Source organism: Caballeronia zhejiangensis, from assembly GCF_000698575.1.
GTDB lineage: Bacteria > Pseudomonadota > Gammaproteobacteria > Burkholderiales > Burkholderiaceae > Caballeronia > Caballeronia zhejiangensis.
Genome location: NZ_JFHD01000034.1, coordinates 1 through 56,586 on the forward strand (window position 1 = coordinate 1; position 56,586 = coordinate 56,586).

Sequence of the window (56,586 nt, forward strand, 5' to 3'; positions counted from 1 at the left end):
CGCAGCAAACCGAATCCGCCGACGGCTTCCGCGTCGTCCGGACGGGCGGCCGCCGCGCGCGCGAGCAACGGCGCGGCTGCGTTCAGGTCGCCGCGAGCGAGCGCCGCCAGACCGCGCTGCCGGGCGATGTAATCGGGATCGCGTTCGAGCTTGCGCTGCGCTTCGATGCGCGCGTCGAGCAGATCGGCGCGATCCTTGAACTCGGTGTCGTCGGGCACGAGTTCGAGGTACGCACGCAGCGCCTGCCGATAGGCCGTGTCCGCGCCCGCCGATTGCAGTACGTGACGCCAGACGTCGAGCGCGGTGTTGCGGTCGGTGTCGGTGCGCGTGGCGAGATTCCATGCGATGCGGTTCGCTTCGGCGCGGGTCGCGTCGCTGCTGTTGAGCAGACGCGCGAGGACGAGCGCGGAATCGACGTCGGCGGGATCGTCCACGATGCGCCGGTGCAAGGCCGCGAGCGCTTCGGCACGTCGCGCGGGCGTCGCGGCGATGATCTGGTAGTACTCCGCGCCGAGCGGGCCCGACGGCGCGCCGTGCGCAAAGAGCGCGCTCACGCGGCGCGCGGCCTCGTCCGACTGGCCGCTGCGTGCGAGCAGGCGGATCGCCGCCATTTCCTGACGGCCGCTGACCGCGACGCGATATTCGTCGTCGACTTGCTGCGTGAGCGCCGCATTGGGCGCGCGCGTTTTCATGCGCGCGAGCGTGGCCTGCGCCTTTTGCGCCTGGCCGAGCCGCAACTGGATACGCACGAGCTCGGCGTTCAGACGCGGATCGTCCGGCGCGATGAGCAGCGCCTTGTCGATCGCCTGCAACGCGAGATCGTCGCGATGCTTGTTGGCCCACGCGCGCGCGGTGCCGTAAAGACGCTCGGCGAGCGCGTCCGTCGATGCCTCGCTGGCATGCGTCTGCGTCGCGCACACGACGCTCGCCGACATCAGCGCCGCGCGCAGCAACGTCGCCTTCGTCCGGGGCGCGCGCATCATTTCGCCGCTCCGCATGCCGATGCCGCCGTGCGCAACGTTCCGTCGCCCGCGAATCGATAGCGGCCCTCGCGCCAGCCGAGGCCGAAGAGCGTCAGCACGCTCGTGTAGTACCCCGGCGCCGATGCCCCCGCCGCGCGCGCCGCTTGCGCATCCGCGAGTTCGGGGCGTCCGATGGCGTCGAGAAACGGCACGGCGGCGGCGGAGAAACCCGCGTTGCCGTCGTTCGGGCCGGGCTTGCCGTCGCGCGTGTCGATGCGCTCGGGCGGCGCGCCGTGCGCGTCGATATACGCGGCGAACGGCGCGAAATGCGCGAGGAGGCGCGCGCGCGCTTCATCGTCGGATGCGAGCATGCCCGCCCACAGATACACGCGGATCGCGTTATAGGCGCTTTCGGCGTGCGTCTCTTCGTCGGGCTCGAAACCCCGGTTCGCGCGATACAGCGCCCAGTCCGGCGCAAAGCCCTGCGGCGCGGTGTCGATCAGCATGCGTGCGCTCGATGCCGCGAGCCGCGTCCAGCGCGCGTCATCGGGCAGGCTCGCGCCGATGCCGCGAATCACCTGCAGCGGCGCGTAGCTCGGATTGACGCGCCACGTATCGGCTGACGGATGAAAACCCAGAGGCCCGGGCAAGAGCGTGAGGCCGAGGCCGGGCAGCGTGGCCGTTTCCTCGTCGAGCACGCGCTTCGCAAGCGATGCGCCGCGCGCCGTGTAGCTGCGCTCGCCCCACGCGCGGCCCGCTTCGAGGAGCGCGTAGGCGATCCACAAGTCCGCATCGGACGCCGCGTTGCCGTCGAGCACGCGCAACGTGCCGGCGTCGTCGCGGCCCCAGAGCCACGCGGGCAGGCGCGACGTGAGATCGCCCCGCGCGAGCCGGTCTTCGGTCCAGTGGAGAATCGTGTCGAAGCTCGCGCGGTCGTTGGCGACGAGTGCGAAGAAAAGCGCGTAGGACTGGCCTTCGGAGACCGTGCGCTCGTCTGCGGAACCGACGTCGATCACGCGGCCTTCCTTCGAAATGAAGTCGCGTTTGAAGGCGTCCCAGCGCGGCCACGAATCCATGCACGCCGATGGCGACGCCAGATCCGTCGCTGCTGCATTCGCGCCGAACACGACGAGCGCGCCGGACACGATCGCGCGCTTTACGCCCGAAGCCTTCATCGCTCAGATACCCCGGCGCCGCGCGGCCAGTTCCTGCAGCGCCGCGAATGCCGCGATCGCGAGCAGCAGGCCCGCCAGCGCGCCGGCGAGGCCGAGCAGCGCCGGATGACGGATCGCGTGGCCCCACAGCTTCGCGTACCACGGCACGTAGCCGACGACATACGTCTCGCCGACGCGCGCGCTGTCCACGCCGCCGTGCCGCACGAGCGCGACATCGCCCTGAATCTGCGACAGGCGATCCGCGCGTTCGAGCACGTCGAGCAGATCGGTGAGATGGCCGTCGCCGGTCGCCGCGAGCGCGACGATGCTGCGCCCCTTCGTTCCGGGCGACTGGAAGCCCATCAGCGCCGCGAGCGGCCCGTTCTGATCCAGCGATGCGCCGCCGTGCGTGACACGCGCGCCATCGCGCCAATGCTCGCCGACCGAGAACGACGCCCGCGCGATGCCCTCCTTCGACGGCGTTCCCGCAGCCGAACCCGCGATCGACAGCGGCAGCGCATCGTGCCAGCGCGAAAACACCGGCGACGACGGCGCGCCGCCGATCACGAGCAGATCCTTCTGCGCGAGCGCGGGCACATCGTCCGGACGCGCGATGGTCACGCGCAGGCTCGGAAAGCCGGTCCACTGGCCCATGTGGCCGAGCATCGTCAGCATCGCTTCGATCTCGGCATTGGCGGGACGCGCGGGAATCACGATGGCCGTCTGCGACAGATCGGCGTAGCGCGTGAACGGAAAACCGCTGTTCGCGAAGTACGCGAGATTCGGCAGTTGCGCGTAATGCACGAAGCCGGAGAAGTCGATGGTCGAATCCGGGTCGACCGCCGCCCGCGCCGGGTTGGTCGGCACGCCCGCGCACAGGCCCTGCTTCTGCGAATCGAGGTTGAAGCGCAATTGCAGCTGGTTCGAACTGCCGACGCGAAACGCCGGAATGTCCAGCGCGTTGGCCGTGCCGCCCGGCGCGCCCGAAAGCAGCGGCAATTGCAGGCGGCCTTGCGTGTCATCGGTTTTGGCGGGCGGCAGCCGGAACGACTTCACGAGTTGCTCGTTGATGTCGATGGCGAGCGCGGAGTTGTTCTGCACCGTCGGCGCGGTGTACCGGTACTTGAGATTGAGCGGCACGCCGACGCTGTTCCACGAGAACAGATCGGCGGGCACACGCAGGTTCAGGCGGATCGGCTCCGGCTCGCTGCCCGCGACCTGAAGCTGCGACACGTCGTCGACGAGTTCCTTGAACTGCACCGGGCGATTCGTCGGCATCCAGCGCGGCGCGTCGTACGGTTCGCGCGGCTGGCCGATGTCGACATGCGCGACCTTCGCCGCATCGCCGGACATCGCCGTGCGGCCGAGCACGAGCGCATACGCGGCATCGTCGACTTCGGCGCCGTTGCGGCCGGTCACGACGAGCAGCTTGCGATCCTTGGACGCCGGATTGTCGGCGACGAGAATCGTCGGCCCGTCGATATCGGGCAGCGCGAGACCCGCCGGCAATTGCGCGCGCGTGCCGACGACGACCGCGTGGTCGTTCGGGGGCAGCGTGTTCATCGCCGGGAAGCGCGCCTGACGGTAATCCGCGAGCGCGCCGAACCACGACGCGAGCACGCCCGCGCTCTTGAGCGTCGCGCTGTCCGGCGATGCGGGCAGCACGAACGGCAGCGTGAGACGGCTCACATCGCGCGCATCGAAGAACGGCGCGGGCAGCAGCGCGAGATCGTTCGGCAGCCTGATCGGCGCGGTATCGAGGATGAATTCGCTCGTCGGGCTGATGTCGGCCCACAGCGCCGTGTTCGCCGGATCCTCGCAATGATCGAGCGTGTAATGGCCGATGAAGCGCAGCCCGAACTGGTTGTAGTCCGTGAGCAGGCGCGGATCGAGCGGGATGTCCTGCGTGAGCATCGCGCCGGCGTGCTCCTTGTCGAACGGCACGGTGGCGATCGCTTCGCCGTTGATCGACACCTTGACGTGCGACAGCGCGAACAGGAGCGCGGGCGAGTAGGTGTAGCGCAGACGCAGGCGCGCGCCGGTCACGACGCGGTCGAGCCGCACGCCGAGCACGATCGAGCGCGTATCTTCGAGGCCGCGCAGATGCATCGGCTGATACGCGCCGAGCGCGGAGAACGGGACGTGGATCGAGCCGGCGTCGGCGCTGGCAGCGGCGTCCGGATTGACGGCCGGCGGCGCCGCTTCGGCGCAGACGCCGGCGAAAAGCGCACTGGCGGCCATCGCCAGCGAGAGGCAGAACGAGACGACTGGTTTCATCGGCGAGTCAGCTACGGAATTCACGGCCGCGCGCCGCGCTGCCCGCTATGGCATCGTGACGGAGGCGCAACGACAATCGGATCGCCAGGCGAGCGGCGCGCGCGGCAACCGGGACGAATGCAGCAAGAGCGGGAAAGAATCGGGGCAAGCGTGCGATGCACGAAGCGAGGCGTCGGGGCGTGCGTGATCCGCGACGCGGGTGCGGTCGTGCGGCTGCTGCGTTCATCGCGCCGGTCTGTGCGATGACGCGCCTTTGCCGCTGAAAAGCGGACGCAACAGTAGCATAATTTGTGACAATTTGTATCACCTCAGCCGTCCTTCATCAAAAAAAGCGCCACATCGCGACATGGTTCGATCCCGTTCTTCATCCGCTACGTCTTCCGCATCCGAAAAATCCGGCCACGCCGAGCGGATCGCGAAGCCCGCAGTCAAGCGCAGCGGCCTGCTGCGCGGCCTTTTCGCGTTGCGCCATTCGCGCGACGGCATCGCCGCGACCTGGCGCGAGGAGAGCGCGTTTCGCCAGGAGGTGTGCGTCGCGGCCGTGCTGCTGCCGATCGCGTTCGCGGTGCCCGTGGGCGCCGCCGAGCGCGTTCTGCTCGCGGCTTCGGTGCTGCTCGTGCTGCTCGTCGAGCTGATCAATTCGAGCATCGAGGCGGCGATCGACCGCATTTCGCTCGAACGTCACGAACTCTCCGGACGCGCCAAGGACTGCGGCAGCGCGGCGGTCACGGTGGCCATCGTCATCGGCTTGCTTACGTGGGGCGTGATCTGCGGGCCGCTCGCATGGGACTGGCTGCGCGCGCATCTTTGACGTTGCGGCGTCCGGCGGTGATGAGCCTCGCAATTCGCGGGGCCTATTCGTGTGTGGCACCGGAGGCCATGCACGATATGTCGGCGGCGCAAGCGGATTCTTGATGCCCGTCGCGGCGACTTTGCCCGATGGACGTTGATGAAGCGGTAGTTAATACCTCACGCGGACCGCCGCGAAATATTCCGAAAGGCAATCGGCGAGAGACAAACGCGCCGCGCGGCCGCCTGGGTCGCCTTCTTGCTGGTTCCCGTCTGCGCGCCCGTTTTCACGGCGCCCACTCTGCATTTCTTCCAATTGCGGGATTCCATCTACTTCGACGGAGGAGTTGTCGTGCGGCCTTTTACCCTGATTTTTCTGCTGTTCGTGACGCTGTTTTCCGGATGCGCGGCTTACCGGACACATGAGGCGCGCAGCGATTCCGGCGCGCTCATCGGATCGAATGTTCTCGATCTCGTCGCGGCGGTCGGCATTCCCGACAAGACGATGAAACTCGTGGATACGAACACGCCGGGCGACCGCATGGTGATGCAGTGGAACTTCTCGAATTCGGATGCGGCGTTCGAAATGAACGTGATCCTGCTCGATCTGAAGATCGGCGGCGCCGGCAAGTGCAGCATGACCGCGACCACCGAACGCTGGGGCGGCAAGGTGCTGTCCGTGAACTTTCCCCAGGCGCACGTCGACAGCATGAACTCCGACTACAGCGCGTGCGAGCCGCTCGTCGCGGAAGCGCTGACGCATATCGGCCACACGCCCATCGATCCCGCTTTCGACTCGTTCAAGCTCGTCGGCGCGGCCAAGTAAGCGCGCCCGGCACTCGCACGCGACGATCTTCTTACCAACTATTTCTCCGGGAAACAGGTTGTGTCGTCGATCGGTGCGAGTGCCTTCGCTCTAAAGAAGGATTGCGAAACATCTTGTGATAGTGGAACGTCATCGCGCGCCTTGAACGGATCTGCAATCCTATCGAAACCTTACCTGTAGTCCTTTAGTCATCGAACGGCACGTATAGTCCCCGCAGCGCGCTTTTTTGCGTGTATTTCCTGTCTGCGCTGAAGCCAACTACATCGCCCGCCGATTTGACAACTCTCCCGATCCAAGACCGTTTTCGCCGCGCCCTGTCGCGATCTCTTGCAAGAACCGCATTCGTCGCGGGGATGACTTTCCTCGTTGCGTATCCGCGTGCGCCGTTCGCCGCCGTCGTGATGAATTTTTCGCATGCCGATATAAACGAGGTCGTGCGCGCGATCGGACTCGCCACGGGCAAGACGATCATCGTCGATCCGCGCGTGAAGGGACAACTGGATCTCGTCTCCGAGAATCCGGTTCCCGAAGACGAAGCGCTCAAGACGCTGCAATCCGCATTGCGTATGCAGGGCTTCGCGCTATTGCAGGATCACGGCGTACTCAAGGTCGTGCCGGAATCGGAAGCGAAGGTTCAGGGCGTGCCGACCTATGTCGGCAATCAGCCCGTCGCGAAGGGCGATCAGATCGTCACGCAGGTATTTCAGCTTCGCAGGGAGTCCGCGAACAGTATCCTGCCGACGCTGCGGCCGCTGATTTCCCCGAACAACACGATTGCCGCCAACCCGAGCAACAACACGCTGATCGTGACCGATTATGCGGATAACGTGCGCAGGATCGCGTCGATCATCGCGGGCATCGAAGGGGCGTCGAGCCCGCATATCGCGGTCGTGCAGCTCAATTTCGCGGATGCGACGGCCGTCTCGCAACAAGCGCAGAAGTTGCTGGATCTGAACGGCATCGGCAACAGCGATCCGACGCAGAAGGTCGTCGTCACGCCGGACGCGAGAAGCAACGCGGTCGTGCTTCGGTCGAGCGGCGCCGCGCGGCTGTCCGACGCCGAATCGCTGATCGTCAAGCTGGACACGCCGACGCGCGCGCCGGGCAACATTCATATCGTCAGCCTGCGCAACGCCGACGCCACCGATATCGCCAAGACGCTGCGACGGATTCTCGGCCAGACAGGCGGCGGCGATTCGCAATCGGGCTCGGGCAACGGCGGCGGCAATCAAAGCTCGTCGGGGCTTCCGAGCAGCAACGGCACGCTGCCGCCGCTGCCGGGCGGCACGGATTCGGCATCGTCGGTGAGCGCGACGTCATCGTCGGCGTCTTCCTCGAAAAGCCCTTTCGGCGGGATGCAATCGCGCTCGGGCGATGACAAGGACGAGCAAGGAAGCGGCGAAGTCGTCGCGGACGTGTCCACGAATTCGCTCATCATCACCGCGCCCGAACCGGTGTTCAGAAACCTCGCCACCGTGATAGCGCGGCTCGATCAGCGCAAGGTTCAGGTGTATATCGAATCGCTCATCATCGAAGTGGCTTCCGACAAGGAAGGCGAATTCGGCATCGAATGGCTGACGGCTGCGGGGCTGCAGTCCGTCGCCGCGACCACGACGAACGTCGGCCTGGTCGCGGGATTCGGCAATATCCTCGGCACCAAGGGCCTGTTCCGCGCATTGCAGTCGAACTCGGATGTCAACGTGCTGTCGACGCCGAGCCTCGTCACGCTCGACAATCACGAGGCGCGCATTCTCGTCGGCACCAATGTTCCCATCGAGTCCGGGTCTTATTCGACGAACACGACGAGCTCGTCATCGGTATCGGCGTTCAACACGTACGACCGCAAGGATGTCGGCGTGATGCTGAACGTCAAGCCGCAGATCAATCAGGGCGGAACGCTGACGCTGCAGGTCTATCAGGAAGATTCGAGCGTGCAGAACGGCACGGCGGATCAGGCGGGCGGCTACAGCATCGACAAGCGCTCGCTGCAGACGACCATTCTCGCGGACGACGGCCAGATCGTCGTGCTCGGCGGACTGATCAGCGACAACTACACGAACGGCAATTCCCGAATCCCGTGGCTTTCGAAGATTCCGGTGCTCGGATCGCTATTCAGGCACGAGACGAAAAGCCGGCAGAAGACGAACCTTCTGATCTTCCTGAGGCCGGTGATCGTTCGCGACGCGTCGCAGCTTCAGGCGATCGCCGCGGATCGCTACGGCTACATGCAGGCGCGCTCGGCCACGTACAAGAGCGACAACTGGCTGGAGAAGGACGACACCGTGCCGGCGCTGCCCCACATCGATGGATACGATCACGGCGACGGAACCAACGTGGTCGATCTGACGCATGTGCGAAACGCGGCGCAGCCCGCGACGCCTGGAACCGAGGGTTCATCGCCCGCCCGCTGACACCGCGGCGCGCCTGCGCTGCAAGAACCGGCGCACCGCCGGATCGCGCTCCAGTCCGATCGCGAGATCGTAGGCGGCGAGCGCCTCGTCCGTCGCGCCGACGCGAGCGAGCAGATCGGCGCGCGCCGCCCAATACGGCTGATAGTCGGCGAGGCGCGGATCGTCCGCGTAGGGCGCGAGCGCATCGAGCGCCGCCCGCGCGCCGTCGCGTTCCGCCAGCGCGAGCGCGCGGTTCACCGCCACCACCGGCGACGCCGCGATCCCGAACAGCGCATCGTAGAGCTGCACGATCTCGTCCCAGTTCGGCCGATGCGTGCGGCAGCGATGCACATGCGCCGACTGCAACGCGGCCTCCAGCTGAAACCGTCCGATCGCGTTGAAAGCGTTCGCGCGCCGCAGCAGCCTGTCGGCTGCGTCGATCATCGGCGCGTTCCATGTCGACGGATCCTGAGCCGACAGCGGCACGTAGTCGCCTGCCGCATCGCGTCGAGCGTCGCATCGCGCCTGGGCGTAGAGCATCAGCGCAAGAAGGCCGAGCGTCTCCGGTTCATCGGGCAGCAAGTCGACGAGCAGATGCGCGAGAAACAGCGCCTCGCCGGTCAGATCGCGCCGCGCGGCATCGCCGCCGAGCGGATCCGTCCATCCTTCGGCATACACCGCGTACACGGCTTCGAGCACCGCGTCGAGACGGCCCGGCAAGTCTTCGCGCTCCGGCACGCTGAACGGAATGCCGGCTTCGCGGATCTTGTTCTTCGCGCGCACGAGGCGTTTGCTCATCGCGGCGGGCGACATGAGAAACGCGGAAGCGATCGTCTTCGCTTCGAGCCCGAGCACCACTTGCAGCATCAGCGGCGTGCGGATCGCGGCCTCGAGCGCGGGATGCGTGCACGCGAACAGCAGCCCGAGCCGCCGGTCGGGCAATGCGCCGGCTTCGTGCTCGTCGATTTCGCCGGAGAGAATCGTCAGTTGATGCGCGACGTCGTCACCGACCCGGCGATGGCGCGCGCCGTCGATCGCCCGGCGGCGCGCCACCGTCATCAGCCACGCTTCGGGATTCGCCGGGCAGCCGCGCTTCGGCCAGTCCGCGAGCGCGGCCGCGAACGCGTCGGCGAGCGCGTCCTCGGCTGCGGCGACGTCGCGCGTACGCATCGCCAGCAGCGCGACGAGCTTGCCGTAGCTGCGTCGCGCGACCAATTCCGCTACCGCGCTCGCGCCGTCAGCGGGCTCGCTCATCCGGCGGATGGCGCATCGTAAGGCGCGGTCCACACCGGACGCACTTCCATGAGGCCGTGCGCCGCGCCGGGACAGCGCGACGCCCACGCGATCGCCGCGTCGAGATTGGGCACGTCGATCAGGTAATAGCCGGCGAGCTGCTCCTTCGTATCGGAAAACGGCCCGTCGAGCACTTGCGGTTCCCGTCGACGAGCCGCACCGTCGTGGCCGTGCTCGTGTGCTGCAGGCGGTTCGCGCCGACGAGCGCATCCGCCTTCTTCAACGATTCCGTGTACGCCTGATACGCGGCGACGCCCTGCTGCCGCTCGCTGTCGGTCATCTGGTTCCAGCGGTTTTCGTCCGAATAGATCATCAGCAGATAGTGCATGTGAGCCTCCGTCACAAGGTCGATGCGGCCGGATCATCCGGGCGCCATCACGATGACGCGCGGGGCGTGCGCCGATGGACAGATATCGCGAAAAAATTCATCCGTCCTTCCGAGACGGCCACGTATTCTCGAAGACGCATTCCTCTGTCGAACGGCGCGCCGCCCAACGCTCGCTTTCGAGCATCGGCGCATCGTAGAAGCGTTCGACATGCCCGACGCAAAGAATGGCCACGGGCCGCGCGCCGGCGGGCATGTCGAGCAGCGCGGCAACTTCCACGGGATCGAACAGCGAGACCCAGCCCATTCCCAGCCCTTCGGCACGCGCCGCGAGCCACATGTTCTGGATCGCGCACGCGACGGAAGCGAGGTCCATCTCGGGCAGCGTGCGCCGTCCGAAGACATGATGCTCGCGGCCGTCCATCAGCGCCATCACCAGCACTTCGGCGCACTCGCGCAATCCTTCCACCTTGAGCCGCATGAACGAATCGCGGCGTTCGCCGAGCGCATCGGCGGTCAGCACGCGTTCACGTTCGACCGCATCGCGCAACCGCGCGCGTAGGTTCGCGCAGGTAATGCGCAGGATGCGCCACGGCTGCATGAAGCCGACGCTCGGCGCGTGCAGCGCGGCGTCGATGAGGCGCTGCATGACGTGCGGCGACACCGGATCGCCGACGAAGTGACGCATGTCGCGACGCTCGCGGATCGCGCGGTAGACGGCTTCGCGATCGGCGTCGCTGAAAGCTTTTTCCATGGATGTCGGCAGGGTTGGGCTGATGGATTGGGGATGATATCGGGGCGGCTCGTTTTCGTCCGCGACGGCGACAAAATCATGCGCTGTCTACTTCGCCACTCAATCGACCTTGTTAAGAAAAAGCGTATTGCGCTGTTGATGTGTCTTACTCCATTGTTTCGGCTTCCCAACGAATTAAGCGAAACAACCATGCCGATTCCCGCATACATGTGGCTGAAGGACGATGGCGGTTCGCCGATCAAGGGCAGTGTCTCCGTGCAAGGGCGCGAGGGCAGCATCGAGATCATCGGCTTTGGACACGGCCTGACGCTTCCGGTCGATGGCAACGCCGGCAGGATTACCGGCACGCGCATACACGCGCCCATGTCGATCGAAAAAGAGTTCGATGCGGCCAGCCCGTATCTGTACAAAGCGGTTGCCAAAGGGCAAACCCTTCGATCTGCCGAGATCAGGTTCTATCGGATCAATGACGCGGGCCGGGAGGAAAACTACTTCACGATGCTGCTCGAGGGCGTGAAAGTGGCCGGCGTTCATCCCGGTTTCGCGAACACGAAGATCGCCAGCATGAGCCCGCTCAATCACGTCGAGGCCGTATCGCTCATGTATGACAACATCACCTGGCACTACCTGGACGGCAACATCAAGTTCTCCGACGCGTGGACGGAACGCTAGGCTCGGGGGAACGAGATGGCTCTGCGGGGAAAGTTCGTGGTCGATAATGCGCCGATGCTGACGCTTGTCATGGCTGGTGTCGGGGCGTTTCAGGCGTTTTCCGGCGATAAAGCCTATCGCAATCGGGGGGGCTGCACGGCGGTGGTCGATAAAGGCCCGATCCCTTCCGGTCGTTACTGGATCGTCGATAGACCTACTGGCGGGATTGGCTCGCAGTTATATGCATGGGCCAAGGATACGTTGAATACTGTGGCCGGACGTCCGTCATATCACGGCGAATGGTTCGCACTCTACCGCGATGACGGACTGATCGATGATTGGACTTGGGTGAACGGCGTTAATAGAGGGAACTTTCGCCTTCATCCGATCGGCGGTTCGGGTGTGTCGTTCGGCTGCATTACGCTTCAAAGCGTTGCGGATTTTCAAAGGCTGCGGCAGGCTCTCTTGCAATCGCCAACAGTGCCCGTCGGTGCCACCGGCTTACGCGCATATGGCGTAATCGAGGTGATTACCATTGGCAACACTTGCCCGTAGGGTGGCGATCCTTTCGCTGAAATCCGCGCTGTTTATTGGGCTATTTCTGCTCGCGACTCGCTACGTACATACCTATCCGACGCCGCTGACGCTGCGGCACAGGAAATATTAATCGGTGTCTCCGACTGGCTCGGTGTCCGTGACTATGATGGTCTTTACGTGTTCTCTATGGCGGCGCTCGACCTGCTTGTGGCCATCGTCGCCTATAAGGTCATCATGAAACTCTGGCGTCGCCGACATACGGGGCGAAGAAGTGAACGCGCGTAGAAAACGGGCGCGCACATATGAGGTAATCCATTCGACGACCCTCGCGCAAAAAAAAAGCGCCGCGGGCGTTCAGCCCGCGGCGCCATTGCGCGACGCTACGACGAAACCGCTCGCCGTAGCCCGACAGCACGCTTACATCTGCACGGTGTCGGCGACTTCCTTGAAGTCTTCGATCTGGTCGAAGTTCATGTACTGATAGATCTTGTCGCCATTGGCGTTGAGCACGCCCATGTCGGCCATGTACTCTTCCTTCGTCGGAATTCTGCCCAGACGCGAGCAGATGGCCGCCAATTCCGCCGAGCCGAGATACACGTTCGTGTTCTTGCCGAGACGATTCGGGAAGTTGCGCGTCGACGTCGACATAACCGTCGCGCCTTCGCGCACCTGCGCCTGATTGCCCATGCACAGCGAGCAGCCCGGCATTTCGGTGCGCGCGCCCGCCGTGCCGAACACGCCGTAGTGACCTTCCTCCGTCAGTTGCTTCTGGTCCATCTTGGTCGGCGGCGCGACCCACAGCTTGACGGGAATGTCGCGCTTGCCTTCAAGCAGCTTGGACGCCGCGCGGAAGTGACCGATGTTCGTCATGCACGAACCGATGAACACCTCGTCGATCTTCGCGCCGGCCACGTCCGACAGCGTCTTCACGTCGTCCGGATCGTTCGGGCAGGCCACGATCGGCTCGTGAACGTCTGCCAGATCGATTTCGATGACGGCGGCGTATTCGGCATCCGCATCCGGTTGCAGCAGTTGCGGATCGGCGAGCCATGCTTCCATAGCCTTGATGCGGCGCTGCAGGCTGCGCGGGTCCTGATAGCCCTGCGCGATCATCCACTTCAGCAGCGTGATGTTGCTGTTGAGGTACTCGATGATCGGTTCCTTGTTCAGATGCACCGTGCAACCGGCGGCCGAACGCTCGGCGGATGCATCCGACAGTTCGAACGCCTGCTCGACCTTCAGATCCGGCAGACCTTCGATCTCGAGGATGCGGCCCGAGAAAATGTTCTTCTTGCCCTGCTTGGCCACGGTCAGCGTGCCCGCCTTGATCGCGTACAGCGGGATCGCGTTGACGAGATCGCGCAGCGTGACGCCCGGCTGCATCTTGCCCTTGAAGCGCACGAGCACCGACTCCGGCATGTCGAGCGGCATCGTGCCGGTGGCGGCCGCGAAGGCGACGAGACCCGAGCCCGCCGGGAAGCTGATGCCGATCGGGAAGCGCGTGTGCGAGTCGCCGCCGGTGCCGACGGTGTCCGGCAGCAGCATGCGGTTCAGCCACGAGTGGATCACGCCGTCGCCCGGACGCAGCGCGATGCCGCCACGGTTGCTGATGAAGTTCGGCAGCGTTTGATGCGTCTTCACGTCGACGGGCTTCGGATAAGCCGCCGTGTGGCAGAACGACTGCATCACGAGGTCGGCCGAGAAGCCGAGGCACGCCAGGTCTTTCAGTTCGTCGCGGGTCATCGGGCCGGTGGTGTCCTGCGAGCCGACCGAGGTCATCTTCGGTTCGCAATACGTGCCCGGACGCACGCCTTGGCCTTCCGGCAGACCGCACGCGCGGCCGACCATCTTCTGGGCGAGCGAGAAGCCACGGCCGCTGTCAGCCGGCTGCTGCGGCAGGCGGAACAGCGTCGACGGAGCCAGACCCAGCGCTTCACGCGCCTTCGCCGTCAGTCCGCGGCCGATGATCAGCGGAATGCGGCCGCCGGCGCGCACTTCGTCGAACAGCACGTCGGACTTGACCTGGAACTCGGCGATCACTTCGCCGTTCTTCAGCGCCTTGCCCTCGTACGGACGCAGTTCGACGACGTCGCCCATTTCCATCTTCGACACGTCGAGTTCGATCGGCAGTGCGCCGGCATCTTCCATCGTGTTGTAGAAGATCGGCGCGATCTTGCCGCCCAGGCACACGCCGCCGAAACGCTTGTTCGGGATGAACGGAATGTCTTCGCCCGTGAACCACAGCACCGAGTTGGTGGCCGATTTGCGCGACGAACCCGTGCCGACCACGTCGCCCACATACGCGACCAGATGGCCCTTCTCTTTCAGCGATTCGATGAACTTGACCGGACCGCGCTTGCCGTCTTCTTCCGGCGTGATGCCGGGACGCGCGTTCTTCAGCATGGCGAGCGCATGCAGCGGGATGTCGGGGCGCGTGGTGGCGTCCGGCGCGGGCGAGAGGTCGTCGGTGTTGGTTTCGCCCGTCACCTTGAACACGGTGATGGTCAGGCTCTGCGGCACTTCCGGACGGCTCGTGAACCATTCGGCGTCGGCCCAGCTTTGCAGCACGGCGCGCGCGTTGGCATTGCCCTTGTCGGCCAGTTCCTTGACGTCGTGGAACTGGTCGAACATCAGCAGGGTTTTCTTCAGCGCGTTCGCTGCCACCGTGCCGACTTCGGCGTCGGAGAGCAATTCGATCAGCGGCTGAATGTTGTAGCCGCCCAGCATCGTGCCGAGCAGCTCAGTGGCGCGCGCGCGCGAGATCAGCGCGCAGGCGGTCTCGCCCTTGGCCACGGCGGCAAGAAAGCCCGCCTTGACGCGCGCGGCTTCGTCCACACCGGCGGGCACGCGGTTGGTGATGAGATCGAGCAGAGCCTGCTCTTCGCCTGCGGGCGGGTTCGTCAGCAGCTCGACCAGTTCGGCGGTCTGCTGCGCCGTCAGCGGCAGCGGAGGAATGCCGAGCGCGGCGCGCGCGGCTACATGAGCACGAAAGTTTTCCAGCATGGGGGGACCGTTGCCTTTGCGTTTCAGTGAAGGCTTTGCAAACAAGCCGGGATGTTCTGGGCACTGCGTTGCCCGCTATTCTAATTGCGACGCTGCGTTGCGTCAAACGTCTTATGTCTTATGTCTTATATAAGACTTGCCGGACGCGGGAAGGCCGGTCGTGTCGGGCCATGTCGAACGGTCATCGCATCGCCGTTCGAAACGGGAACCATGGCGCGCTAGTTCTGAAGAATCTTGCTTCCCTTCATCACGATGTCGCTATCCGCCGTCACGCTGATCTTGCCGCTGCCCTTGACGCTGATGTCCTTGCCCTTGATCTGGATCGTGCCGTCCTTCTTCATGACGATGCTGGCATCGCCCGTAACGAGACTGATCGATTCGTCCGCGTTGATCGTGAGGTTCTTGCCCACCTTGAGCGCGTCATCCTCGCCGACGGACGTCGTGCGCCCTTTCGCCACCGTGCTCGACTGCGCGCCGTCGATCGACTCGCTCGCGTCCTTCGCGACCGACACCGTCTGCCCGCCGCCGACGCTGAGCGACTGATCGCCCGTTACGCTCGTCGCCTGGTTGCCGCCGACGCTCACGGTCTGATCCGAACCCACCGTGACGGTCTGGCCGGAGCCGACGCTGACCGTCTGACTCGCACCGATCGTCTCCGTGTGATACGCGCCGACCGTCACCACCTGGAACGCGCCGATCGTCACCTCCTGCGCCGCGCCGACGGTAATCGTCTCGTTGATGCCCACGCTGTGCGTGCGTTGCAGGAGAACCGTCGCGGTCTCGCTCGCCTTCACGGTCTTGGTGCGGTTCGCGCCGATCGTGATGCTCTCGTTCACGCCGACCGTTTCCGTGCGGTTCATCACGACGTCGATCTTCTCGTTGTTGCCCACGGTTTCGGTGCGGTCGTGCTTGACGACCGTCGTTTCGTCGTGATCGATGTTCTTCTTGCGGTCATGCCCGACCCAGTGCGTCTCGTCGTTCTCGACTTCGATGTCCTGATTCTTCTCGGCATGAATGAGCACCTGCTCGGCGCCCTTCTTGTCCTCGAAACGCAGTTCGTTGCAGTTCGCGCCGCTTCCGCCCTTGCTCGACCGGCTCTTGATGCCCGACTGCGTCATGTTCGCGGGCAGATCGTACGGCGGCATCTGTTCGGCGTTGTAGACGCGTCCCGTGATGATCGGCCGGTCGGGATCGCCTTCGAGAAAATCGACGATCACTTCCTGGCCCATGCGCGGAATCGCGATGGCGCCCCAGCCCTTCCCCGCCCAAGGCTGCGATACGCGGATCCAGCACGAACTGTTCTCGTCGCGCTTGCCCTGCCGGTCCCAGAAAAACTGCACTTTCACGCGGCCATATTGATCGGTGTAGATTTCGTCGCCGCCCGGCCCGACCACGACCGCCGTCTGCGGTCCCTGCACGAACGGCTTGCGCGCCGTGCGGGCGGGCGCGAACGCCTGCTTCGCGTCGATCGCGGAGAACCAGCATTCGCAGCGATTCGCCTGCGCGCCGTCGAAGGCTTCGTAATCGGCGAGTTCGATCTCGTAACGCGTGCGCGTCACGAGATATTGCGTGTTCTGGTCCGCGCGCGGATGCCGCGTCAGCTTGAGCAGCGCGCCCGCGCGCACGTTCTTGCTGTTGGTGCGCGCCTCGACCTGATGCCAGTTGATGCCGGGATCGTCGGGCACGCTGCCTTCGATGCGCCATTCGTCCGCACGCGACTTCGCGCGGCTCTCGCCGTGATCCGCTTCCACATAGCCGCCCGGATAGTCGAAATGTTCGAGCCCGGAGAACGCGTCGAAGCCCTGCATGTGCTTCGCGGCCTGCTTCTGCAGCGGCCGCGACGGGTGCTTGAAGTCGTAATCGGTGAGCAGCCAGTTATGCGTTTCGATCGCGTGATGCGTGCGCCACTCGCTGACGAATTCGATGTCGGGCGCCGCCGCCTGCACCGCGCCGTACGGCAGCGATTCGCAGCCCGCGACGCTCTCGTGCGCGGCGAGCGTATCGGTCAGGATCAGCGACTCCTTGCCATCCTTGTCCTGAAACCAGTAGTAGATGCCTTCGTCTTCGAGCAACCGGCTGACGAAGTTGAAGTCCGATTCGCGATACTGCACGCAGTATTCGCGCGGCGGATGCGCGCGCGTGCTCGCCTTCCATTTGATCTCGCCGAATTCGAGCCCTTTGTAGACGGGATCGGCGAACACGGCCTTCACGATCTCTTCGACCGTCTTGTTCTGAAAGATGCGGCAATTGCTGCGCCGCGAGAGCAGCCACAGCCACGGCCGCACCGCCGCCTCGTAGATATGGAGCCGTCCGCGCATGCCGGTTTGCCGGAAGCCCACGACATAGCCGGCGAACACGCGCGGCTTCGCCTTCGGCACGTTGAGCGACACGCTCACGCGCTTGCCGAGGATGCGGCTGAAGTCGAGGTCCGCGCGCTTCGAGACGAGCGTCAACTCGATGCGTGGCATGCGCCCGAGTTCCGCGCACGCGGAAAGGCTCAGAAAGCGCAGGTCGTCGCCGAGCGGCGTGTCGACGCTCGCGAGCGGCTTCTGCGCTACGGCATCGTTGCTGCCCATCGGCGCACCGGCCTCGCGTTCAGCCGACGCGCTTCGCAGCGCCGCGCAGCGAAATGTCCGTCACCATACGATCCTCCGTCCCGGTCCGCATCCGTCGCGCGCCTCGTGCGTGCGATCCACCGAATAAACGAAACGCGCCTGAGGTTTTTGAAGTCCGCGCTTCCGTATGCACGGCGACGCCGCGCGTTGAAAGGTTCGCGCGCGTGCCTTCAAGGGCAAACATTTCAGCGCCACGCGAGCCGGAATTATTTTCGCGCAACGGACATTCATCGCTTGACGCGGTTTTGAAGCGGTCCATAAAATCCACAATCTTCAACGATTGGGCAAATGCCTTGGACACTTGCAGTAGTCGACCTTCGAACGAAATCTCCGCCTGAGCGACTCACGTCCGCGCCTTTTCAACGCCGCCGTTTGTCACCCAGGCAAGCGGTGCGCGCCGTAGTACTTCGCAGTCACTTAAACGTGCACCTCGATCCGCCCCAGATGGCGTGATGCCGCCGTGCGTCCGCCGTCTGGTTCTGCCGCCGCCTCGCAGTCGGCCGTGCGCGCGCGCCTGTCGCCAAGCGCGCGCATGCGGTCATCCGCGGGCCGGACGGCGGTCAAGTCAGATAAACAATATTTGCCACGGGGTGCATCATGTCCACGCCAACCAACGTCTCTCCACCGGGCGTCCCGCCACGCAGCGCCGTGCTCGACGATGCGCACGTCGGCGATATTCGCGGCGCCTTCGGCTCGATCGCGCATCACGACACGGCGCCGCGCGGGTCTTGGCGGGCGCGTTTGCGCACGCTTCTCGCGATACTCGGGCCGGGCCTCATCGTGATGGTCGGCGACAACGATGCAGGCGCGTTCGGCACCTACACGCAGGCGGGCCAGAACTACGGCACGAGCTTGCTCTGGACCATGCTGCTGCTCGTGCCCGTGCTGTACGTGAATCAGGAGATGGTGCTGCGTCTGGGCGCAGTGACGGGCGTCGGCCATGCGCGGCTGATCTTCCAGCGCTTCGGCAAGTTCTGGGGCGCGTTCAGCGTCATCGATCTGTTCCTGCTCAACGCGCTGACGATCGTCACCGAGTTCATCGGCATCACGTTCGTGCTCGATTTTTTCGGGCTGCCCAAGGTCGCGGGCGTCTGCGTCGCGGCCGCGCTGACGATGGCCGCCGTCAGCACCGGCGACTTCCGCCGCTTCGAGCGCTTCGCGGTCGTGCTATGCGTGCTGAGCCTCGTGCTCGTGCCGGTGCTCGTCGCGATACATCCGCCGGTGTCGCAGATGACGCGCGATTTTCTCGTGCCCAACTGGCCCGCGCACGCGAAGCTGTCGGACGTGATGCTGCTCGTGATCGGCATCGTCGGCACGACGGTCGCGCCGTGGCAGCTCTTTTTCCAGCAGAGCTACGTGATCGACAAGCGCATCACGCCGCGCTTCATGAAGTACGAGAAGGCCGATTTGTGGATCGGCATTGCGTTCGTGCTGATCGGCTCGGTCGCGATGATGAGCTTCACCGCGGCGCTGTTCGCCGGGCATCCCGAGTTCGGCAGCTTCACCGATGCCGGCGGCGTCATCGCCGGCCTCGAAAAGTACGCGGGCCGCACGAGCGCGACGCTGTTCGCGGTCGCGCTGCTCGACGCGAGCATCATCGGCGCCGCGGCCGTGTCGCTGTCGACCGCGTACGCCATCGGCGACGTCTTCAAGATCCGGCACTCGCTGCATCGCGGCGTGACCGACGCGAAGGGCTTTTATCTGGTCTACTTCGGCATCGTCGCGCTCGCGGCCGCGATCGTGCTGATTCCGGGCAGCCCGCTCGGCCTGCTGACCGAAGCGGTGCAGACGCTCGCGGGCGTGCTGCTGCCGAGCGCGACCGTGTTCCTGCTGCTGCTTTGCAACGACCGCGCCGTGCTCGGTCCGTGGGTCAACTCGAAGAAGCTGAACCTGTTCACGGGCTCGGTCATCTGGGTGCTCGTGATGCTGTCGATCATCCTGACGGCCGCCGTGATGTATCCGGACATCAGCGGCGAGACGATCATCGGCGTGCTCGCCGGCGGCACCGTTCTGGCGATCGCCGGCTTCGCGGCGAGCGTGCTGCTGCGTCGCGTGGGCGCCTTTGCACAGACCACGAAGACGGCGCAAGCAACGCACACGAGAGTCGATCGCGCGCAACGCGACACATGGCGCATGCCGCCGCTCGACACGCTCGCCCCGCAGAAAATGACGCTCGCCACGCGCATCTGGATGGGCGTGCTGCGCGGCTATCTGGTGATCGCCGTCGGGCTCGTGATCTTCAAGGTGCTGCAGATGACGTTGCTGAAATGAGCGCGCGCTTGCGACGCGACGCTACTTGATCGTCGCGTCGCCGTGTGCCTCGGCTTCGCGCCCGGACTGATCCGGCCCATCCTCTGCTTCGATCGACGCCTGCGCCTGTTGCCAGAACTCTTCGGCGCGACCATCCGGACTGCCTTCGCGCTCCCAGATCTCATACGCACGTCGACGGATGCGGTCCTGCTCCTTCTGTTCGTCCACGATTCCCTCCCGGTTGCGCGATTTACGCCGCTCGCGCTTGCGTTGCGCATGTGCGCTCACCGGCAAAGCAACCGGCATGCCGCATGCATCTTTTGAAAGTCAGACGGAATCGAGCAGCGTTTTTTCGAAGCACACGGCGCCGCGCTCATCGGCCGGCGTGCGGCGATACCCGCTGGCTTCGCAAAAGCGCGATGCATTCGACTCGCCCGGCGTCGTCACGACGCAGACGGTGTGATAGCCGAGCAGACGCGCTTCCTCTTCGAGATACGACAGGATGATCGCTTCCAGCCCGCGATACTGCGGGCGAACGTAGAGCCGCATCAGTTCGGCGGCGTGATAGCTCTGCCGCCGGATCGCGCCGCATCCCATTGCTTCGCCCATCGCGTTGCGCGCCACCACGTAGCGCGCGCGGATGCTCCGCAGATCGTCATCGGCCACGCACTGCTGCCCGCTTTCGCCCGTCAGCGCCGCGTGATAGGCCGAGCGTTCGTCGCACAGAATGCGCGCGTCGAGCGAGTCCGGATCTTCGCTGCCGATATAGACGGTTTGGGAGTCGTCCATGCTTGCCTCGGATGAATGAAGTCTCGTGCTCCTTTCAGCAACGAGCATTCCGCGAAAGCATCGACGCGTCGTGTTCCATAAGGACGGGTTACGGACGACCGACCGCTAAGTTTTCGGCCCACACCCGGATCGATAATGCATCTGCTATCGACCAAGGCCTTCTCCTCTCACGGGTCACGAGAAACCGCGATGCACGACGACAACGACAAGATCACGCTACTGGCCATTCCGCCATCGCAGGGACACATATGGTCGGGAAAGTTATTCGTCGGCACGGAAGAAATCGGCGAAGTCTTCGGCCAGGCATTGAGCGACCTCGAAGACGCCGCCAACGAACTCGGCTTCCCGCTGGACCAGATCCGCTGCGCGACTGGCTGAAGCGGGAACCACCGCGCATCGCTCACGTCTGAGACGGGAAATACGGCTGCATGGCATCGGCGTTTCTCGCCGTATTTTCATCGGATATGCACGTAACTGTCATATCGTGGTCAGCCGGTCAGACGCAACGTACAAACCCATCGACTCCGCGCGTGCAGGAACGCGCGGAATCGCCCGCGTCCGGCCGCCGCATTTCCTTTTACCGATTTACATTCGACTTTGAAAAGGAGCGGTCAATGTTTCAGTATCCCGGTTCTTTCGCGTATCAGGTTCCGTCGCTGGCGCGCGCCAATTTGCAGGCATTCCTCAACATGACGGGGCGCTTCGCAAGCGGCATGCAGGCGCTCGGTGAACTGAACGTGCAGACGGTTCGCACGGTCATCGACGAAAGCAATGCGCTTCTGCGCGCAGGCGATGAAGCCGGCGCCGGCGACGTCCTCGGATGGCAATCGGTCATGCTGGCGCAGTTTCCTCAGAAGGCCGCATCGTATGGCCAGCATGTGCTGTCGATCATCACATCGACGCAGGACGACATCCTGAGCGAAGTGCGCAATCAGTACGAGCGCAATGGCATCAAGTTCGGCGACATGGCGAACGCCGCCGCCGATGACGCGCAGACGGCGGCGCAATCGTCCGGCGAGCTCATCACGAATCTGGCCGATGCGACGAATGACGCCGCGCGCGAAACGGGCGGCGCCGTGCTGGATGCGAGCGGCGAAGTCGCGAAGACCTCGCGCGCCACGGCGAAGCGTTCGGTTTGATCGAACGGGCGCATTGGACTACGTCTTCGATTACTCGGTGATGCGCTTGAAACTCGAGTAGTAATCGTCGGTGTAGTAACAGTCGCGGGTCTGCTTGCGCGGCCCGCCACATACGATCCGGCGCTGCCCGCGATCCGCCGAACCCGGCGTGCGAACCGTGTATGCACGGTAATAGCCGCGCGGATGTTCCGGCAGCAAGGTCGCGCTGTTGCGGAACAGGACGCCGTCCTCGCTGAAAGGGAACGGGCCGCCCGCTTTGATCAGACGGAGCGTTTCGGCGGCTTCCGCGGGCAACTGCGCGCGGGCGACGGCAGCGAGCGCGCCGTGCGGCTGCGCGCCCGATGCCGCTGCCGCGCCGCTCGCGGCCGACGCGGGCTGACTCGCCGCCTGACTCGCGGATGCACCCGCTTCCGATGCGGCTTTTTGCGATCCGTCCTTGTTGCAACCGCCGACGACCGCGCTCAACGCGACGATGCAGGAGAAACACCAGGCTCGCTTCACGGGACGGTTGTCTCCGGTTGACCAGCATTCGACGGATCACGAACGAATCAAGGTTATCGTTTATGACTGAGCGAAGCAACGACCGGGCGGAAATAACGGGAGCTTCATTCGGCCGCCCGCGCGGATAGCCTAAGCGCGTGCCTTGCACTCAGCGCCAGCAATACGCACGACAGCGCATTGAAGAGAAACAGTCCGCTCGGCCCGATGAGCGTCATCAACGCGGATGCCAGCGTCGGTCCCGTCATGCCGCCGAGAGAAAAGAGCACGAGCAGCATCGCCGACACTGCAACGCGCAGATGCGACTCCGTGCGGTCCTGCACATGCGACACGATCAGCCCGTATTGCGTGAACGTCACGGCGACATAAGCCAGCGTCGCGCACCATGTGACGATGCGAAAATCCAGGCAGAACAGCACGAGGCTCAACACCGCCGATGTCAACGAGGTCCATAGAACCAGACGCCGCCGGTCGATGCGATCAGACAGCCGTCCCATCGGGAACTGCGGCAGCAAAGCGCCGATCAGCGCAACGCCCATGAACGTCGCGAGTTCCTCCGTCGTGAAGCCCGAGCGTTGCAGATAGACGGGCATCAGCGCATAGAAGTTGCTGTAGATGAAGCCGGTCAGTATGCAGCCCGGCACGCCGAGCGGCGCCACGGCCATCATTTCGCGAAGGCTCTCTCCCCAGCTTCGCGCGGGCACGCGATCGAGATTCGCATCGTTCACTTTCACCGGCCAGCCTTCCATCAACGTGACCGGCAACACCGCCGCCGCAAAGAGCGCCGCGCTGATCGAGAACTGCTGCGCGCCGGACCCCGCGCCCACATTCAGCAGGAACTGGCCGCTGCCCACTGCCAGATAGTTGATCGCCGCGTACAGACCGAATACCTGGCCGCGCTTCTCGTTGTCGACGGTGCCGTTGAGCCAGCTTTCGACGGACGTGTACAAGCCCATGAACGCGACGCCCGTGAGAAGTCGCACGCCGCCCAGCACCCAGGGCGACTGCGCCGCGCCGAAAGCGAGCGCGAGAATCGAGGCCGCCGCCGAGAACGCGACGAACGTCCGATGCTGACCGATGCGATCGATCAGCCGCCGATTGACGACCGCGCCCAATATGAATCCGGCGTAATAGCTCGACTGGATCAGCCCCGTGACGAACGTCGAATAGCCCGACTGAAGGATGCGCAAGGGAATCAGCGTCTGAAACAGGCCGTTCCCCGCGACGAGCAGCGCGAGGCCGAACAGCAGACCGGCCAATGCGCGCATCGTGCCGGGCTTGCCGGCGGGCGCGTGCTGACCGGGATTGGCCGCCGCGGAATCCGGCCACGGCGGCGTCTTGCGCCCGAGGAGCGCCGCTTCGTTCAGCGGGCCGGTGCGGCCGACCGCCGATTCGTCGTGCTCCTCGCTCGCGGCGCGTTCGTGCATCGCATTTTCGCGGATTTCGTTCTCATGCTCGAGATCTGACATGACACCCCTGGATTCGCCTAAGCGACTCCATGATGACAGAAGCCGACGGCTCCTATCCGCCAGCGGTGCGGTCATCGGTCAATGCGGAACACGAAATAGTTGGTAAGAGCCGCGCTGCTTCCACGTCTTTTCCGCGCAATGGATGCGACTGGCCGTTGCTACGATCGGCTCCGGCCTCGTGCCTCGTATGCCGCACGTCGAAGACGTCTCTCCCGCCTACCGCAAACCGAATCGCTACATCATGCGCAAACTCATTACTTCCCTCATCGCGTTGCTGCTCGCCTTCATGCTCGGCGGATGCGCCACCACCGTAGGAAACATCGCTTTGGGAATGGGTCTGGGCGCGGCGGGCACGCTCGGCGGAATCTACTGCGCGCTGGCCTGCTGACGCGCTCGGGGCGACGCGTTCCTCCACGTCGCCCTTCACCGGATCAAGCCGAAACTAGAAAGCGATACGCACTTGCCGCTGCGCGCAGTCGCTCTTGCATGGCGTCGAAAGCGCGGGATTGTGCGTGATGTTCGCGTTCATCAACGGAGCGGCAGCAGCGGTCTCGTAGTGTGCGGATGACGCCGCGCGAAGCCGTTCGACGTTCACCTGTCCGACGACGGCGCTCTTCTTTTCGACATCGGCCGATGTCTTCGATTCAGCGCCGGCCTGTTCATCCTTCCCGCCGTCAAGCCCTTTCATCCGAAGCACGGCCGCTTCCGCCGACGGCGCAAGCCGCTGTTCGGCGATGCCGTACTTGATGTGCTCGGCAGTCTGCTTCTTTCCGTGCGCGACGTCCGCTTGCAGCTCGGAGATGCGCCGCGTGTACCAGTCGGTCACGCACGCCTTGTCCTTGCAGTTGCGCTGACGCCATTGCCATTGCGCCACGCGATCCGCATCGAGCGCGGTCGCGTCGGTCGTCGCGTCGTGCGCCTCGCGGAAAACGGCGGCCAGCTTATCGTCGAGCGATGAAAGTTCCGGGTCCGCACAGACGAGCCGCTCCGACGCGGACGCGTCATGCGGACAGCGAAAGCTCGCGGCATGCGATGCAGTCATCGCGCCGAGCGACGTCAACATCACGCACGCAACGAGACGCGCGCAGCGCCGCAAGTCGATGGATGGGCTGTGCAACTTCTTTCGTGTATTCATGTTTGGTTCGTTCTCGGAGATGTGTTCGTTCATTGGGCGTCGGCGGATTGAGTCGCCGTATCGAACGATATGGCATGCCTCGACAGATCGAATGCCCGATGAATGCACACTTCGCGTCAAACCTTACCGGGTGTTACTTTCTATTCGCTGCGGTAAGGGCGCGGCGCGCTGGCGATATCCGAGAACGGCTTGCGCTACGAACGCTTTTCGTCGACCGCAAGCCGATACTGCTCCATCTTGCGATACAGCGTGCTGCGCGACACGCCTAGGGCGCGCGCCGCCTGCGCCATGTTGCCCTGCGCATGCCGCAACGCACGCGCGATCGCGAAGCGCTCGGTTTCCTCGAGGCTGCCCGCGCCGGGCGTCGCGTTCGACATGACCGTGTCACGCACGGTCGGCGATTCATCGAGCACTTCCGGCGGCAGCTCGACCAGCGCGACGCGCTCGTCATTCGATGTCAGCAACAGGTTCTCGACCACGTTGCGCAACTCGCGCACATTGCCCGGCCACGAATAGGCGCGCAGCACTTCCATCACGATGTCGGGAAACTGCCGCGCCGGCACGCCGTGACGCAGCGCGAGCGAGCGGTTGAAGTGATCGATCAGCAGATCGACGTCGCCATCGCGCTCGCGCAGGTCCGGAATGCGAATCCGCGTGACGCCGACGCGATAGTAAAGGTCCGCCCTGAATCGCCCGCACTCGACTTCCTCGCGCAAATTGCGATTCGTCATGGCGAGCAGGCGCACATCCACGCGACGCGCCTGCGTATCGCCGAGCCGATAGATCACCCCTTCTTCGAGCACGCGCAACAGCACCGGCTGCAGTTCCAGCGGCAATTCGCCGATCTCGTCGAGGCACAGCGTTCCGCCATGCGCGAGTTCGAATCGTCCGGGACGTCCTTCCGCCGTCGCGCCCGTATAAGCGCCGCGCACGTGGCCGAAGAGTTCCGCGCCGATCAGTTCCTTCGACGCCGCCCCGCAGTTGTAGGCGACGAACGGTCCTTCGTCGGATTCCTCGCCGTGGATCGCGCGCGCGAACAGCTCCTTGCCGACGCCCGTTTCGCCTTCGATCAGCACCGGCACGCGCCGTCGCGCAAGCTGCCGTCCGCGTTCGATCGCGCGCTGCATCGCCGCGCTCTGGCAGATGATCTGCTCAAAGCGGTTGCGTTGCGGGTCGGCTTCGCCGCGCGGCTGCACTTGCGGCCCGACGCGGCGCGCGCCGCCCGCAAGACGCGACGCATTCGAGAGGCCGGAAGGCTGCGGCACGATCAGCATCGCGCCGATCGCTTCGCCGTCCGCGACGACCGGATTGAACCACTCGGGCCGCAGTCCTTGCGGCAGATGATTGGCCCAGTCCTCGACGGGGAAATGCTCGCCCATGCCGGGAAAGCGCTCGCCCGGATTGACCGGCAGTGCGATGCGCGCCGTCGTGTGCACGAGCCGTCCGTGCCGGTCGATGGCGATGAGCCCGGCGGCATCCGTCGAGGAAAGCCGCTGCAAGCAGAACGCCAGCAGACGCATGTGCTCGCGCGCCACCTGCTCCGCGAGCACCATTTCGATCTGGCGCGCGGCGGTGACGGCGAGCGTCAGATTGTTGATCTGATACGTCGATGGCGGCCCCGATATGTCCAGCACGCCGAGCACCGCGCCGGTCCCCGGTTCGCAGATCGGCGCGGCGGCGCAGCTCCATGCCTTGATGCCTTCGCAGAAGTGCTCGGAGCCGTGCACGTAAGTCGGCTGACGCGTGGCGAGCGCCGTGCCGATTCCGTTGGTCCCGGCCGATGCCTCGCGCCAGTCGCCGCCCGTCATCAGATGGATCTTTTCGCCGGCGTCGAGCGTGCGCAGATCGCCGGCCGCCTTGAGAATCACGCCGTCGGCGTTGGTCAAGAGAAGGATCGAATACGAATCCGCGAAGAGATCGGCGGTGGCCGTGAAAAGCCGGTCGGACGCCGCGAGCAGTTCGCGATGCCGCCAGCGCAGCGTGTTGATCGCATCGCCATGCACGGCGAACGGCGCTGCGCCCGAGGTCGGATTCACGCCCGATTGCAGACTTCGTTTCCATGATGCGATCAGTTCGGTCGGCGCGGCCGTGCTGATCTCGCCTGCGAGAAAACGCTCCCAGGCGAGCATGGTGTCGGTGTCGGAGTGATCGGCGGCGCTTGCGTCGGGCCGCGTCCACCCGGCGACGAAGGGGTCGCTCGCGCGACCGCCGCCAGCCGGCATACCGATGAGGCGCCTCGTCATGTGTCTCCTCCGTGCGAGGTGGAGCGCGGCCCGCTCTTGCGGCGGGCGTCGGCGCGACTCGCGGGGGCTGCTGCATCGGGATTCGCCGGCTTGGCCCGGCGATTGCGCAGCACAGTCCGCTGAGTATAGACCTCGTGCGTCTCTCGTCCTCTCGGGGAAAACGCCCCCGTTGGCGGCGCGCGCTGTGTCGCAGCGCAGCAGCGCGCGCTACTTGCGGCCGAGCAGCTCCGCGCCCGCGCCGAGCGCCGGGCCCGCCGTCGGATCGGTGATGTCGGGCTTCTTCGCGATGAGCGTCTGCGTCGTCAGGATCAGCGCGGCGACGGAGGCCGCGTTGCGCACGGCGCTGTAACTCACCTTCACGGGATCGATGATCCCGCGCGCGGCCAGATCGGCGATCTCGCCGGTGCGCGCGTCGAGTCCGGTCGCGCGATCCGCCTTCGCCACCTGCGCGACGATCGACGCGCCGTCCAGTCCGCAATTCGACGCGATCGTGAACAACGGCTTCGCGAGCGCGCGCTTGAGCAGCATCGCGCCGAGTTGCGCGGCGCCGTGGCTTCGCGCGATCAATCCGTCGAGTTGCGCCGATGCCCGCAGCAGCGCCGTGCCGCCGCCCGGCACCACGCCTTCGGCAATCGCCGCGCGCGCCGCGTTGATGGAATCCTCGATCAGATGAAGCCGGCGCTTCTGCTCGACGGGCGTCGCTCCGCCCGCGAGGATCATCGCGGTGCCGCCCGAGAGCTTCGCGAGGCGCACTTCGAACTTGTCGCGCTCGACGTTCTCCGGCGCCATGTCATATTGCCGCGCGACCTGCTGGCGTCGCGCCGATACGGCGGCGGGGTCGCCCGCGCCCGCCGTGATGATCGTCTGATTCGACGACACGCGCACCTGGCGCGCGCTGCCGAAGTCGCGCATGTCGATGGCGTCGAGCCGGCCGCCGAGATCGCGCGCGATGACGCGCCCGCCGGTGACGATCGCGATGTCTTCGAGCATCGCGCGCCGCCAGTGGCCGTATTCGGGCGGATGAATCGCCGCGACGCCGAAGCCTCCGTTGTCGCGATTGGCGAGCAGCGTGACGACGCACGCGGGCGCGACTTCCTCCGCGATGATGAAGAGCGCGCGCTTGTGCTCGTTCGCGAGCGCGAGAATCGCGGCGACGTCGTCCTGGCTTTGCAGGCGCTGATCCGTCATGAGAATGAGCGGATTGTCGAGCACGACCTGCATGCGTTCGATGTCCGTCACCATGTGATGCGAAAGATAGCCGCGGTCGAACGCCATGCCTTCCACCACTTCGAGCCGCGTCTCGACGGTCGAGCCGTATTCGACATCGACGATGCCGTCAGCGCCCACGCGCTCCAGCGCCTCGGCGACGAGACCGCCGGTAAATTCGTCGTTGGCGGCCACCACGGCGACCGCGCGCACTTCTTCCGGTCCGGAAAGCGGCGTCGCGGAACGCTTGAGCGCGTCGATCGTTTCGTACACCGCGGCTTCGAGGCCCTGCACGAGTTCGACCGGATTCGCGCCGTCCGCGAGACATTCGAGGCCCTGCTGCACGAGCGCATCGGCGAGCACGGTGGCGGTCGTCGTGCCGTCGCCGGCGACGTCGTTCGTCTGCTTCGACACTTCCCGCACGACCTGCGCGCCGATGTTCTCGAACGGATCTTCCAGCTCGATCTCGCTCGCGATGCTCACGCCGTCGCGCGAGATGATCGGCGAGCCGATCGGCCGGTCGATGATCGCGTTCATGCCCTTCGGCCCGAGCGTTCCGCGTACCGCCCGCGCGAGCTTGCCCACGCCCCGGCCGAGCGCCGCGCGCGCTTCTTCGTCATGCAACATGATGTTCGGCATCGTGTGCTCCTGTCTCCTGTCTTTCGATTTATGTCCGTATCGTCGATGCATCGCGCGTTCGCGGATAGAAGCGAACCGGCTTCTCTTCGACATCGTCGTAACGCGCCGCAAGAAGACCGCGGCATAGCGCGCTGTTGAACTCGGCGTTGACGCCCACGCGCCGCAACTCGCGCAGATACGCGCCGAGCGTCGCAGGATCGAGCGGCACGCCGTGTATGTCGATGAACGCGGGCTGCGCTTCGTCCATCGCGCCGCCGCATACGTGACGCCGTTCCATGTAACGCGAGATCAGATGCGCGCGTTCCGGCTCGTCGGCAAGCGATGCAAGCTCGCCGATGGTGAGCCGCACGAGCGCCTCCGCTTCGCGCCCGCTCGCCAGCAGATGCGCGAGCAACGCCGCCTGCCTGCGCTGAAATGCCTTGACGAGAAATGTCTGCCGCACCGCGTCGAGATCGTCGTTCGCGGCATCGCCGAATGCCTGCCGGAACGACAGGTTCTGCGCCATGCCGCGATTGATCTCGTTGGCGTACATGTGCTCGTCGAGCGTCATGCCGATGCCCGTCACCCACGGCAGATTCGCGATCGCCGCGCGCATGTCCGCCGCCATGAGATACGCGAAATTGGCGGCGCACCAGTACGTCGGAAGCCGGAAGGCGACGCTCACGCCGCCATCGGCATCGACATCGACGGACGTGACGAAGCCGAGCTCCGTCACCGACTCGTCGAGTTCCGGATCGATGACGGATGCGAGCCGCTCCCACACTTGCGCCGCCGGTTCGCTCACCGCGCTCGCGGCGCTCATGCGTGCGCGACCGCGCTTTGCGGCGTCTGTTCGAGCAGCTTCTTCTGCGCCTCGATATCGATGCCGTACAGACGCGCCGCATTCAGCCCGAGGATTTTCTTCTTCGCCTCCAGCGACAGCTTCGCGCCCGTTTCCTTCGCGACCGATTCGGGCAACTCGAACGCCATGAACTTGTCGATGAGCCACTTCGGCGACCAGATCGCGTAATCGCTGCCGTAGAGAATGCGGTCCTCGCCGATCCAGAACAGCAGCTCCGAAATCACATGCGCGAAGTATTCCGGCCGCGTGTGGATGAACGGCAGCACGACCGCGAGGCCGCCATACACGTTCGTCTCCTGCGTGGCGATCCAGCAGAAGTCATCGAGACGCGGCAAGCCGCAATGCTCGACGATGAAGTTCAGGTTCTGGAAGCTCGTCGCCACGTCGTCGATATCGGCGACATCGAACGCATCGCGATTGAGCGGCAGGATCGTCGGTCCTTTATGAACGTGAATGTTCCTGATCCCGAGCTTCTCGCAGCGTTCGAGAAACCGGTACGCGCCCGGATCGGAGAGCTTGTAGCCCTTGCTGTCGCCGCGCCATTCGGCCGTGTAGAGCTTCACGCCCTGAATCTTGTACAACTGCGCCAGCTCCTCGAGACGTTCGAGCCCCGCTTCGCCGTCACGCGGATCGAACGCGCCGTTCACGATGAACCGATGCGGATACTTCTTCTTCACCACATAGTTCGCTTCGGTGGTATTGAAGCCGTTCTTGTAGAAGTCGGTCAGATAGGTCGGCTGGCAGATCGCCATGTCGTCGTAACCGGTGACGAAAAGGTCTTCATACATGACCGCTTCGCCGTACTGGTCGAACTTTTCCTTCGGCCACAGGTATTCCTTCGGGCTCAGGTTCTTGTGATACGCATAGAAGCAGTCGATGAACTGCTGGCCATGCACGTTCTTCACGTTCGCCTTGCTGCCGTCCCAAAGATGAACGTGCCCGTCGATGATGAAAATGTCCTCGCCGTCCTGGGTTCTGAACATGTTGCTGTCTCCGTGGGGTTGTCGCTCGCGGGCGCACCCGCGAACGTTTTCATTCGTAGGCCATTGCGTCTTCCATGTTGCCGAACAGCACGACGGTATCGTCGTCGATCATCACCATCCGTCCGTAATGCGTCGATGTCGATATCTCGAACAGATGTGGCGTCATCTCGCGGCCCAGCACGTCGCTGATTTCGCCCATCTTGAACTCGATCTTTCCCTGCCCGTCGATGCGGATCATCGCGGGCAGATACGTCACGGTGATGCCCGGCTTCGTCGCCATCAGTTCCGCAATCGCGCGCGCCTCGACGCTGTCGTTCATCGTGACGCCGCATTGATGCGAGATGGTCTGATCGAAGCGAAGATCCTTGATCGGCTTGAAGATGTTGTCGGTATGCACTGACATGAGCGGCTCCTGTTCGCGGTGGATTCAGGCTTGAATGGAGAGCGAAAACGGAATGCCGACTTCCTTCGCGATCAGTTGCGCGCGCTCGACCGAACTGCTCAGGGCGTCGGTGTATTGCGCGGCTTTCGCGTGCGGAATGGACCAGATCGGCTGAAGATGCTTCGCGGCATCGGCGGCGAGCGCGCCATGCTTGTCGAGCCATGCGCCGAAGAGCGCGCGGTTCGCATCGCCATGCGCGGGATCGTTGGCAAGCATGTGGAACAGCTCGACCGCGTTGGCGAGATTGCGCTCGTAGTCGCCTTCGGCGGCGGATACCACGGTCGGCGTCACGAAGTCGTTCTGCGCGGCAGCCACTTGCATGATGAAGCCGCTGCGAAAGAGATCGCCGACGAGCGGCTCGAACACGACGTTCACCGCGAAATACTTTTCGAGGTAATCGGTCGCGCCGCCGATGGTTTCGATCGCGCGGCGCGTGCCCTGCCACATCGGATCGTTGAGCCAGTGCTCCTTGCCCGCATCGAGATCGAAGCCCGGCAGATCGAGCGCGATCTCGCCGAGATACAACGTCAAGTCCTGAGCGAAGCGCAGTTTGTACGATGCATTGGTCAGGATCGCGCTGTTGATCATCTGCGTGTAGCCGTAGCGCTGCGCGTGCATGGTCGCCGTGCCGAGCCCGAATTCCGCGTGCTTGTACGCGCCGAGATGATGTTCGAGCACCTTCACCCAGGCTTTGTCGAAGCGCTTGACCGCGCCCGAGCGCCGCGCATTGCCGATCGCGTTCGTAATCATTCCGACGATGGTCGACTGGCGCTGATAGTGCGTGCGCTCCCATTCTTCATCGACCGCGCGGAACGTGTGCCAGTCCGAGCATTGCGCGGCGGTCCACGTTTCGGAATAGGTCGGCGTGCCGTCGGCGAATTGCAGTATCCAGTCCTGAATGAGATAGCGCTTCGGGTCTGGCTGCACGTCGACGGTCATGTCTTCGTAATGGCTTGCCTTGCGTCCTTTCGGTTCGAAATAGTTGTACTTGCGGCTGTCCCAGCCCACGAACTGCGCCGCGCCCGCAGCGCCCGACTTAAGCGGCGATGACTGCTCCGTCGACGTACTCATGTCATGTCTCCTTTCCGATCAGCGAATATCAGGGCGACGGGCCGTCATCGGACCGCCTGCGTGAACTTGTCGAAATACAGCCGTTCCGGTTCTACGCCGGCCATTTGCAGCACCGGGATCACGGCGTCGATCATCGCCGTGGGACCGCACGTGTAGGCATCGATATCGCCTGCGAGCGCTTCGTCGCGCAAGGTGCGGCTCACGACTTCGTGGATGAAACCCGTCTCGCCCGTCCACTCGTCGGCGGCTTCGGCGTTCGAGAGCGCCGGTATGAAGCGGAAGTCCGGCAGCTTGTCAGCGAAGTCCGCGAACTCGTCGAGATAGAACAGATCGCGGCGCGTGCGCGCGCCGTAGAAGAAGCGCACGGGCCGCTCTTCGCCGCTCGCGACGTGGTCCTGCAAGATCGACCACAGCGGCGACATCCCCGATCCGCCGCCGACGAGAACCATCGGGCCGGGCTGATCCTCGCGTCGAAAGCAGGTGCCGTACGGACCTTTCGCGATCATCCGGTCGCCGGGCTTGAGACCTTCGTCGAGCCGCGACGAGAACGCGCCGTTCGGGTACTTCTTGATGATGAAGGAGAGGCGCCGTTCGCCATCGGGCGGATTGGCCATCGAGAAAGAGCGCGTGATGCCCGCCGATGGCAGCGTCAGATCGACGTACTGCCCCGCCCAGTAACGCAACGGACGGCTCAGTTCCACTTCGAGCAGCCTGATGTCGTGCGTGAGCGCGGCGATGCTCGTGACGGTCGCGTCGTATTCGGCGACGGGTATGGAGCGGCGCATCAGGTCTTCGTCGTAGTTGAGCAGTTCGACGGTGAGATCGCTGTAGGCCAGCGTCCTGCAAAGCAAGACGTGACCCGATTCCTTCTCGTAGTCGGGCAGCGCGAAGGTCGAATACTTCTTCATCTCGACGTCGCCTTCGACCAGCAACGACTTGCAACTGCTGCACTGCCCTTCCTTGCATCCGTGCATAACGGCGATGCCTTGACGGAACGCCGCTTCCAGCACGGTTTCGCCTTCCTCGACCGACATCTCCACACCGACCGGCTCGAAGCGGACCGTGTGCGTCACAGACTCATCGCCGCTCATACGCGCCTCCCTCGCATCGGTCAATTGCACGGATTGATCGTGAAGCCCGCGCGATACTCCGCGATGTGCTTCTCGCGCTGCTCCGGCGTCATCTCTCGTATCAACACGATCGGGCTTTGGATCGTGTGGCCGCGCACATCATCGAGCGTCCACATGTCGCGGTTGTCGAAACGCAGATGCGGTTGAGGCACGAGCGTCTTGCCGTCGCTGCGCACGAAGCCGAGATCCTTGATGCAATCCGCGAGGTCCCAGCCGTGATAGACCTCTTCCCATTCGCGGCGCCCGCTGAAACGGCCCATCGCAGGCGTCGGGCGGCCTTCGTATTCCGACGCGAACGCGACCTTGTGCGTCCATCGGCATAGCTCCGAGCAATACGTGTAGAGCTTGCCGTCGACTTCATCGACGCAGAAGTCCTCGCGAATCAGGCACGGCACGAGGCAGCTCCAGCAGCGATGCGGATACACGTAGCCGTTCTCCTGATCGAACAGCATGTTGGTCTGGCCGGGCACGCTCTTCTTCGCGTACCACTTCCAGTACTCGCCGAACTCCGCATACCAGCCGGGATACTTGTGCTCGAACCACTCGAAGTCTTTCTCGGTCTGCGCCTCGATGCGCCAGAAGTTCACCGGCCAGCCGACCGAGAAGAACTGCGCGACCTTGTGCACGTAGTTCTTCTTGACGAGGCGATCCCACGCGGCGGCGACATCGTCGTGATGAATCTTGATGCCGTACTTTTCGAGCGGCAGCATGTAGGTGCGGTAATAGTCTTCGTAGATCCACCGATGCCACAGCTCCGCATACGACTCTTTCTTCTTGTCGCGGTCCGTCGTGCCGTATTCGATGAACGTGCCGATAGCCGCATCGACGATCGCGTGGTTCTGCCAGAACGCGTAACGCAGATCGCGTTCGAGCAGCAGATGATTGTCGGGGTCGTTGATGACCGACATCATCAGCGAATGGCCGTTGCCGATGTGACGGCTCTCATCCGATTGCACGGAAAGGAACACCGTCGGCAGCGCGTAGTCGCCGTTGCGCGCGGCTTCCGACGGCATCGCGACGAACAGCGTATTCGTGAACGCCGTTTCCGCGACCACTTGCAGGAACACGTTGGCGGCCGTCACGGCGTCGCCGGTGAGGAAGCCTTCAGCGAACTGACGTCCGATGGTCGTCGCGTAGCACTTGCCGAACGCGGCTTCGGTGATGTCGAAACCCGCCGGATCGATGTAGTTCTCCATGTACCACTTCTTCAGATTCATCTGGATCGTCGAGTGGCGGAACTCGTCGACCATCTGCATCGTGAAGCCCGTGCGCAGTTCTTCGCCGGGCGCGAGACGGCCCAGCATCGCCATCGAGCGCGCGGCCGAGATTTCCGGGAACGGAATGATCGCGAGGAACAGCTTCATCCATTCGACCCAGCGCGGTTCGACATTGCGGAACATGTCGCCGCGCAGCGCGGCATCGAGCGCGCCGTAGACGCGGTTGTCCTTTTCCTCCTGCATCGGGAAATACGAGCGCAGCACCTGCTTCATCGGATCGCGCGGCGCCTTGCTGATCTTGTAGTCCGTCGGGAAGGTCATCGCTTCCTGAACGTAACTGGGTGTCCAGCCGAGATCGGCGACGCGTTTTGCCGCCTCGCCGATACTGATGCCTCGCTGGGATGTGATCTTGTTGAGCGTTAATGCTTCTGACATCGAGCTCTCCTTGTCCGGTTACAGGGCGATTGCGCCGTTTGCATCGGCACGGCAGCTTGAAGAGCGACAAGCGTGCCATCCGCGAATACGCCGTTTTTCATGGGTTTTCGATGCGCTTGTGTCGTGGAACGCGACGATCGAATTTCTTACGGTGTCCCGAATTGCGACATCACTCAATGGTCGACGATGATCTTGCTCGCGCTTGCATTCGCCGCATCCGCGACCGGCTGACCTTGTGCGATGAAACGCGCGGCGAGTATCAGCGCGCCCATCGCGAAGTCGCGGCCATGCGCGGCGATCATGTCGTCGGACAGCGCGCCGAGCCGCTCGAAAAACGCTTCCTTCGTGGATGCATCGGTCGTCATCTCCGTCTCCCTCGAGCGTCTAATGCGAACCTGAAATGCGGAATAGCGCGTGCGGCAAATACACGAGCGCGATCTCGCCGGCTTCGGTGCCATAGGCGAGACGCCCGCCGTCGGGCGCCCACGCAAGCGCGGATATCGCCGCGCCGCCGTTGGCCCGGACGAACAGCACGTCCGCGCCGCCGGGCTGGCACAACAGCACCGCGCCGCTTCGATAACCGACCGCGATCAGCGACAACGACGGATGACACGCGACGACACTCACCGGCGCGCTGCCCGCGACGCCGCATTCGCGCGGACGATCATCCGCATCGGGCGGATCGAAGCGCCAGCACACCGCGCGCGGTCCGCCGCTCGTGACGAGCACGCGGCCGTCCGCCGAGAACGACAGCGAGCCGGGCTGCAGCGCATAGCCGCCGAGTTCGATATCGTCGCCATCGGGAAGACGCCAGCCGTGCAGCGCGTTGCCTTCCGTGCCCGCGACGAGATACCGGCCATCGGGACTCCACGCGATCGCGCGCGGCGATCCGGCGCACGCAAAGAGCCGCGACGTCGCGGCGCGCGTATCCCACAGCGTGACGCCGCCCGCGTGAGCGATGGCGAGTCGCTGCGCGGTGGGCGCAAACATCAGCGCGGTCGATGAAGCGGGCAGCGTCAACTCGCTTTCCATCGCGCCGATGAGCCGCACCAGCGCGCCGCTCGCATACGCGCGCACGCCCGAGCGCGAGACGGCGACGTGATCGATTCGTCGGCCGTGCTGCGCTATGAGCTGGCGCACATTGCCATCGATGTCCATCTGCACGAGCCTGCCGTCATCGCCCGCGCTCAGAAAGCCGCCATCGGCATCGGCGGCGAGCCCGAGGCTCGCGCCATCGTGTATCGCAAAGCGCGCGAGCGGCGGCGGCGGCGCGGTGGCCTTGATCAACTCGACGCCGCGCGTCTCGTGCGCCTTGAGTTGCGGACCGCCTTCCCATTCGCCCGACGCGAGCACGAGCGTTCCATCGCCGAGCGTGAAGCCCGCGTGAGTGCCGCCTACATTCCACGTCGCCGCCGTCACGCTCGCGTGCGCCGTCCAGCACGCGCCGAGCAGCTCGACGAGCGGCGTGGGCGCGCTTACGTTCATCGCGGATCGCGGCCATGCGCGGTGCGCGTCGCCGCCTCCGCGTTCGCGAGCGCCGCCTCCAGACGCGCGCGCTCTTCCTCCAGCGCGCTCAGCGCCCGGTCCGCTTCCCAAAGCTGATCGCGCAGCATTTCGATGCGCAACAATTGCAGCGACGTGCGCGCTTCGGGCCGGCTCGCGGCCAGCGCGCTTTCGAGTTCGATTTCGACGCCCGCGAAACGGCTCTTGCTTCGCAGATGCTCCGAATTGATCCACGTGAGCTCGATCACGAGCCGCACGCGCTCCGATATGGGCGTGGGTTGGCCCTGCGCAGTCATGGCGTTCTCCGCTGAAAGCCTGGCTTGCGGGCCTCGTCTGTCGCGAGGCCGGCCGGTCGTTACGGAATGAGGACCGCGCGTCCTTTCACCTTGCCGTGATGCAGGTCGCGCAGCGCCTGATTCGCCTCGCTCAGTCGATACTCGCGCGTCGCGAGATGGACGAGTCCGCGATCGGCCAGCGCCATCAGCTCGACGAGTTCCGGATACGTGCCGACCAGATTGCCGACGATGGTCTTTTCGCTCGTGATCATGTCGATCGTCGGAATGTCGATCTTTCCGCCGTAGCCGACGATGTAATAGAAGCCCGCGTTGCGCGTCATCGCGAGACCTTGCGCGATCGCGTTGCCTTCGCCGACGAAATCGATCACGGCTTCCGCGCCGTTGCCTTGCGTGAGTTCGAGCACGCGCTCGACGGCGTCGTCGCCGCCCTGAACCGTATGATGCGCACCGCATTCCTTCGCGAGCGCGAGGGCGGTCTCCGATCGGTCGACGACGACGATCTCCGCCGCGCACAGCGCGTTCAGCACCTGAATGCCGATGTGACCCAGACCGCCCGCGCCGATCACGACGGCGAACTGCCCCGGCAAAAGATGACGCGATGCCTTCTTCGCGGCGCGATAGGCAGTGAGGCCCGCGTCGGTGTACGGCGCGACGTCCTTCGGCGCGAGCGTGGACGGCAGGCGGATCAGCGAACGTTCGCCGGTCGCGAGATATTCGGCATAGCCGCCGTTCGAGTTGATGCCGGGAAAACGGCTTTCGGTCGCGTGCATGTCGTCGCCGCGCCGGCACGCGAGACAGTGGCCGCTCGTGACGAGCGGATGGCAGATGACCGGATCGCCCACCTTGACGCTTTCGACGCCCCGCCCGACCGCCTCGACCCAGCCGGCGTTCTCGTGGCCCATGATGTAGGGCAGCGCGATATCGACCTTGCTGCGCCAGATGCCTTCGACGATATGCAGATCGGTCCGGCACACACCCGCGCCGCCGATCCGGACGATCACATCGTCGGGCCGCGAGATTTCGGGAGTGGGGACGTCTTGATAGCGGACGAATTCGTCGCGGGACAACGTTTCGTCGTACTCATGCAGCACGGCAGCCTTCACGTGATGTCTCCTTGTTCGTTATCGTCGATGCTTCGCCTGAAGCGATGCGCCGGGATAAGAGCAAGGACCACGCCAATCGCTAAGCGAGCGGGGGCATCGCGTGAGCCTGCGTGGATGGCCTTCGCGCTCTGTGATGACGGCATCGGCAGGGTGTGTCGCAAAATCGGACACCCTGCCGAAGTCCTGTCCATGCGGATGTCGCAACTTGCGACATCCGCCTGCTACGCATTGCAGCGCACAACGCCCGGCGACCCGATACATGGGTCGCCGTCTTTCATACCGCGTTATTGGCCGGCTGCCGGCGATACGACGCTCGGCGTTGCCAAGGTGTTGTTGCTCTTCGGCGCGGGCGCGTCGGACTTCGTCGTGCTGTTCGTGCTGCTCGGCAAGCCGCTATTGGGCTTGGCGGCCATGCCGCTGCCGGAATGGGTGGTGCCCGGCGTGCCATATCCGCCCGTCGCACCGTTCACCTGATTCGCCGGGCTGGCCGTGCTGCCCGTCGAGCCGCTCGATCCTCCCGCCGTCTGCGCATAAACGCCGCTCGACAGTGCCGCCGCGGCTACAGCCGCGATGAGTGCGCCAATTGCCTTGTTCATGATCCGTCCCTCCTTGATCGGACTGGAAATTAGGACGCAGGCGTTTCCGTCTGCTCGATCATGAGTTGCGCAATGACCGTGCCGCGCCCGGGCACGCCAAATGCAGAGGTCGATGCGTTATTAAGTTATCCGATTCACTTCAATCCCCCGACGATGCGTTCCATCTCGCTTTCGCCGAACGCGCGCATCGTCGTCGATCGGACGTTGCCGAGTGCGCCGAGCGCGAGGCCGAGGCGCGTCGCGGTTTCATCGTCGGGTGCATCGAACGATGTAACGAGATCGTATGCGCCAAGCGTCCAGTGCAGTGCGCCGATGGTCGCGCCCATCGCCTTGCTCGCTTCGCGAAATGCGCGCGCGCGATCGACCGTGTCCTTCGCGGTACGCACGCCCTGATCGGTCCAATTCAGCAGCATGATGTAGGTAGCCATGGTGTCCTCATCGAATGAAAGTGAAGCGGCCGCACGTATTGACGCGCCGCGTTTTCTTTGCGTGCATAAAGAGGCAGAGAGGAAGCAGGACAAGGCGGCAATGGCGCATGAGCAACAGCGCTTCCGTTCGGGAAAGCCGCAGTATGGATATCGATTGACTGCGAAAAAAGTATAGGCGACGGCGACTGTTAACAGCGCGCTTTCACGGCGCGATCGCGGCGTCGCGAGACGAAAAAAAGCCCCGTCGGAAAATGCGAACGGGGCTCATCGCCTTCGGCTGCGAAACGCGCTTACTTGCAGTGGCGTTCCCAGTGATGATGCACTTTGACCTTGTGGCAAACCTGATGGTGATTGTGCGAAGCGGCGAAAGCCGGAGCGACGGAAAAAAATGCCGCACCAGCGGCAAACACAGCAATGACAGCCTTTTTCATGAGTTCGTTAGGTTCTGGATTGGGAAAGAGAGGAGATGCTAGCAGCGCGAGCTTACGGACACATTTACGCGGCTCGTCAGCTTTTCGGCTTCGCGTTGAGCCTTCGCCACAACGTCGTCTTGCTGATGCCGAGCGCCTTGCAGACGGCATCGCGATCGCCGCCGAACGCAGCCAGCGATGCGCGGACCTGATCGGCTTCCACCGATCGGCTGAGATCGCGCAGCGAGCGGTCCGCGTTTGCGTCGGACTTGTCCTCGAACAGCTCAGGCGCGATCGCTTCCAGTTCGTCGAGCGCGAGTGCAACGGGCGCATCCCGATCCGATAACTCCACCGCGATACGCTCGACGATGTTCTGCAACTCGCGAACATTGCCCGGCCACGGATATCGGCACAGCGCATCTTCCAGCGGCGCGAGCACGCGCGCCGCCGCTTCGCGATCGGGCACGCGCGACGCAAGCGCCTTGTCGCGCCGCGCGGCCTGTGCCAGCAGCGCGGTCGCCAACAGCAGGACGTCGCTGGAACGTGCGCGTAACGGCGGCAACGCGATGCTCAGAATATTGATGCGATAAAAAAGATCGGCGCGAAACGAACCATCGGCGACGCCTTGCGCGAGCGTGCGATGCGTCGCCGCGATCACGCGAATATCGACGCGCGTCGGCTCCGTCGATCCGAGCCGTATCACTTCGCGCTCCTGCAGCACGCGCAGCAGCCGGCTTTGCAGCGACGGCGGCATCTCGCCGATTTCATCGAGAAACAAGGTGCCGCGATGCGCCGCCTCGATCAGCCCCGCCTTGCCGCCCTTGCGCGCGCCGGTGAACGCGCCCTCCTCGTAACCGAAAAGCTCGCTTTCGAGCAGGGCTTCGGGAAACGCGCCGCAGTTCATCGCGACGAACGGAAAGTCCTTGCGGCGGCTCAGGCGATGCATGCTCTGCGCGACCATCTCCTTGCCCGTGCCGCTTTCGCCGAGAATCAGCACGGTGGCGTCGGATTTCGCGTAGCGGCGCACGAGCGAACGCACGCGCTCGATCGACTCCGATTCGCCGACGACATCCTCCAGCCGATAACGCGCGACGAATTCCTGCGCGCCCTGCCGCGAGCGCAGCGTCCGGTCGAGCCGCTCGACCGCGCGCGATTCCTGGAAGGTGAAGATCGTGCCGCCCGACGCGCCATCGCTTGCGAGCGGTCCGCGATGGATCGCGTAGCTCACGCCGCGCACCGCGCCGAACACGTCGCCGTCGGCGGAAGGCAGCACGCCGTCGAGTTCGGGCGCGACATCGAGCAACGCCTGTCCGACGGCGCGCGACGCATCCGCGATGCCGAGCGCGGCGGCGAGCCGCCGATTGATCGCTTCGATGCGGCCGAGCGCATCGACGGCGACGACGCCATCGCGAAGATGCTGCAACAGGTTGTCGAGCCGATTGCGCCGCGCGACTTCGCGGCGCATCGCCTGCGCGACTTCGAGCGCCGTCTCGAACGCGGCGACGACCGACGTGCGCGAATACAGAAACACCGCGCTCATGCCCGCGTCCGCCGCCAGATCCGCGACGAGGCCGGGGCCGACGACCACATCGACGCCGCGATCACGCAGATCGAGCACGAGGTTTTCGGCGTCCTGCGCCGAGCGATAGGACGCGCAAATCACGTCGATGCCATACACGGCGAGGAAGCGGCGAATTTCCGCGGGCGTGTCGCCGTGCGTGACGAGCGCGACGCTCGCGCCCTCGCGCCGCGCCTTCGTGAGCGCATGCATCACGTCGAAGCCGGTCGGACTGATGACGACGACCGGCACCGACACGCGGCTCTTCAGATAAGCGCCGTTCGAGCCGCCCGCCACGACGACATCCGGCCGGCCGTCGCGCGCCGATTCGATGCTGTTCGCGGCATCCTCGAAGCCGAGCGCCACGACATCGAGTTCGGCGCGCTCGGCGTAGGTGTCGACGAGATCGATGAACAAATCCCTTAGCCGGCTGATGCCGACCGCCCAGATGCGCGGGCGCGAGGCGGTTTCGGTTTGCATGATCGTCTGCGCAAAAAAAATCCAGTATGCGCTACGGATTTCAGTTTCGAAACAGGAAATTTCAGACGTGAAATCAAGCGCTGGGAGCCGAAACGTCTAAACCACGAAAAATCAACGAGTTAGAAAAATATCGCAAGATGGCAAGGTAGTTGCTTTTATACGCAGCACTTTTTCAGGAGACAAACGTGAGTTCCGAAATCCAGTCCGCACAGACCGCCGGCGCGCGGTTCCGCCAGGCCGTCCGCGAGGAATCGCCGCTGCAGGTCGTCGGCGCGATCACCGCTTACGCCGCGAAGATGGCCGAAGCCGTCGGGTTCAAGGCGCTCTATCTGTCGGGCGGCGGCGTGGCCGCGAATTCGCTCGGCATGCCCGACCTCGGCATCAGCACGATGGAAGACGTGCTGATCGACGCGCGCCGCATCACCGACGCCTCGTCGCTGCCGCTGATGGTCGATATCGACACCGGCTGGGGCGGCGCATTCAACATCGCGCGCACGATCCGCTCGTTCATCAAGGCGGGCGTGGCGGCCGTGCATATCGAAGATCAGGTCGGACAGAAGCGCTGCGGGCATCGTCCGGGCAAGGAAGTCGTGCCGACCGGCGAAATGGTCGATCGCGTGAAAGCCGCCGTCGATGCGCGCACCGACGATTCGTTCGTCATCATGGCGCGCACCGATGCGGCCGCCGCCGAAGGCATCGACGCGGCGATCGAGCGCGCCGTCGCGTATGTCGAAGCGGGCGCGGACATGATCTTCCCCGAAGCGATGAAATCGCTCGATGACTATCGCCGCTTCAAGGCTGCGGTGCGCGTGCCGATCCTCGCGAATCTGACCGAGTTCGGCTCGACGCCGCTCTTCACCGTCGATGAACTGAAGGATGCGAACGTCGACATCGCGTTGTATTGTTGCGGCGCGTATCGCGCGATGAACGCAGCGGCCTTGAACTTCTACGAGACAGTGAAGCGCGACGGCACGCAAAAGGCCGCCGTCGAAACGATGCAGACGCGCGCCGACCTGTACAAATACCTCGGCTATCACGCCTACGAAGACAAGCTCGACCAATTGTTCGCAGCGAAGAAATAACCCTTGTTTCAGGAGACAAATTCATGAGCGAAGCAGACAACAGCACCGCAAGCGCGGGCGCATTCAAGCCGAAGAAATCCGTCGCGCTGTCGGGCGTGACGGCGGGCAATACCGCGCTGTGCACCGTCGGCAAGACGGGCAACGACTTGCACTATCGCGGCTACGACATTCTCGATGTCGCGACGACGTCCGAGTTCGAAGAGATCGCGCATCTGCTCGTGCACGGCAAGCTGCCGAACGCCGCCGAACTGAAGGCATACAAGACGAAGCTGAAGGCGTTGCGCGGCCTGCCCGCGAATCTCAAAGCCGCGCTGGAATGGATTCCCGCGTCCGCGCATCCGATGGACGTGATGCGTACCGGCGTCTCCGTGCTCGGCACGATCCTGCCGGAGAAGGACGATCACAACGTGCCGGGCGCGAAGGATATCGCCGACAAGCTGATGGCCTCGCTCGGCTCGATGCTGCTCTACTGGTATCACTATTCGCACAACGGCAAGCGCATCGAAGTCGAAACGGATGACGATTCCATCGGCGGTCACTTTCTGCATCTGCTGCATGGCGTCGCGCCGTCCAAAGCTTGGGTCGATGCGATGCATGTATCGCTCAATCTTTACGCCGAGCACGAGTTCAACGCATCGACGTTCACGGCGCGCGTGATCGCGGGCACGGGTTCGGACATGTATTCCGCGATCACCGGCGCGATCGGCGCGCTGCGCGGTCCGAAGCATGGCGGCGCGAACGAAGTCGCGTTCGAAATTCAATCGCGCTATCAGACGCCGGATGAAGCGGAAGCCGATATCAAACGCCGCGTCGAGAATAAGGAAGTCGTGATCGGCTTCGGCCATCCGGTGTACACGATCTCCGATCCGCGCAACAAGGTCATCAAGGAAGTCGCGAGGAATCTGTCGAAGGAAGCCGGCGATACGAAGCTGTTCGATATCGCCGAGCGCCTCGAATCGGTGATGTGGGACGCGAAGAAGATGTTCCCGAACCTCGACTGGTTCAGCGCGGTTTCATATCACATGATGGGCGTGCCGACCGCGATGTTCACGCCGCTCTTCGTGATCTCGCGCACGTCGGGATGGAGCGCGCACATCATCGAGCAACGCATCGACAACAAGATCATCCGGCCGAGCGCGAATTACACCGGTCCGGAGAACCTCGAGTTCGTCCCGCTGGCAAAGCGTGCGTAAAGCGCATCAGCCCTCTTTACGGTGATACGCGAGATCCGTGAAGAGCTTCGGCCCGTCGCCGCGCCGGCGGCGGGTTATTTTTGAAATCGGCGCCTAAAATAGCCCGGATTTCCAGTCGAAGGGGTCTTCCCCACAATACCTTTGAGCATGGCGCGCGAAAGACCATGCCATGACCGAGACACGGCGATGAACACTGCAAACCGCAAACCCCTGCCCGGCACCACACTCGATTACTTCGACGCGCGCGCAGCCGTCGAAGCGATCGCGCCCGGCGCTTATGACAAGCTGCCCTACACCTCGCGCGTGCTCGCCGAGAATCTCGTGCGCCGCTGCGATCCGGCGATCCTCGAACAATCGCTGATGCAGCTCGTCGAACGCAAGCGCGAGCGCGATTTTCCGTGGTTTCCCGCGCGCGTCGTCTGCCACGACATTCTCGGACAGACCGCGCTCGTCGATCTCGCTGGCCTGCGCGACGCGATCGCGGACCAGGGCGGCGATCCCGCGAAGGTGAATCCGGTCGTGCCGGTGCAGCTCATCGTCGATCATTCGCTCGCGGTGGAATGCGGCGGCTTCGATCCGGATGCGTTCGCGAAGAATCGCGCGATCGAAGACCGGCGCAACGAAGATCGTTTCGATTTCATCAACTGGACGAAGAAGGCGTTCAAGAACGTCGATGTGATTCCGCCGGGCAACGGCATCATGCATCAGATCAATCTGGAGCGCATGTCGCCGGTGATTCACGCGGTCGATGGCATCGCGTATCCCGATACGCTCGTCGGCACCGACAGCCACACGCCGCACGTCGATGCGCTCGGCGTCATCGCGATCGGCGTCGGCGGGCTCGAAGCGGAGAACGTGATGCTCGGCCGCGCATCGTGGATGCGTCTGCCGGATATCGTCGGCGTCGAGCTGACGGGCAAGCGTCAGCCGGGCATCACGGCGACCGATATCGTGCTCGCGCTCACCGAATTCCTGCGCAAGGAAAAGGTCGTCGGCGCGTATCTCGAGTTCCATGGCGAAGGCGCGTCGAGCCTCACGCTCGGCGACCGCGCGACGATCTCGAACATGGCGCCCGAATACGGCGCGACCGCCGCGATGTTCCATATCGACGAGCAGACGATCGAGTATCTGCGTCTCACGGGCCGCGACGACAAGCAAGTGAGCCTCGTCGAGCATTACGCGAAAACCGCTGGCCTGTGGGCCGATTCGTTGACGCACGCGGAATACGAACGCGTGTTGCGCTTCGATCTGTCGACGGTCGTGCGCAACATGGCGGGTCCCTCGAATCCGCACAAGCGCCTGCCGGTGTCCGAACTGGCGACGCGCGGCATCGCGGGCAAATGGGAAGAAACGCCGGGGCAGATGCCGGACGGCGCGGTCATCATCGCGGCGATCACGAGTTGCACGAACACCAGCAATCCGCGCAACGTGATCGCGGCGGCGCTCATCGCGCGCAATGCGAATGCGCAAGGTCTCACGCGCAAGCCGTGGGTAAAGTCGTCGCTCGCGCCGGGCTCGAAAGCGGTCGAACTGTATCTGCAGGAATCCGGTCTGTTGCCCGATCTGGAAAAGCTCGGCTTCGGCATCGTCGCGTTCGCGTGCACGACGTGCAATGGCATGTCCGGCGCGCTCGACCCGGCGATCCAGCAGGAGATCATCGATCGCGATCTGTACGCGACCGCCGTGCTGTCCGGCAACCGCAATTTCGACGGCCGCATTCATCCGTATGCGAAGCAGGCGTTTCTCGCGTCGCCGCCGCTCGTCGTCGCGTATGCGATCGCGGGCACGATCCGTTTCGATATCGAACGCGATGCGCTCGGCATCGGCAAGAACGGCCAGCCCGTGTATCTGAAGGACATCTGGCCGAGCGATGAGGAAATCGACGCCATCGTCAAACAAAGCGTGAAGCCCGAGCAGTTCCGTCGCGTCTACGAACCGATGTTCGCGTTGACCGCGCAAAGCGGCGAAGCCATCAGCCCGCTCTACGACTGGCGCGCGCAAAGCACCTACATTCGCCGTCCGCCGTATTGGGAAGGCGCGCTTGCAGGCGCTCGCACGCTCAAGGGCATGCGCCCGCTCGCGGTGCTCGGCGACAACATCACGACGGACCATCTCTCGCCGTCCAACGCGATTCTCGCGAACAGCGCGGCCGGCGAATATCTCGCGAAAATGGGCTTGCCCGAAGAGGATTTCAATTCGTACGCGACGCATCGCGGCGATCATCTGACGGCGCAGCGCGCGACGTTCGCGAATCCGACGCTCATCAACGAAATGGCCATCGTCGATGGTCAACAGAAGAAAGGCTCGCTCGCGCGCATCGAACCCGAAGGCCGCGTCACGCGCATGTGGGAAGCCATCGAAACGTATATGGAGCGCAAGCAGCCGCTCATCATCGTCGCGGGTGCGGATTACGGACAAGGCTCGTCGCGCGACTGGGCCGCGAAGGGCGTGCGTCTCGCGGGCGTCGAAGCGATCGTCGCGGAAGGCTTCGAGCGCATTCATCGCACGAACCTGATCGGCATGGGCGTGCTGCCGCTCGAATTCAAGCCGGGCGAAAATCGGCAGACGTTCGGCATCGACGGCACCGAAACCTATGACGTCATCGGCGAGCGCAAGCCGCGTGCTGATCTCACGCTCGTCATCCATCGTGCGAACGGCGAACGCGTCGAAGTGAGCGTGACGTGCCGGCTCGACACGGCCGAGGAAGTCTCGATCTACGAAGCCGGCGGCGTGCTGCAACGCTTCGCGCAGGACTTCCTGGAGTCGTCGAAAGAAGCGGCCTGACATTCAATCAAGGATACGAATCACATGGCACACGCACCTCAGATCAAGATCGCCGCGACCTACATGCGCGGCGGCACCAGCAAGGGCGTTTTCTTTCGCCTGAACGATTTGCCCGAAGCGGCGCGCGTGCCCGGCCCCGCGCGCGATGCGCTCTTTCTGCGCGTGATCGGCAGCCCGGACCCGTATGGCAAGCAGATCGACGGCATGGGCGGCGCGACGTCGAGCACGAGCAAGACGGTCATCGTCTCGAAGAGCGCGCGCGCCGGACATGACGTCGACTATCTCTTCGGCCAGGTCGCCATCGACAAGCCATTCGTCGACTGGAGCGGCAATTGCGGCAATCTTTCGGCGGCGGTCGGTCCGTTCGCGATCACGAGCGGCCTCGTCGATCCCGACCGCGTGCCGGATAACGGCATTGCAATCGTGCGCATCTGGCAGGCGAACATCGGCAAGACGATCATCGCGCATGTGCCGATGACCAACGGCGCCGTCCAGGAAACCGGCGACTTCGAACTCGATGGCGTGACGTTCCCCGCCGCCGAAGTGCAGCTCGAATTTCTCGATCCCGCCGCCGAGGAAGAAGGCGCGGAAGGCGCGATGTTCCCGACCGGCAATCTCGTCGACGATCTGCACGTGCCCGGCGTCGGCACCTTCAAGGCGACGATGATCAACGCGGGCATTCCGACGATCTTCGTGAACGCGGAGGACATCGGCTACAAGGGCACCGAGCTTCAGGACGCGATCAACGGCGACGATGCCGCGTTGAAGCGCTTCGAAACCATTCGCGCATACGGCGCGCTGCGCATGGGGCTCATCAAGAGCCTCGATGAAATCGCCAAACGTCAGCACACGCCGAAGATCGCGTTCGTCGCGCGTCCGAAGGAATACGTCGCGTCGAGCGGCAAGCGCATCGGCGCGGACGATGTCGACGTGCTCGTGCGCGCGATGTCGATGGGCAAGCTGCATCACGCGATGATGGGCACGGCGGCGGTCGCCATCGGCACGGCGGCGGCGATTCCGGGCACGCTCGTCAATCTCGCGGCGGGCGGCGGCGAGCGTCAGTCGGTGCGCTTCGGGCATCCGTCGGGCACGTTGCGCGTCGGCGCTGAGGCCGTCGAAGCGAACGGCGAATGGCAAGTGAAGAAAGCGATCATGAGCCGCAGCGCGCGCGTACTGATGGAAGGCCGCGTGTCGGTTCCCGTCGTCGCGCTGGATTGAGTGTCGGGCGCGCGCCGACATCGCGCGATCGAACTGTCGTTCGGAGTACGCCGTTATGCGTCGATAAATTCGAGCGAAACCGATGACCGGCGCGCTCTGCTTCGCTTGGCACAACCTGTGCAAAAGATCGAATGGCGACTCGTCCGTCGCCATTCAATTACTTTTATTTTTGCCGGGAGACCTGCCATGACCACTCTGACCATCACCGACCTGCCGTGCGTCGAAACGATGCATCGCAATGCGATGTCCGCCATTCACGGCGGCATGCTGTATCTGACCAATCCCGATAGCAAGAAGCTTCCCGAGATGCCGAAGCTGCCCGATTCGTGGCCCGGCGCCGCGCTGCTGAAGGAGCTTCATCTTCCGCCGCCGCTGCCCGCGCTACCGTCCGCGCCTCCGCCGCTGGATCCGCGTCTGCTGTGAGCGGCCGACGATGTCGCACCGAGTTCGAGGTGCGACATCGATCGAAGCGCTTCTTACGTCGTCGATCACGCCGGACCTTCGCTTGAATCCTGTCGAAACAGGCACACCGTTTCATCTCTTCTCCTTTCAACGAGTCAACAACGAAGTACGCGCGCGGGCATGCCGCATGCGCAAGGGCTAAAAACCACGCGCATTCGGGAAGAGAAGCTATGTCCACTTCATCCGCCACTTCGAGACCTCCATCGAAATTCGCTCCGGCGATATTCGAATTGCTCGATCCCATTCCTTACGGGCTTTTTGTCGGCACGCTGATCTTCGACATCAGCTACGCCATCACGCGCAATGTGTTCTGGGGAAAAGGCGCGGCGTGGCTCGTGACGGCCGGTCTCATCATCGCCATCGTTCCGCGGCTGCTCAATCTCGGTCACGTATGGCTGCAAAAGCGGCGCGCGGTCTCGCGGATCGAACGAATCGATTTCTGGCTCAATCTGATCGCGATCGTCGCCGCTGTCGTCAACGCCTTCGTGCATAGCCGCGATGCCTATGCGATGGTTCCGGAGAACGTCATTCTCTCGGTCATCACCGTGGTGTTTCTGAGCATCGGTCATATCGCGATGGCCATGGACCGGCTCGTTCTCGCGGAGGCGGCTCATGAATAAGCGCATGATGATAGGCGCGCTCGCGATCGCATTCGCGGCATCGATGAGCGGATGCAACGAACACGCGCAGTACGATGCGCAACATCAGGCGGGCGAGAAGCCTCCACTGCCGGACGCACGCAACTTCTTCGCGCCGCCGATGCAGGTTCCCGAATACGTCGGCTGGCGCAACGGCGCGACGCCCAAGGTCGCGGAAGGATTGCGGATCGAAAAGATCGCGTCCGGTCTCGTGCATCCGCGTCAGGTCTACGCGCTGCCGAACGGCGATGTCCTCGTGGCCGAATCCAACAGCCCGAACGAGGAAGCGGTGACGACGCCCAAGCAACTCATCGCCGGATTGATCGCGAGCAAGTCGGGGAAAAAGGCGAAAGGCGCGAATCGCATCACGCTGTTGAGGAAAAGCGCGAGTGGCGAGTGGGAGCGGCATGTGTTCATCGATCAACTGCATTCGCCGTTCGGCATGCAACTGATCGGTGACACGCTCTATGTCGCGGATACCGACGCGATCCTCAAGTTTCCCTACAAGACGGGCGAAACGAGCATCGCCGAGCGCGGCGTCGAGCTGGCCGATCTTCCGGACACGATCAATCATCACTGGACCAAGGCCTTGCTCGCGAGCCCCGATGGCAAGAAGCTCTATGTCGGCGTCGGCTCGAACAGCAATGTCGGCGAGAACGGACTGGAGGTCGAATACCGGCGCGCCGACGTTCTCGAAGTCGACACGGCGACGGGCGCGAGCCGTATCTATGCAGCGGGCATTCGCAATCCGACCGGACTGCAATGGGAACCGAAGTCGAAGCAGCTCTGGGCAATTGCCAATGAACGCGATGAAATCGGTGCGGACCTCGTCCCCGACTATCTGACTTCAGTAAAAGAGAATGCGTTCTATGGCTGGCCGTATAGCTATTACGGACAGCACGTCGATCCACGCGCGCAGCCGCAGCGCCCCGATCTCGTCGCCCGCGCGATTCCGCCCGATTACGCTATCGGTTCGCACGTCGCGCCGCTCGGGCTGGCGTTCTATACGGGCGACAATCTGCCGGCGCAATATCGGGGCGGCGCGTTCATTGGCGAACATGGCAGTTGGGATCGCTCGCCGCTGAGCGGTTATGTCGTGTCCTACGTCGCATTCGAAAACGGCAAGCCTGTCGGCGCGCCGAAAGATGTCGTGACCGGCTTCACATCGGCGGATCAGAAAGAGCTATACGGCGCACCTGTGGGGGTGGCGCAGGATCGCGACGGCGGCCTTCTCATCGCCGATGACGTCGGCAATGTCGTATGGCGCGTCACGGGAACAGGCGGATGATTCGCGCTTGAATATCCGGTACTTTTCAACGAATCGAAACGCGCGCAGTCGATGCCGACCCGCGCGCGTTCATCGTCTATAGTGAGAGATCAAACCTCGGAGGCACCATGATCTTCTCAAAGCGTCATGTTCTGGCCGGCGGAATCCTGACTGCAGTCCTGCTTACCATTCCAGTAGCTCACGCTCAACTCGGCAATCTGCTCAATCAAGGTAAAGAGAGCAGCAGCGGCGGCGCACTCGGCAACCTGAGCGGCCTGACCGGAGGCTTATCGATGGATTCGCTCACGTCGGGCAGCACGAGCAATGTCGCGGGCGTTATCGAATATTGCGTCAAGAGCAACTATCTCGGCGGCAGTGCGTCATCCGTCAAGGACGGGCTGATGAGCAAGCTCGGCGGCTCGGCTTCCAGCGATTCAGGCTATACGAACGGCGCGAAAGGCATTCTGGATAGCGGCAACGGCAAGCAGCTCGACTTGAGCGGTGCGGGGCTGAAGGAGCAAGTCACCAAGCAGGTCTGCGACATGATTCTCGCTCAGGGAAAATCCCTTCTGTAGCGATGTTTTCTTGCCGCCGTGAGCGTGCCTGATCGAAGACTTCGCTTCAGGCCTCGTCGCCGAACAGCGCGGCTTGCGCGGCGGCTTTGGTCGTCTTCGTGGCGCGCGTGTCGGCGAGAAAATCATCGCGATTCTTTCCGACGATCCATTGCGGCGCGCGGCCGCGTCCGCTCCACGTCGCGCCGCCGATGGGATCGCGATACTTCGCTTCCCTGACCGGTTCCTGCGCTTTCGGCTTGCTGCCTGACAGCTCTTCCAGACTGATGCCGTACTGGCGCATCTTCTGCACGATTTCGATCAGCACCTGGCGCGTTTCGCGTTCCTTCGCTTCGGCCAGTTGCTTGTTCAGCGCGTCCTGTTTCGCCAGGAGTTCTGTGATTTCCGGTGTTGTGTAAGCCATTTCCTGATTCAATGTATGTGTATCGACAGCTTGCCGCATTGCCCTTGCGCCGATTCAGCCCGCCCAGCTTGTTCTGCACGGACGTCAACGCTTTGATGTTGCGACCGTGCCCGCCCTTGATAACGGGTCGAAAAATTCGAGCATGGGGAGAATACGCCAGTACAAAGCGCGGAGCATTCTGAAGGCGACGCGAAGCTGGGGAGAATCTTGCGCATCGCTCGTCGTGGATAGCTCTTTCGCTCTTTGCACTCCTTCCGCGATTACCGGCGTCGCCAGTGACGAGAAAGCACTGGCTATTGAGTTCGTTTTCGAGAGTGACGATCCGGCAGTACGCCGGTCGGCTTTGAAGAAAGTGGTTGGCCGTGGCAAAGGCCAGTCACCATCCCTATCCATTTCAATGCCTCGAGTTGAACAAAAAATCGCCTGGCTCAGACATTACCACAATGAACTGGCCGCATCGCATGTTTGTGACCGTTTGATGAAGCGATTTCCGCCTGTTGCGTGTACGCCGCCCGTGCTTTACGAGCTTGCCGAGTGAGTAAGGTTCTGTATTAGCATACACAGCTAATCAGGCTCTGCCCGATTCGATGGCGCGTGAAGCGCGTCGAGAATACCTGGAAGTAAAAGGGAGACCGGTTTGAAGAAACGCGCCACCGTGATCTGTCGCAGAGGCAAGCGCATCCTTCTTGTCGCCCGCAGTCAGTCGAAGTGGGCCTTGCCGGGCGGAATACTCAAACGTGGAGAACATCTTTCGGATGCCGCACTGCGCGAGCTTCGGGAAGAAACGCGGTTATCGGGAAAGTCGGCCAAATATCTTTTCGACTTTCGCGGCAAGCAGAAACACCATCACGTGTTTTCCTGCGCAGTCCCGAATCGGGCAAAAGCTCGCCCGAGTAACGAAATATCCAAATGCCGCTGGGTTCATCTGGACGACATCGCGCGCCTGATAACCAGCGCGCCGACAAGCGATATAGTCAAACTAATGAATCAGCGACGCAGAAAGTAATCGTCAAGAGCGGATATACGCCTATTGATCGGCGACTTCCACGCGATTACGTCCGCTTCGCTTCGCACGATACAGCGCTGCATCGGCGAGCCCGTATGCGATGTCGAAGCCGGTTCCCGCCGCATTATTGCTGATGCCGAAGCTCGCCGTGATGCGTCGATCCACCGGCTCGACGACCAGCGTATCGCTGATCGCCTCACGCATGCGCTCGGCGAGCAGCGCGGCGCTGTGCGGTTCATGTCCGGGCAACAGCACGGTGAATTCCTCGCCGCCCACGCGTCCGATGAAACCCTGATCGCGCACGATGCGCCGCAGGCAATCGACGACGCCGAGAATCACCGCATCGCCGGTGGGATGCCCGAAGTCATCGTTGATCCGCTTGAACTCGTCGATATCGAGCACGATCATCGCCGCGCTCGTCGAGCGCAGCGCTTTCGTGGCCTGCTCGATGACGGCGCTCCGATTCAGCACGCCCGTCAGCGCATCGTGCGACGCGCGATGCGCCAATTGCTGCGCGAGCGTCTGCATCTCGCGCTCGGCGCGGTCGCTGCGCCCGATCAGACGCCGCGTTTCGCGCATGAGGCGCTCGAAATGATCGATGAGTTCCCCCAACGACCGGCGATATTCCGCGGCGCCTGCGTCGGGCGCCGCGTGCATCGCGCGCGCCTTGTCCAGCGCCGCACTTTCGTTCTGGAACAGATCCGGCGTCGGATCGTCGGACGATGTCGATGGCATGCCTACCGTCCCGGATGAGCGATGAGACGGTCGGTGAATTCGATCGCGCGGAAATCGGCCTTCAGTTCTTCGCCGAACTCGGCGATGGTCTCGTCTTCCTCGTCGTGATACCAGTTCATCAATACGCGGCTGCCCGATTGCGCTGCCTGATCGAGCGCGTCGAACATGCTGAACAGCATCTTGGTGCTCGAGCTATTGAAGTAAGTCAGCGCGACGTCGATCGTGACGACGGCTCCGGCATGCTCGGCAAGATACTTGCGCATCTGCTCGATGACGGGCGCATAGAACGCGGCCGCATTCTCGGGATAGGACTCGCCCTTGAGCGACAACGCGTGCTGATCGAAACGCAAATCGACCTCGGGCGATGTCGTCGTGGCGGCAATATAAAAGTTATCCATGTTCTCGTGCCTTCCTGCTCAGATGATGGCCATAAGGCAAAACAGCGTGGTTCCGGGTTCGTCGGCACGCGGATGAAAAGCGAATTCGAGCGGCGCGCTCGCATCGCGCGCCATCGTCAGAAAACCCAGGCCGGCGCCTTTGCTGTCTTCGGGTGTATCCGAACGCAGCGATAGCTTGTACGCCTGCCTTATCTCTTCGAGCGACATGTTGCGAAGCGGCTCGAGCTTGTTACGCAGGCTTTCCACTTCGGCGGTCGCCATCGGATTGACGCATAACATGACGTGATGTTCGCCGTCCTTCGAGATGCATACCGCGCCCTCGCGTATCGCGCCTTCGTCTTCGCTGCCCTGCAAAAGCGCATTCGACGAGTAATGAACGATGTTCTGCGAAAGCTCGACAAACGAAGAGAAGAGCTTGCGGCGCGTCGGACCGCTCACGCCGGCGACTTCCAGTTGCAGCTTCACGACTTCGCCCATGGCCGCGACGATGTTATGCGAGAAATATCCCTTGTGATAGAAGAGAACATTGCGTCGCTGCGCCAGATCGAAAAAGGCGCTGTCCTGATCGAGTAGTTGAGACATGCTTTGAATTGATTAGATACGGGCACAAAAGAACGTGACATCGTCGCGGCGCGGCTGCACGCCTTGCCAATGCGCGAGCGCCTGCCGAACGCGCTCGCAGATCGTCCATGGCGACTCGCCGCGATGTGCGTGGATAACATCGAGAATGCGGCGCCGGCCGAAGGAAATGTTTCGCGGGCCGCCGATCTGATCCGTCAGCCCGTCGGTGCAAATGAAGATCAGGCTGCCGGCCGGAGCCGCAATCGCGCGCAGATTCCACGCGTAGTCCGCGCGGCTGTCGACATAACCTACGCCCATGCGATCGGCCGCGATGGTTTGGAACTCCGCCGCATCGGGCGGGAGAATATGCAGCGCGACGCGCGCGCCCGCGAAATGCAGCACGTTTTCCGAAGCATCGAGCCAGAAAAACGCGGTGTCGAGTCCGTCATTGGATTGATGCCCGGCGGCATCGCCGTTCACTTGCCCGAGCAAGCCCTTGACGTTGCGATTGACCGCCGCGAGCAACGCAGCCGGATCGCGCGGACCGATCTGCTCGATCGCCTTCGACAGCGACGCCGAAGCAAGCAAGGTCATGAACGCGCCGGGAACGCCGTGACCGGTGCAATCGGCCACCGCACCGAACCAGCCATGCGGGAACGCCGCGAAATGATAGAAGTCGCCGCCGACGACATCGCGCGGTTCCCAGACCATCGCGACATCGCGAAGCTGCGTCGACAATGTGTCGTCGGATGCGCGCAGCATGGCGCGCTGTATCACGCTCGCATATTCGATGCTCTGCATGATCTGGCGGTTCTTCTCCGCCTGCATTTGCGCGACCGCGCTCACGAGTTCGAGGCCGCTGCCCACGCCGGAGAACCGTCCGCCGCGCGTGACGATGAAACCATCGACGAGCGCCTTTTCGCCGGCATCGACGGTTCTGAATGCGAGGGTTTCGATGCTCACGTCCGCTTCGACGATCAGCGGCTCCTTGTCCATGAACGCGATGCAACTCTTCTTGTCGTAAAGCTCGCGATGAAAAGGCTTGCTCATCTGCGACATGAAGATATCGCGGTTGATCAGTCCAATTGGGCGCAATCCTTCGATCACGGCCAGGCTTCCCATGTCGCGGCGCGCGGAGAAGATTTCCATCACCAGTGCATTGGAGCCCTCCGCGTCGACAAAGGGGACTTCCCTGCAAAGATCGCCGGCAGTACGAAGATCTCTCTGCCCGGAAAAACCGCGAAAGCTCGAGAACGCTGAGTGCATGACAACGCTGGCCGATGTATGAAGAAACAGTGCACGCTAAGGCTTCTTCATGAACTTTCGGTGACAAAACGCAGCGTCATTCGCCTCATTGTTGCGAAAGCGTTAAAGCGGCCAAATGCAAACGTTTGCCGCCTGTTCCGCGCTGAAACACGCTGATTTTTTGTTTTCAGGCCCGGCGTTCGTGATAGATCGCGAGCCATACGGTCGGCTCGACGGCATGCGTCCATGCGACGCGATGCCGGCAATGCGGTTCGATCAGCACATGATCGCCGGGACGCATTTCGAGCAGCGTCGAATCGTCTTCGAATTCGAGCGCGGCCGCGCCCGACAGCAGCACGACCCATTCGGCGCGCGAGTCGTCGTACCAGAATCCTTCGGGGCTCGCGTGCCCCATCGACACGATCCGCTCCACGTTCAGACGCTCTCCGGTGACGAGCATGTCGACACGCTCCTCATTGCCGCGCTTCGCTTCGAAGCTGAAAAGATTACCAGTCTGGATTTGCATGGCTCGACCTCGGTATTGAAACGAACTTGCCGTTCTATCGTGCCCGAGATACGCCGATCGAGCGATCGGAAAAAATACGCGAGTCGAATGGGCGTCGAATTGGCTTCGCACATTCGTGCTAGCCTGAAAGACGGATCTTTTCATCGCGAGGAGTGGCGCGTGCAGATTTCCGATCCGACATCGCTGTCCCGGCTGGAGCAGATTCCGGAGTCCGCCTTCGATCTCATCGTCATTGGCGCGTCGGCGGGCGGGCACATGGCCACGGCCAGTCTCGTCGACGGCCTGCCGAAAGACTTGCCGCTCACGGTCGTGCTGATGATGCACCTGCCGCCCGAAGCAACACTATGGGTCTTCGAACGACTCGCGTATCGGGTCGAATGGATCACCGCCGGCTCGCGCATCGGCGGGCGCAGGCTGATGGTCGCCCCGCCGCACGCCTTCGTGGAATTGCTGCCGGACGGTTCCTTCGTGCTGTCGCCGTGTCCCGGCGGCGCGATCGAACGGCCGATCGACCGGCTCTTCGAATCCGTTGCGCGCAGCTTCGGCCCGCGAGCGATCGGCGCGATCCTGACGGGCCTCGGCCGCGACGGTTCGTTGGGCGCGAACGCGTTGCGCGCCGCCGGCTGCCGCCTGATCGTGCAGAGTCAGGCGAGCGCGGAATATCCGCAAATGCCCGCAGCCGCCATCGCCACGGGCGCGGCGGACATGGTGGTGCCGCTCGACGACATTGGTCAGGTCATCGGCGAGATCGTCTGCGGAACGCCACAGCCGCGCATGCGCTCGGAGCTGCGCGCCATCAACCGCACGTTCGGCGATGCCGGCGAGATCGCGCATCTGGCGCGAGAGATCGACTGGTGCCGCACGCCGCTCGGATGCGTGCTCGGCTGGCCTGCCGAACTGCAGCTTACCGTACGCACCGCCATCGATTCACCGCAGGCGATGTCGATCCTGTGGGGCTCCGATCTGATTCAGATCTACAACGACCGCTGGCGCGTCTTCCTCGGCGCGAAGCATCCGCTCGCCCTCGGCCGGCCCGCGCACGAGACGTGGCCGGAGGTC

General features: G+C 63.7%; 55 protein-coding genes and 1 pseudogene (1 of these 56 only partly in view). 20 read left to right on the plus strand and 36 right to left on the minus strand.

From position 1 onward, the window contains the following. The 3 genes from BG60_RS28655 to bcsB form a co-directional block, all read right to left on the minus strand. Positions 1-983: tetratricopeptide repeat protein (locus tag BG60_RS28655; RefSeq protein WP_241484904.1), on the minus strand; the 983-nt coding region annotated here is incomplete at its 3' end. After that, complete coding sequence (gene bcsZ / locus BG60_RS28660; protein ID WP_034473656.1) at positions 980-2,137, minus strand: cellulose synthase complex periplasmic endoglucanase BcsZ; 1,158 nt, start codon at positions 2,135-2,137, stop codon at positions 980-982. The genes bcsZ and BG60_RS28655, both read right to left, overlap by 4 nt. Positions 2,138-2,140: 3 nt before the next feature. Further along, positions 2,141-4,393 (minus strand): cellulose biosynthesis cyclic di-GMP-binding regulatory protein BcsB, encoded by a 2,253-nt coding sequence (gene bcsB, locus BG60_RS28665; RefSeq protein ID WP_008345802.1) that lies wholly within the window; start codon positions 4,391-4,393, stop codon positions 2,141-2,143. A gap of 346 nt (positions 4,394-4,739) precedes the next feature. Between bcsB and BG60_RS28670 the strand changes: the two genes are divergently transcribed. The 3 genes from BG60_RS28670 (at position 4,740) to BG60_RS28680 (ending at position 8,419) form a co-directional block, all read left to right on the plus strand. Further along, positions 4,740-5,204 (plus strand): diacylglycerol kinase, encoded by a 465-nt coding sequence (locus tag BG60_RS28670; protein ID WP_008345804.1) that lies wholly within the window; start codon positions 4,740-4,742, stop codon positions 5,202-5,204. A gap of 330 nt (positions 5,205-5,534) precedes the next feature. Continuing rightward, positions 5,535-6,008, plus strand: a complete 474-nt coding sequence (locus tag BG60_RS28675; protein WP_008345806.1) for a hypothetical protein — start codon at positions 5,535-5,537, stop codon at positions 6,006-6,008. Between the two features lie 353 nt (positions 6,009-6,361). After that, positions 6,362-8,419, plus strand: a complete 2,058-nt coding sequence (locus BG60_RS28680) for a secretin N-terminal domain-containing protein (RefSeq protein ID WP_008345808.1) — start codon at positions 6,362-6,364, stop codon at positions 8,417-8,419. On the opposite strand, the gene BG60_RS28685 is transcribed toward BG60_RS28680, so the two are convergent. From BG60_RS28685 to bluB, 3 genes and pseudogenes are all read right to left on the minus strand, one after another. Beyond that, entirely contained in the window at positions 8,402-9,652 is a 1,251-nt protein-coding gene (locus tag BG60_RS28685; protein WP_008345809.1) for an RNA polymerase sigma factor, read from the minus strand. The genes BG60_RS28680 and BG60_RS28685 overlap by 18 nt on opposite strands. Beyond that, positions 9,649-10,019 (minus strand): annotated as a pseudogene (locus BG60_RS28690) (YciI family protein). The gene BG60_RS28685 and the pseudogene BG60_RS28690 overlap by 4 nt, the downstream one beginning before the upstream one ends. A 97-nt stretch (positions 10,020-10,116) precedes the next feature. After that, positions 10,117-10,770 carry a 5,6-dimethylbenzimidazole synthase gene (gene bluB / locus BG60_RS28695; protein WP_008345813.1) on the minus strand — a complete coding sequence of 218 codons (654 nt, stop codon included), beginning with the start codon at positions 10,768-10,770 and terminating at the stop codon, positions 10,117-10,119. Positions 10,771-10,959: 189 nt separating this feature from the next. Here bluB and BG60_RS40085 point away from each other — a divergent pair, with 189 nt between their 5' ends. Beyond that, positions 10,960-11,442, plus strand: coding sequence for an Hcp family type VI secretion system effector (locus BG60_RS40085; protein WP_008345816.1), 483 nt, complete (start codon positions 10,960-10,962; stop codon positions 11,440-11,442). 15 nt (positions 11,443-11,457) lie between these two features. Beyond that, entirely contained in the window at positions 11,458-11,976 is a 519-nt protein-coding gene (locus tag BG60_RS28705) for a DUF2778 domain-containing protein (RefSeq protein WP_008345817.1), read from the plus strand. Positions 11,977-12,375: 399 nt separating this feature from the next. On the opposite strand, the gene acnB is transcribed toward BG60_RS28705, so the two are convergent. From acnB to BG60_RS38360, 3 genes are all read right to left on the minus strand, one after another. After that, on the minus strand, positions 12,376-14,961 hold the full coding sequence (gene acnB / locus BG60_RS28715; RefSeq protein ID WP_008345821.1) for a bifunctional aconitate hydratase 2/2-methylisocitrate dehydratase: 2,586 nt from the start codon (positions 14,959-14,961) through the stop codon (positions 12,376-12,378). A gap of 218 nt (positions 14,962-15,179) precedes the next feature. After that, positions 15,180-17,537, minus strand: coding sequence for a type VI secretion system Vgr family protein (locus tag BG60_RS28720; protein ID WP_008345823.1), 2,358 nt, complete (start codon positions 17,535-17,537; stop codon positions 15,180-15,182). Positions 17,538-17,556: 19 nt separating this feature from the next. Further along, the gene (locus BG60_RS38360; RefSeq protein ID WP_144403549.1) at positions 17,557-17,877 is read right to left on the minus strand and encodes a hypothetical protein; all 321 of its coding nucleotides are present in this window, start codon (positions 17,875-17,877) and stop codon (positions 17,557-17,559) included. 296 nt (positions 17,878-18,173) lie between these two features. On the opposite strand from BG60_RS38360, the gene BG60_RS28730 reads away from it, so the two are divergent. Then, on the plus strand, positions 18,174-19,847 hold the full coding sequence (locus tag BG60_RS28730) for an NRAMP family divalent metal transporter (RefSeq protein WP_008345825.1): 1,674 nt from the start codon (positions 18,174-18,176) through the stop codon (positions 19,845-19,847). A gap of 21 nt (positions 19,848-19,868) precedes the next feature. On the opposite strand, the gene BG60_RS28735 is transcribed toward BG60_RS28730, so the two are convergent. Then, entirely contained in the window at positions 19,869-20,132 is a 264-nt protein-coding gene (locus BG60_RS28735; RefSeq protein ID WP_008345827.1) for a DUF2934 domain-containing protein, read from the minus strand. Positions 20,133-20,153: 21 nt separating this feature from the next. Then, a complete protein-coding gene (locus tag BG60_RS28740) occupies positions 20,154-20,615 on the minus strand; it encodes a GNAT family N-acetyltransferase (RefSeq protein ID WP_008345829.1) in 462 nt (153 codons plus the stop codon). A gap of 189 nt (positions 20,616-20,804) precedes the next feature. Between BG60_RS28740 and BG60_RS28745 the strand changes: the two genes are divergently transcribed. Further along, positions 20,805-20,993: a hypothetical protein gene (locus tag BG60_RS28745; RefSeq protein WP_008345831.1), complete on the plus strand. Its 189-nt coding sequence runs from the start codon at positions 20,805-20,807 to the stop codon at positions 20,991-20,993. Between the two features lie 236 nt (positions 20,994-21,229). Further along, positions 21,230-21,754, plus strand: a complete 525-nt coding sequence (locus BG60_RS28750; protein ID WP_008345832.1) for a phasin family protein — start codon at positions 21,230-21,232, stop codon at positions 21,752-21,754. A gap of 30 nt (positions 21,755-21,784) precedes the next feature. Here BG60_RS28750 and BG60_RS28755 read toward each other — a convergent pair whose 3' ends face one another. Both BG60_RS28755 and BG60_RS28760 read right to left on the minus strand, forming a co-directional pair. Beyond that, positions 21,785-22,255 (minus strand): ribonuclease, encoded by a 471-nt coding sequence (locus tag BG60_RS28755; RefSeq protein ID WP_008345834.1) that lies wholly within the window; start codon positions 22,253-22,255, stop codon positions 21,785-21,787. A 104-nt stretch (positions 22,256-22,359) separates the two neighbouring features. Next, a complete protein-coding gene (locus tag BG60_RS28760; protein WP_008345836.1) occupies positions 22,360-23,721 on the minus strand; it encodes an MFS transporter in 1,362 nt (453 codons plus the stop codon). Between the two features lie 142 nt (positions 23,722-23,863). Here BG60_RS28760 and BG60_RS28765 point away from each other — a divergent pair, with 142 nt between their 5' ends. Then, a complete protein-coding gene (locus BG60_RS28765) occupies positions 23,864-24,109 on the plus strand; it encodes a hypothetical protein (RefSeq protein WP_144403548.1) in 246 nt (81 codons plus the stop codon). A gap of 54 nt (positions 24,110-24,163) precedes the next feature. Here the strand turns inward: BG60_RS28765 and BG60_RS36405 are convergent, their stop codons facing one another. The 17 genes from BG60_RS36405 to prpR form a co-directional block, all read right to left on the minus strand. Next, complete coding sequence (locus BG60_RS36405) at positions 24,164-24,856, minus strand: lysozyme inhibitor LprI family protein (protein WP_144403547.1); 693 nt, start codon at positions 24,854-24,856, stop codon at positions 24,164-24,166. 194 nt (positions 24,857-25,050) lie between these two features. Beyond that, positions 25,051-27,099, minus strand: a complete 2,049-nt coding sequence (locus BG60_RS28775; RefSeq protein ID WP_008345842.1) for a sigma-54-dependent Fis family transcriptional regulator — start codon at positions 27,097-27,099, stop codon at positions 25,051-25,053. 207 nt (positions 27,100-27,306) lie between these two features. Then, positions 27,307-28,944 carry a molecular chaperone GroEL gene (gene groEL / locus BG60_RS28780; protein WP_008345844.1) on the minus strand — a complete coding sequence of 546 codons (1,638 nt, stop codon included), beginning with the start codon at positions 28,942-28,944 and terminating at the stop codon, positions 27,307-27,309. Positions 28,945-28,972: 28 nt separating this feature from the next. Continuing rightward, positions 28,973-29,746, minus strand: coding sequence for a metal-sulfur cluster assembly factor (locus tag BG60_RS28785; RefSeq protein WP_008345846.1), 774 nt, complete (start codon positions 29,744-29,746; stop codon positions 28,973-28,975). Next, positions 29,743-30,768 (minus strand): amidohydrolase family protein, encoded by a 1,026-nt coding sequence (locus BG60_RS28790; RefSeq protein ID WP_008345850.1) that lies wholly within the window; start codon positions 30,766-30,768, stop codon positions 29,743-29,745. Before BG60_RS28790 ends, BG60_RS28785 begins: the two co-directional genes overlap by 4 nt. A gap of 49 nt (positions 30,769-30,817) precedes the next feature. Continuing rightward, positions 30,818-31,171, minus strand: a complete 354-nt coding sequence (locus BG60_RS28795; RefSeq protein WP_008345851.1) for an MmoB/DmpM family protein — start codon at positions 31,169-31,171, stop codon at positions 30,818-30,820. Between the two features lie 24 nt (positions 31,172-31,195). Next, complete coding sequence (locus BG60_RS28800) at positions 31,196-32,281, minus strand: aromatic/alkene monooxygenase hydroxylase subunit beta (RefSeq protein ID WP_008345854.1); 1,086 nt, start codon at positions 32,279-32,281, stop codon at positions 31,196-31,198. 44 nt (positions 32,282-32,325) lie between these two features. Next, positions 32,326-33,372, minus strand: a complete 1,047-nt coding sequence (locus tag BG60_RS28805; protein WP_008345856.1) for an NADH:ubiquinone reductase (Na(+)-transporting) subunit F — start codon at positions 33,370-33,372, stop codon at positions 32,326-32,328. Between the two features lie 20 nt (positions 33,373-33,392). Next, positions 33,393-35,063 (minus strand): aromatic/alkene/methane monooxygenase hydroxylase/oxygenase subunit alpha, encoded by a 1,671-nt coding sequence (locus BG60_RS28810; protein WP_008345857.1) that lies wholly within the window; start codon positions 35,061-35,063, stop codon positions 33,393-33,395. Positions 35,064-35,236: 173 nt separating this feature from the next. Next, entirely contained in the window at positions 35,237-35,428 is a 192-nt protein-coding gene (locus BG60_RS28815) for a hypothetical protein (RefSeq protein WP_008345859.1), read from the minus strand. Between the two features lie 19 nt (positions 35,429-35,447). Beyond that, positions 35,448-36,548, minus strand: coding sequence for a WD40 repeat domain-containing protein (locus BG60_RS28820; RefSeq protein ID WP_034473658.1), 1,101 nt, complete (start codon positions 36,546-36,548; stop codon positions 35,448-35,450). Then, positions 36,545-36,862, minus strand: a complete 318-nt coding sequence (locus tag BG60_RS28825; RefSeq protein ID WP_008345862.1) for a hypothetical protein — start codon at positions 36,860-36,862, stop codon at positions 36,545-36,547. The genes BG60_RS28820 and BG60_RS28825 overlap by 4 nt, the downstream gene beginning before the upstream one ends. Positions 36,863-36,921: 59 nt before the next feature. Next, positions 36,922-37,965 carry an NAD(P)-dependent alcohol dehydrogenase gene (locus BG60_RS28830; protein ID WP_008345864.1) on the minus strand — a complete coding sequence of 348 codons (1,044 nt, stop codon included), beginning with the start codon at positions 37,963-37,965 and terminating at the stop codon, positions 36,922-36,924. 284 nt (positions 37,966-38,249) lie between these two features. Continuing rightward, a complete protein-coding gene (locus tag BG60_RS37220) occupies positions 38,250-38,561 on the minus strand; it encodes a hypothetical protein (RefSeq protein ID WP_075583566.1) in 312 nt (103 codons plus the stop codon). A gap of 134 nt (positions 38,562-38,695) precedes the next feature. Further along, a complete protein-coding gene (locus tag BG60_RS28840) occupies positions 38,696-38,989 on the minus strand; it encodes a GYD domain-containing protein (RefSeq protein WP_008345865.1) in 294 nt (97 codons plus the stop codon). Between the two features lie 290 nt (positions 38,990-39,279). Beyond that, the gene (locus tag BG60_RS39125) at positions 39,280-39,420 is read right to left on the minus strand and encodes a hypothetical protein (protein ID WP_167561871.1); all 141 of its coding nucleotides are present in this window, start codon (positions 39,418-39,420) and stop codon (positions 39,280-39,282) included. 76 nt (positions 39,421-39,496) lie between these two features. Then, positions 39,497-41,437, minus strand: coding sequence for a propionate catabolism operon regulatory protein PrpR (gene prpR / locus BG60_RS28850; RefSeq protein ID WP_008345867.1), 1,941 nt, complete (start codon positions 41,435-41,437; stop codon positions 39,497-39,499). A 185-nt stretch (positions 41,438-41,622) separates the two neighbouring features. On the opposite strand from prpR, the gene prpB reads away from it, so the two are divergent. The 8 genes from prpB to BG60_RS38365 all read left to right on the plus strand — a co-directional run bounded on the left by prpB (position 41,623) and on the right by BG60_RS38365 (position 50,656). Continuing rightward, positions 41,623-42,519 carry a methylisocitrate lyase gene (gene prpB / locus BG60_RS28855; RefSeq protein WP_008345869.1) on the plus strand — a complete coding sequence of 299 codons (897 nt, stop codon included), beginning with the start codon at positions 41,623-41,625 and terminating at the stop codon, positions 42,517-42,519. Positions 42,520-42,542: 23 nt separating this feature from the next. After that, the gene (gene prpC, locus BG60_RS28860; RefSeq protein WP_008345871.1) at positions 42,543-43,712 is read left to right on the plus strand and encodes a bifunctional 2-methylcitrate synthase/citrate synthase; all 1,170 of its coding nucleotides are present in this window, start codon (positions 42,543-42,545) and stop codon (positions 43,710-43,712) included. A 186-nt stretch (positions 43,713-43,898) separates the two neighbouring features. Next, the gene (acnD, locus tag BG60_RS28865) at positions 43,899-46,496 is read left to right on the plus strand and encodes a Fe/S-dependent 2-methylisocitrate dehydratase AcnD (RefSeq protein ID WP_008345873.1); all 2,598 of its coding nucleotides are present in this window, start codon (positions 43,899-43,901) and stop codon (positions 46,494-46,496) included. Positions 46,497-46,520: 24 nt separating this feature from the next. Then, a complete protein-coding gene (gene prpF, locus BG60_RS28870; RefSeq protein ID WP_008345875.1) occupies positions 46,521-47,714 on the plus strand; it encodes a 2-methylaconitate cis-trans isomerase PrpF in 1,194 nt (397 codons plus the stop codon). 186 nt (positions 47,715-47,900) lie between these two features. Beyond that, the gene (locus tag BG60_RS36410; RefSeq protein ID WP_008345877.1) at positions 47,901-48,137 is read left to right on the plus strand and encodes a hypothetical protein; all 237 of its coding nucleotides are present in this window, start codon (positions 47,901-47,903) and stop codon (positions 48,135-48,137) included. A gap of 209 nt (positions 48,138-48,346) precedes the next feature. Further along, on the plus strand, positions 48,347-48,796 hold the full coding sequence (locus BG60_RS28880) for a DUF2231 domain-containing protein (protein ID WP_033536374.1): 450 nt from the start codon (positions 48,347-48,349) through the stop codon (positions 48,794-48,796). Beyond that, on the plus strand, positions 48,789-50,102 hold the full coding sequence (locus BG60_RS28885; protein WP_008345882.1) for a PQQ-dependent sugar dehydrogenase: 1,314 nt from the start codon (positions 48,789-48,791) through the stop codon (positions 50,100-50,102). Before BG60_RS28880 ends, BG60_RS28885 begins: the two co-directional genes overlap by 8 nt. Positions 50,103-50,209: 107 nt before the next feature. Then, complete coding sequence (locus BG60_RS38365) at positions 50,210-50,656, plus strand: YjjA family protein (protein WP_034473659.1); 447 nt, start codon at positions 50,210-50,212, stop codon at positions 50,654-50,656. A gap of 46 nt (positions 50,657-50,702) precedes the next feature. Here BG60_RS38365 and BG60_RS28895 read toward each other — a convergent pair whose 3' ends face one another. Then, on the minus strand, positions 50,703-51,056 hold the full coding sequence (locus tag BG60_RS28895; RefSeq protein WP_008345885.1) for an H-NS histone family protein: 354 nt from the start codon (positions 51,054-51,056) through the stop codon (positions 50,703-50,705). Between the two features lie 223 nt (positions 51,057-51,279). On the opposite strand from BG60_RS28895, the gene BG60_RS40090 reads away from it, so the two are divergent. Beyond that, positions 51,280-51,594 (plus strand): hypothetical protein, encoded by a 315-nt coding sequence (locus BG60_RS40090; RefSeq protein WP_160172912.1) that lies wholly within the window; start codon positions 51,280-51,282, stop codon positions 51,592-51,594. Positions 51,595-51,693: 99 nt separating this feature from the next. Further along, a complete protein-coding gene (locus BG60_RS37230; protein WP_008345887.1) occupies positions 51,694-52,062 on the plus strand; it encodes an NUDIX hydrolase in 369 nt (122 codons plus the stop codon). Between the two features lie 21 nt (positions 52,063-52,083). Here BG60_RS37230 and BG60_RS28900 read toward each other — a convergent pair whose 3' ends face one another. From BG60_RS28900 to BG60_RS28920, 5 genes are all read right to left on the minus strand, one after another. Further along, on the minus strand, positions 52,084-52,797 hold the full coding sequence (locus tag BG60_RS28900; RefSeq protein WP_034473661.1) for a GGDEF domain-containing protein: 714 nt from the start codon (positions 52,795-52,797) through the stop codon (positions 52,084-52,086). A gap of 2 nt (positions 52,798-52,799) precedes the next feature. Next, on the minus strand, positions 52,800-53,195 hold the full coding sequence (locus BG60_RS28905; protein ID WP_008345890.1) for a DUF1987 domain-containing protein: 396 nt from the start codon (positions 53,193-53,195) through the stop codon (positions 52,800-52,802). 18 nt (positions 53,196-53,213) lie between these two features. After that, positions 53,214-53,777 (minus strand): SiaB family protein kinase, encoded by a 564-nt coding sequence (locus BG60_RS28910; protein WP_008345892.1) that lies wholly within the window; start codon positions 53,775-53,777, stop codon positions 53,214-53,216. A gap of 12 nt (positions 53,778-53,789) precedes the next feature. Continuing rightward, positions 53,790-54,905, minus strand: a complete 1,116-nt coding sequence (locus tag BG60_RS28915; protein ID WP_008345894.1) for a SpoIIE family protein phosphatase — start codon at positions 54,903-54,905, stop codon at positions 53,790-53,792. Between the two features lie 283 nt (positions 54,906-55,188). Then, on the minus strand, positions 55,189-55,527 hold the full coding sequence (locus BG60_RS28920; RefSeq protein WP_008345896.1) for a cupin domain-containing protein: 339 nt from the start codon (positions 55,525-55,527) through the stop codon (positions 55,189-55,191). A 159-nt stretch (positions 55,528-55,686) separates the two neighbouring features. Here BG60_RS28920 and BG60_RS36415 point away from each other — a divergent pair, with 159 nt between their 5' ends. Next, positions 55,687-56,586 carry the start of a chemotaxis protein CheB gene (locus BG60_RS36415; RefSeq protein ID WP_160172913.1) on the plus strand. 3,051 nt of this gene lie beyond the right edge of the window, so 900 of the gene's 3,951 nt are visible here — the first part of the coding sequence; it begins with the start codon at positions 55,687-55,689; its stop codon lies off the right edge, out of view.

What these genes read in the sequence shown, in the direction of transcription:
- bcsZ (WP_034473656.1), bottom strand. Translation starts at nt 2,137, where the DNA reads ATGAAGGCTTCGGGCGTAAAGCGCGCGATCGTGTCCGGCGCGCTCGTC.
- bcsB (WP_008345802.1), bottom strand. Translation starts at nt 4,393, where the DNA reads ATGAAACCAGTCGTCTCGTTCTGCCTCTCGCTGGCGATGGCCGCCAGT.
- BG60_RS28670 (WP_008345804.1), top strand. Translation starts at nt 4,740, where the DNA reads ATGGTTCGATCCCGTTCTTCATCCGCTACGTCTTCCGCATCCGAAAAA.
- BG60_RS28680 (WP_008345808.1), top strand. Translation starts at nt 6,362, where the DNA reads ATGACTTTCCTCGTTGCGTATCCGCGTGCGCCGTTCGCCGCCGTCGTG.
- BG60_RS28685 (WP_008345809.1), bottom strand. Translation starts at nt 9,652, where the DNA reads ATGAGCGAGCCCGCTGACGGCGCGAGCGCGGTAGCGGAATTGGTCGCG.
- bluB (WP_008345813.1), bottom strand. Translation starts at nt 10,770, where the DNA reads ATGGAAAAAGCTTTCAGCGACGCCGATCGCGAAGCCGTCTACCGCGCG.
- BG60_RS40085 (WP_008345816.1), top strand. Translation starts at nt 10,960, where the DNA reads ATGCCGATTCCCGCATACATGTGGCTGAAGGACGATGGCGGTTCGCCG.
- BG60_RS28705 (WP_008345817.1), top strand. Translation starts at nt 11,458, where the DNA reads ATGGCTCTGCGGGGAAAGTTCGTGGTCGATAATGCGCCGATGCTGACG.
- acnB (WP_008345821.1), bottom strand. Translation starts at nt 14,961, where the DNA reads ATGCTGGAAAACTTTCGTGCTCATGTAGCCGCGCGCGCCGCGCTCGGC.
- BG60_RS28720 (WP_008345823.1), bottom strand. Translation starts at nt 17,537, where the DNA reads ATGGGCAGCAACGATGCCGTAGCGCAGAAGCCGCTCGCGAGCGTCGAC.
- BG60_RS28730 (WP_008345825.1), top strand. Translation starts at nt 18,174, where the DNA reads ATGTCCACGCCAACCAACGTCTCTCCACCGGGCGTCCCGCCACGCAGC.
- BG60_RS28735 (WP_008345827.1), bottom strand. Translation starts at nt 20,132, where the DNA reads ATGCCGGTTGCTTTGCCGGTGAGCGCACATGCGCAACGCAAGCGCGAG.
- BG60_RS28740 (WP_008345829.1), bottom strand. Translation starts at nt 20,615, where the DNA reads ATGGACGACTCCCAAACCGTCTATATCGGCAGCGAAGATCCGGACTCG.
- BG60_RS28745 (WP_008345831.1), top strand. Translation starts at nt 20,805, where the DNA reads ATGCACGACGACAACGACAAGATCACGCTACTGGCCATTCCGCCATCG.
- BG60_RS28750 (WP_008345832.1), top strand. Translation starts at nt 21,230, where the DNA reads ATGTTTCAGTATCCCGGTTCTTTCGCGTATCAGGTTCCGTCGCTGGCG.
- BG60_RS28760 (WP_008345836.1), bottom strand. Translation starts at nt 23,721, where the DNA reads ATGTCAGATCTCGAGCATGAGAACGAAATCCGCGAAAATGCGATGCAC.
- BG60_RS28765 (WP_144403548.1), top strand. Translation starts at nt 23,864, where the DNA reads ATGCGACTGGCCGTTGCTACGATCGGCTCCGGCCTCGTGCCTCGTATG.
- BG60_RS36405 (WP_144403547.1), bottom strand. Translation starts at nt 24,856, where the DNA reads ATGAATACACGAAAGAAGTTGCACAGCCCATCCATCGACTTGCGGCGC.
- BG60_RS28775 (WP_008345842.1), bottom strand. Translation starts at nt 27,099, where the DNA reads ATGACGAGGCGCCTCATCGGTATGCCGGCTGGCGGCGGTCGCGCGAGC.
- groEL (WP_008345844.1), bottom strand. Translation starts at nt 28,944, where the DNA reads ATGCCGAACATCATGTTGCATGACGAAGAAGCGCGCGCGGCGCTCGGC.
- BG60_RS28785 (WP_008345846.1), bottom strand. Translation starts at nt 29,746, where the DNA reads ATGAGCGCCGCGAGCGCGGTGAGCGAACCGGCGGCGCAAGTGTGGGAG.
- BG60_RS28790 (WP_008345850.1), bottom strand. Translation starts at nt 30,768, where the DNA reads ATGTTCAGAACCCAGGACGGCGAGGACATTTTCATCATCGACGGGCAC.
- BG60_RS28795 (WP_008345851.1), bottom strand. Translation starts at nt 31,171, where the DNA reads ATGTCAGTGCATACCGACAACATCTTCAAGCCGATCAAGGATCTTCGC.
- BG60_RS28800 (WP_008345854.1), bottom strand. Translation starts at nt 32,281, where the DNA reads ATGAGTACGTCGACGGAGCAGTCATCGCCGCTTAAGTCGGGCGCTGCG.
- BG60_RS28805 (WP_008345856.1), bottom strand. Translation starts at nt 33,372, where the DNA reads ATGAGCGGCGATGAGTCTGTGACGCACACGGTCCGCTTCGAGCCGGTC.
- BG60_RS28810 (WP_008345857.1), bottom strand. Translation starts at nt 35,063, where the DNA reads ATGTCAGAAGCATTAACGCTCAACAAGATCACATCCCAGCGAGGCATC.
- BG60_RS28815 (WP_008345859.1), bottom strand. Translation starts at nt 35,428, where the DNA reads ATGACGACCGATGCATCCACGAAGGAAGCGTTTTTCGAGCGGCTCGGC.
- BG60_RS28820 (WP_034473658.1), bottom strand. Translation starts at nt 36,548, where the DNA reads ATGAACGTAAGCGCGCCCACGCCGCTCGTCGAGCTGCTCGGCGCGTGC.
- BG60_RS28825 (WP_008345862.1), bottom strand. Translation starts at nt 36,862, where the DNA reads ATGACTGCGCAGGGCCAACCCACGCCCATATCGGAGCGCGTGCGGCTC.
- BG60_RS37220 (WP_075583566.1), bottom strand. Translation starts at nt 38,561, where the DNA reads ATGAACAAGGCAATTGGCGCACTCATCGCGGCTGTAGCCGCGGCGGCA.
- BG60_RS28840 (WP_008345865.1), bottom strand. Translation starts at nt 38,989, where the DNA reads ATGGCTACCTACATCATGCTGCTGAATTGGACCGATCAGGGCGTGCGT.
- BG60_RS39125 (WP_167561871.1), bottom strand. Translation starts at nt 39,420, where the DNA reads ATGAAAAAGGCTGTCATTGCTGTGTTTGCCGCTGGTGCGGCATTTTTT.
- prpR (WP_008345867.1), bottom strand. Translation starts at nt 41,437, where the DNA reads ATGCAAACCGAAACCGCCTCGCGCCCGCGCATCTGGGCGGTCGGCATC.
- prpC (WP_008345871.1), top strand. Translation starts at nt 42,543, where the DNA reads ATGAGCGAAGCAGACAACAGCACCGCAAGCGCGGGCGCATTCAAGCCG.
- acnD (WP_008345873.1), top strand. Translation starts at nt 43,899, where the DNA reads ATGAACACTGCAAACCGCAAACCCCTGCCCGGCACCACACTCGATTAC.
- prpF (WP_008345875.1), top strand. Translation starts at nt 46,521, where the DNA reads ATGGCACACGCACCTCAGATCAAGATCGCCGCGACCTACATGCGCGGC.
- BG60_RS36410 (WP_008345877.1), top strand. Translation starts at nt 47,901, where the DNA reads ATGACCACTCTGACCATCACCGACCTGCCGTGCGTCGAAACGATGCAT.
- BG60_RS28880 (WP_033536374.1), top strand. Translation starts at nt 48,347, where the DNA reads ATGTCCACTTCATCCGCCACTTCGAGACCTCCATCGAAATTCGCTCCG.
- BG60_RS28885 (WP_008345882.1), top strand. Translation starts at nt 48,789, where the DNA reads ATGAATAAGCGCATGATGATAGGCGCGCTCGCGATCGCATTCGCGGCA.
- BG60_RS38365 (WP_034473659.1), top strand. Translation starts at nt 50,210, where the DNA reads ATGATCTTCTCAAAGCGTCATGTTCTGGCCGGCGGAATCCTGACTGCA.
- BG60_RS28895 (WP_008345885.1), bottom strand. Translation starts at nt 51,056, where the DNA reads ATGGCTTACACAACACCGGAAATCACAGAACTCCTGGCGAAACAGGAC.
- BG60_RS28900 (WP_034473661.1), bottom strand. Translation starts at nt 52,797, where the DNA reads ATGCCATCGACATCGTCCGACGATCCGACGCCGGATCTGTTCCAGAAC.
- BG60_RS28905 (WP_008345890.1), bottom strand. Translation starts at nt 53,195, where the DNA reads ATGGATAACTTTTATATTGCCGCCACGACGACATCGCCCGAGGTCGAT.
- BG60_RS28910 (WP_008345892.1), bottom strand. Translation starts at nt 53,777, where the DNA reads ATGTCTCAACTACTCGATCAGGACAGCGCCTTTTTCGATCTGGCGCAG.
- BG60_RS28915 (WP_008345894.1), bottom strand. Translation starts at nt 54,905, where the DNA reads ATGGAAATCTTCTCCGCGCGCCGCGACATGGGAAGCCTGGCCGTGATC.
- BG60_RS28920 (WP_008345896.1), bottom strand. Translation starts at nt 55,527, where the DNA reads ATGCAAATCCAGACTGGTAATCTTTTCAGCTTCGAAGCGAAGCGCGGC.